The sequence below is a fragment of the Bacillus sp. FSL E2-8887 genome (genome assembly GCF_038007205.1).
GTDB classification, from domain to species: domain Bacteria; phylum Bacillota; class Bacilli; order Bacillales; family Bacillaceae_G; genus Bacillus_A; species Bacillus_A mycoides.
The window spans coordinates 1,557,129-1,614,799 of the sequence record NZ_JBBOWS010000001.1 but is presented as its reverse complement, the minus strand read 5'-3'; the positions used below and the strand labels follow the sequence as shown (position 1 = coordinate 1,614,799).

The 57,671-nt window shown below is 33.2% G+C and carries 39 protein-coding genes and 2 pseudogenes (2 of these 41 cut by a window edge); 11 read left to right on the top strand and 30 right to left on the bottom strand.

Annotated features, from left to right (window positions below):
* The 8 genes from NSQ08_RS08040 to NSQ08_RS08005 all read right to left on the bottom strand — a co-directional run.
* Positions 1–2,539 carry the beginning of an amino acid adenylation domain-containing protein gene (locus tag NSQ08_RS08040; RefSeq protein ID WP_340780066.1) on the bottom strand. Its footprint begins 9,701 nt before the window's first position, so the window shows 2,539 of its 12,240 coding nt (coding positions 1–2,539); it begins with the start codon at positions 2,537–2,539; the stop codon falls past the left edge of the window.
* Positions 2,523–5,690 carry a cyclic peptide export ABC transporter gene (locus NSQ08_RS08035; RefSeq protein WP_340773331.1) on the bottom strand — a complete coding sequence of 1,056 codons (3,168 nt, stop codon included), beginning with the start codon at positions 5,688–5,690 and terminating at the stop codon, positions 2,523–2,525. Before NSQ08_RS08035 ends, NSQ08_RS08040 begins: the two co-directional genes overlap by 17 nt.
* 23 nt (positions 5,691–5,713) lie before the next feature.
* The gene (locus NSQ08_RS08030) at positions 5,714–10,198 is read right to left on the bottom strand and encodes an amino acid adenylation domain-containing protein (RefSeq protein ID WP_340773329.1); all 4,485 of its coding nucleotides are present in this window, start codon (positions 10,196–10,198) and stop codon (positions 5,714–5,716) included.
* A gap of 18 nt (positions 10,199–10,216) precedes the next feature.
* Positions 10,217–14,443, bottom strand: coding sequence for a type I polyketide synthase (locus NSQ08_RS08025; RefSeq protein ID WP_340773327.1), 4,227 nt, complete (start codon positions 14,441–14,443; stop codon positions 10,217–10,219).
* Complete coding sequence (locus NSQ08_RS08020) at positions 14,436–20,204, bottom strand: amino acid adenylation domain-containing protein (protein WP_340773324.1); 5,769 nt, start codon at positions 20,202–20,204, stop codon at positions 14,436–14,438. The genes NSQ08_RS08025 and NSQ08_RS08020 overlap by 8 nt, the downstream gene beginning before the upstream one ends.
* Positions 20,194–20,913 carry a thioesterase II family protein gene (locus NSQ08_RS08015; protein ID WP_340773321.1) on the bottom strand — a complete coding sequence of 240 codons (720 nt, stop codon included), beginning with the start codon at positions 20,911–20,913 and terminating at the stop codon, positions 20,194–20,196. The genes NSQ08_RS08020 and NSQ08_RS08015 overlap by 11 nt, the downstream gene beginning before the upstream one ends.
* Before the next feature lie 194 nt (positions 20,914–21,107).
* Positions 21,108–22,118 carry a fatty acid desaturase family protein gene (locus NSQ08_RS08010; protein WP_002189230.1) on the bottom strand — a complete coding sequence of 337 codons (1,011 nt, stop codon included), beginning with the start codon at positions 22,116–22,118 and terminating at the stop codon, positions 21,108–21,110.
* Positions 22,119–22,338: 220 nt separating this feature from the next.
* The gene (locus NSQ08_RS08005; RefSeq protein WP_149190385.1) at positions 22,339–23,370 is read right to left on the bottom strand and encodes a serine hydrolase domain-containing protein; all 1,032 of its coding nucleotides are present in this window, start codon (positions 23,368–23,370) and stop codon (positions 22,339–22,341) included.
* 325 nt (positions 23,371–23,695) lie between these two features.
* Here NSQ08_RS08005 and NSQ08_RS08000 point away from each other — a divergent pair, with 325 nt between their 5' ends.
* Both NSQ08_RS08000 and NSQ08_RS07995 read left to right on the top strand, forming a co-directional pair.
* Positions 23,696–24,415: a 4'-phosphopantetheinyl transferase family protein gene (locus tag NSQ08_RS08000; RefSeq protein WP_002141318.1), complete on the top strand. Its 720-nt coding sequence runs from the start codon at positions 23,696–23,698 to the stop codon at positions 24,413–24,415.
* 217 nt (positions 24,416–24,632) lie between these two features.
* Entirely contained in the window at positions 24,633–25,472 is an 840-nt protein-coding gene (locus NSQ08_RS07995) for a dimethylarginine dimethylaminohydrolase family protein (protein ID WP_340773311.1), read from the top strand.
* Between the two features lie 81 nt (positions 25,473–25,553).
* On the opposite strand, the gene NSQ08_RS07990 is transcribed toward NSQ08_RS07995, so the two are convergent.
* The 3 genes from NSQ08_RS07990 to NSQ08_RS07980 form a co-directional block, all read right to left on the bottom strand.
* Positions 25,554–25,973, bottom strand: a complete 420-nt coding sequence (locus NSQ08_RS07990; protein WP_002126861.1) for a VOC family protein — start codon at positions 25,971–25,973, stop codon at positions 25,554–25,556.
* 87 nt (positions 25,974–26,060) lie between these two features.
* A complete protein-coding gene (gene brnQ, locus NSQ08_RS07985; protein WP_002135709.1) occupies positions 26,061–27,419 on the bottom strand; it encodes a branched-chain amino acid transport system II carrier protein in 1,359 nt (452 codons plus the stop codon).
* 237 nt (positions 27,420–27,656) lie between these two features.
* A complete protein-coding gene (locus NSQ08_RS07980) occupies positions 27,657–28,349 on the bottom strand; it encodes an FMN-dependent NADH-azoreductase (RefSeq protein WP_002165961.1) in 693 nt (230 codons plus the stop codon).
* Positions 28,350–28,661: 312 nt separating this feature from the next.
* Here NSQ08_RS07980 and NSQ08_RS07975 point away from each other — a divergent pair, with 312 nt between their 5' ends.
* Positions 28,662–29,627: an arsenic resistance protein gene (locus NSQ08_RS07975; protein WP_340773304.1), complete on the top strand. Its 966-nt coding sequence runs from the start codon at positions 28,662–28,664 to the stop codon at positions 29,625–29,627.
* Between the two features lie 125 nt (positions 29,628–29,752).
* Here NSQ08_RS07975 and NSQ08_RS07970 read toward each other — a convergent pair whose 3' ends face one another.
* The gene (locus NSQ08_RS07970) at positions 29,753–31,000 is read right to left on the bottom strand and encodes a DUF4153 domain-containing protein (protein WP_002126853.1); all 1,248 of its coding nucleotides are present in this window, start codon (positions 30,998–31,000) and stop codon (positions 29,753–29,755) included.
* Positions 31,001–31,710: 710 nt separating this feature from the next.
* On the bottom strand, positions 31,711–32,586 hold the full coding sequence (locus tag NSQ08_RS07965) for a LysR family transcriptional regulator (RefSeq protein WP_340773299.1): 876 nt from the start codon (positions 32,584–32,586) through the stop codon (positions 31,711–31,713).
* A gap of 138 nt (positions 32,587–32,724) precedes the next feature.
* On the opposite strand from NSQ08_RS07965, the gene NSQ08_RS07960 reads away from it, so the two are divergent.
* The gene (locus tag NSQ08_RS07960; RefSeq protein WP_340773296.1) at positions 32,725–33,393 is read left to right on the top strand and encodes a YczE/YyaS/YitT family protein; all 669 of its coding nucleotides are present in this window, start codon (positions 32,725–32,727) and stop codon (positions 33,391–33,393) included.
* 469 nt (positions 33,394–33,862) lie between these two features.
* On the opposite strand, the gene topB is transcribed toward NSQ08_RS07960, so the two are convergent.
* The gene (gene topB / locus NSQ08_RS07955) at positions 33,863–36,007 is read right to left on the bottom strand and encodes a DNA topoisomerase III (protein ID WP_002200885.1); all 2,145 of its coding nucleotides are present in this window, start codon (positions 36,005–36,007) and stop codon (positions 33,863–33,865) included.
* 438 nt (positions 36,008–36,445) lie between these two features.
* Between topB and NSQ08_RS07950 the strand changes: the two genes are divergently transcribed.
* The gene (locus tag NSQ08_RS07950; RefSeq protein ID WP_002200886.1) at positions 36,446–36,991 is read left to right on the top strand and encodes a hypothetical protein; all 546 of its coding nucleotides are present in this window, start codon (positions 36,446–36,448) and stop codon (positions 36,989–36,991) included.
* Between the two features lie 51 nt (positions 36,992–37,042).
* On the opposite strand, the gene NSQ08_RS07945 is transcribed toward NSQ08_RS07950, so the two are convergent.
* Together NSQ08_RS07945 and NSQ08_RS07940 are read right to left on the bottom strand one after the other, a co-directional pair.
* Entirely contained in the window at positions 37,043–38,635 is a 1,593-nt protein-coding gene (locus tag NSQ08_RS07945) for a multicopper oxidase family protein (RefSeq protein WP_340773281.1), read from the bottom strand.
* A gap of 118 nt (positions 38,636–38,753) precedes the next feature.
* Entirely contained in the window at positions 38,754–40,037 is a 1,284-nt protein-coding gene (locus tag NSQ08_RS07940; RefSeq protein ID WP_002012280.1) for an aminopeptidase P family protein, read from the bottom strand.
* A 223-nt stretch (positions 40,038–40,260) separates the two neighbouring features.
* Here NSQ08_RS07940 and NSQ08_RS07935 point away from each other — a divergent pair, with 223 nt between their 5' ends.
* Both NSQ08_RS07935 and NSQ08_RS07925 read left to right on the top strand, forming a co-directional pair.
* A complete protein-coding gene (locus NSQ08_RS07935; protein ID WP_340773273.1) occupies positions 40,261–41,253 on the top strand; it encodes a F510_1955 family glycosylhydrolase in 993 nt (330 codons plus the stop codon).
* 19 nt (positions 41,254–41,272) lie between these two features.
* A pseudogene (locus tag NSQ08_RS07925) lies at positions 41,273–42,141 on the top strand (urease accessory protein UreH domain-containing protein).
* 54 nt (positions 42,142–42,195) lie between these two features.
* Here the strand turns inward: NSQ08_RS07925 and NSQ08_RS07920 are convergent.
* Positions 42,196–43,068, bottom strand: coding sequence for a LysR family transcriptional regulator (locus NSQ08_RS07920; RefSeq protein ID WP_340773270.1), 873 nt, complete (start codon positions 43,066–43,068; stop codon positions 42,196–42,198).
* 142 nt (positions 43,069–43,210) lie between these two features.
* Here NSQ08_RS07920 and NSQ08_RS07915 point away from each other — a divergent pair, with 142 nt between their 5' ends.
* The gene (locus tag NSQ08_RS07915; protein ID WP_002086247.1) at positions 43,211–43,918 is read left to right on the top strand and encodes an alpha/beta fold hydrolase; all 708 of its coding nucleotides are present in this window, start codon (positions 43,211–43,213) and stop codon (positions 43,916–43,918) included.
* Between the two features lie 71 nt (positions 43,919–43,989).
* Here NSQ08_RS07915 and NSQ08_RS07910 read toward each other — a convergent pair whose 3' ends face one another.
* Positions 43,990–44,904, bottom strand: a complete 915-nt coding sequence (locus NSQ08_RS07910) for a hypothetical protein (RefSeq protein ID WP_340773267.1) — start codon at positions 44,902–44,904, stop codon at positions 43,990–43,992.
* 246 nt (positions 44,905–45,150) lie between these two features.
* On the opposite strand from NSQ08_RS07910, the gene NSQ08_RS07905 reads away from it, so the two are divergent.
* Positions 45,151–45,381, top strand: coding sequence for a DUF896 domain-containing protein (locus NSQ08_RS07905; protein WP_002035023.1), 231 nt, complete (start codon positions 45,151–45,153; stop codon positions 45,379–45,381).
* A gap of 50 nt (positions 45,382–45,431) precedes the next feature.
* Here NSQ08_RS07905 and NSQ08_RS07900 read toward each other — a convergent pair whose 3' ends face one another.
* The 6 genes from NSQ08_RS07900 to deoC all read right to left on the bottom strand — a co-directional run bounded on the left by NSQ08_RS07900 (position 45,432) and on the right by deoC (position 50,217).
* Positions 45,432–45,914: a CcdC family protein gene (locus tag NSQ08_RS07900; RefSeq protein ID WP_016103152.1), complete on the bottom strand. Its 483-nt coding sequence runs from the start codon at positions 45,912–45,914 to the stop codon at positions 45,432–45,434.
* A gap of 15 nt (positions 45,915–45,929) precedes the next feature.
* Positions 45,930–46,325 carry a DUF2871 domain-containing protein gene (locus NSQ08_RS07895; RefSeq protein ID WP_215588942.1) on the bottom strand — a complete coding sequence of 132 codons (396 nt, stop codon included), beginning with the start codon at positions 46,323–46,325 and terminating at the stop codon, positions 45,930–45,932.
* A gap of 166 nt (positions 46,326–46,491) precedes the next feature.
* Positions 46,492–46,887, bottom strand: coding sequence for a cytidine deaminase (locus NSQ08_RS07890; protein ID WP_000358532.1), 396 nt, complete (start codon positions 46,885–46,887; stop codon positions 46,492–46,494).
* 33 nt (positions 46,888–46,920) lie between these two features.
* Positions 46,921–48,222 (bottom strand): pyrimidine-nucleoside phosphorylase, encoded by a 1,302-nt coding sequence (locus NSQ08_RS07885; RefSeq protein ID WP_002165965.1) that lies wholly within the window; start codon positions 48,220–48,222, stop codon positions 46,921–46,923.
* 36 nt (positions 48,223–48,258) lie between these two features.
* Positions 48,259–49,440, bottom strand: a complete 1,182-nt coding sequence (locus NSQ08_RS07880; protein WP_002035026.1) for a NupC/NupG family nucleoside CNT transporter — start codon at positions 49,438–49,440, stop codon at positions 48,259–48,261.
* 105 nt (positions 49,441–49,545) lie between these two features.
* Positions 49,546–50,217: a deoxyribose-phosphate aldolase gene (deoC, locus tag NSQ08_RS07875; RefSeq protein ID WP_002012110.1), complete on the bottom strand. Its 672-nt coding sequence runs from the start codon at positions 50,215–50,217 to the stop codon at positions 49,546–49,548.
* Between the two features lie 156 nt (positions 50,218–50,373).
* Between deoC and NSQ08_RS07870 the strand changes: the two are divergent.
* A pseudogene (locus tag NSQ08_RS07870) lies at positions 50,374–50,718 on the top strand (hypothetical protein).
* A gap of 48 nt (positions 50,719–50,766) precedes the next feature.
* On the opposite strand, the gene NSQ08_RS07865 reads toward NSQ08_RS07870, so the two are convergent.
* The 6 genes from NSQ08_RS07865 to NSQ08_RS07840 form a co-directional block, all read right to left on the bottom strand.
* Positions 50,767–51,714 (bottom strand): sugar-binding transcriptional regulator, encoded by a 948-nt coding sequence (locus NSQ08_RS07865; protein WP_000356572.1) that lies wholly within the window; start codon positions 51,712–51,714, stop codon positions 50,767–50,769.
* A gap of 655 nt (positions 51,715–52,369) precedes the next feature.
* The gene (locus NSQ08_RS07860; protein WP_001223216.1) at positions 52,370–53,260 is read right to left on the bottom strand and encodes a Vgb family protein; all 891 of its coding nucleotides are present in this window, start codon (positions 53,258–53,260) and stop codon (positions 52,370–52,372) included.
* A 115-nt stretch (positions 53,261–53,375) separates the two neighbouring features.
* Positions 53,376–53,771 carry a DUF3224 domain-containing protein gene (locus NSQ08_RS07855; protein ID WP_002141295.1) on the bottom strand — a complete coding sequence of 132 codons (396 nt, stop codon included), beginning with the start codon at positions 53,769–53,771 and terminating at the stop codon, positions 53,376–53,378.
* 551 nt (positions 53,772–54,322) lie between these two features.
* Entirely contained in the window at positions 54,323–54,853 is a 531-nt protein-coding gene (locus tag NSQ08_RS07850; RefSeq protein WP_340773239.1) for a GNAT family N-acetyltransferase, read from the bottom strand.
* A gap of 241 nt (positions 54,854–55,094) precedes the next feature.
* On the bottom strand, positions 55,095–55,538 hold the full coding sequence (locus NSQ08_RS07845) for a carboxymuconolactone decarboxylase family protein (RefSeq protein WP_000083030.1): 444 nt from the start codon (positions 55,536–55,538) through the stop codon (positions 55,095–55,097).
* Positions 55,539–56,223: 685 nt separating this feature from the next.
* On the bottom strand, positions 56,224–57,174 hold the full coding sequence (locus NSQ08_RS07840; RefSeq protein WP_002189206.1) for a nucleoside hydrolase: 951 nt from the start codon (positions 57,172–57,174) through the stop codon (positions 56,224–56,226).
* Positions 57,175–57,514: 340 nt separating this feature from the next.
* Here NSQ08_RS07840 and NSQ08_RS07835 point away from each other — a divergent pair, with 340 nt between their 5' ends.
* Positions 57,515–57,671, top strand: the 5' portion of a protein-coding gene (locus NSQ08_RS07835) for a hypothetical protein (RefSeq protein ID WP_002189205.1). The gene runs 110 nt beyond the window's last position; only the first 157 of its 267 coding nucleotides appear in the window; its start codon is at positions 57,515–57,517; its stop codon lies off the right edge, out of view.

The window sequence follows — 57,671 nt, the reverse complement described above, 5'->3', positions numbered from 1 at the left end:
CTCCGTTTGGAAGCCATCTTCCTAAGTCCCCTGTTTTATACATACGATCATTTGGATTAAAGGGATCATTCATAAACTTTTCATTTGTAAATTCTGGTAGATTCAAATACCCTCTTCCTACACCGTCTCCAGCAATATACAACTCACCAGGAACACCTATTGGACTAATATTTTTATCTTTATCTAATATATAACATCTAACATTTGAAATCGGCCGCCCTAAAGAGACGGTATTTTCTGAACATTCAACACTTAAAGCATCCACTGTTGTTTCTGCTGGACCATAATTATTATATAATTTATATCCTCTATCAATCAGTGCATCTTTTAATGATTCTTCTAGTCTTTCTCCACCTGAAATAACTGTGTGTAAACTCTGCAATTTGCGATCATGACATAATAATTCTTTTAATACAGTCGGTATGAAATTAATAATATGAATTTCATGTTGATCAACATAATCACAAAAATGCTTCTTATTTAAAATTAAATTCTTTTCGGCTATATGTAATGTCGCTCCATAAAGTAATGTACCGAAAAAATCCTCAATACTCGGATCAAACACATAATTTGTTAGTTGTAATAGATTTGTTTTTTCCGTTATATTAAATGTTTTTCCAAACCACTGAACAAGATTAACAACATTTCGATTTTCTATCATTACACCTTTAGGTTTTCCTGTAGTACCTGAAGTATACAAAACCGTAAATAAATCATTCGGACTAAGGTTTACTTTTGGTAGAAGAGTCTCACCCGAAAATTTTCTACTATTATCCAATATAAAAATACAATCATTGTTGAATTTTCCAATTACATAGTCGTTTTTATTAATTACATCCTTACTGGTCAATATGAACTTTGTTTGACTATCCTGTATCATATACATTTTCCTTGACTCTGGATATTCTGGATCAATTGGCAAGTATGCAGCTCCGACTTTTAAAATAGCAATTATCCCTATTAGCATTTCAATTGATGGATCCGTCATGATTCCAATAATCTCACCCTTTTTCACTCCTTTTCTAAGCAGTTCATTTGATAAGCTATTGGATATGTCATCTAATTCTTCATAAGTCATAGTCCTATTTTTATATACAATCGCAACATTATCCGGGGTTTTCATCGCTTGTTGCTCAAACAACTGACTAATCGTCAACTGATGTGAATATGTTTTACGAGTATTATTAAATTCCAACAGGATTTGTTTTTTCTCTTCAATAGATACGATATCAATCTCTTCTATTTTTTTATGAGGATTTTTTATGACTGCTTCTGCAATTATAGTAAAATGTTGAGCTAAACGCTCAATTTTAGATGATTCATATAATTGTTCGTTGTAACTGAAACATATCTCAATATCTTTGTGCAAACTTATACTAATAGATAATCCATAATTAGTCATTTCAAAGGTGGAATATGAGTTCAAAGCGATTCTATTTTTGTTTGTCAGTATCGTCTGATCTAAAGGGTAGTTTTCAAAAACAACAATAGTATCAAAAAGGTCGATTTCCGTATCCAATTCACTATATTTTTTTATATCTACTAAAGATGATGTCCCATACAATTCCCAATCCTGCAATGTCTTATTTAACTTTTTGATAAGTTCTATAGATGTTTCGCCAGAATCCTTTTTAACTCTTAATGGAACTGTATTTATAAATAGGCCTACCATTTCTTCAATCCCATTAAATGTTCCTGCTCTACCCGAAATAGTTGCGCCAAAAATAATGTCATCGATATTATGATTCTTTTGTAGCACAATTCCCCATAAACTATAAACAAGGGCGGCAAGAGTAACTTCATTTCCCTTCGCAAATCCTTCCAACTTATCCCTTGAAAATTGAATGCGATACTGATGATCTTTTCGAATTGATTTATGTTTCTTTTTTGTTACTTCCAATCTATTTTGCGAGTTAAATCCTTTTAAATACTCTTGCCAAAATACTTTCTGCCTTTCTTTATCCTGTTTTTGAATATATTTAATAAAATCTTTATATTTTTTTTTAGTAGGCAGATTGTAAGTTTCTGATTCACTAAGGCATCGATATGCGTTTAGGAATTCTTTTAAAATAATTCCATTACTCCAGCCATCATATATAATATGATGATTACTTATAATCATTTCATGTCTTTCTTCTGCTAATATGCACAAAGTAACCCTGAATGGTATTTCTCGAAGATCAAACTTTTTTTCACGATCTTTAACTTTTATCTCTTCTAGTAAAATATTTTTTTCACTTTCACTCTTGTGTGTAAGATCAATTATTTTAATATGAGGGGTATGTTCTTTCAATACTATTTGAACAGGAGTTTTCACTTTTTCCCAACGAAATAGTGTACGTAACTGCTCATTTGTTTGGACAACCGCGTCCCAAGCTTTCGTAAACAATCCTGCATCAACTCTACCTAAAATCCCCAAACATATCTGTTCAAAATACTCATCACTTTGAGGATTTTTTAAGTAGTGAAATAACAACCCTTCCTGTATTGGTGTTAAACCAAGAATATCTTCCAAATTTTGTTTATCCAATTTTATCATCATTGAGCTCCTCCTTGAGACAATCAAATGAATCTAAATAATTATGCTTCTTGATATTTTCTATAATTTCTCCTCTTTCCATCTTGATAACTTTATCCGCGATATGAAAGTACCTATCATCATGAGTAATAGCAATGATAGCTTTTCCTTTTTCCTTTAATTCAGCCAATAGTTCTGTATAGAAAAAATGTCTAAATTCAGGGTCTTGATCTGCCGCCCATTCATCAAATAGATAAATAGATTTATCCTCTAAATAGCTAATTAATAGTGCTAGTCTTTTTCGTTGTCCTGTTGAAAGTTTAGTTGTACTAAATTCTCCATTTTGAATTTGTACTTTTTCATCGATACGTAATATTTTCAAATATTTTTTTATTTCTTCTTCCTTTGAGCTATAGTCAATACCATAGACTTTTGTAAACAAATAAAAATCACTAAATATTGCGGAATATAGCTCTCTTAACTGTTCCTGATTTATTTCTTGATTGTTAACAAATATGTTTCCGCTATTTGCAGAATACAAACCTGTAATTAGTTTAGCAAGAGTTGATTTACCACTACCATTGCCACCGGTTATAAATACAACCTCTCCTGATTTAAGTTCAAAATTAATTGGCCCAACTTGAAAAGGTTCTCCATGTTCACTTTCGTATTGATATACTACCTCTTTAATCTCCATGTTTATTTTACTTTGAGGTATCAAAGTACTGTTTACGTCTGTCTTATTAGTTTCGGTTTTTAAATACCTTGAAAAATCATTTATTCTCTTCCAACTAATTTTCATTTGAATCGCATTAGGGATAGTATTGAGTATACTATGTAGAGGTCCTGTCATATAAAGAAAAACAAAAACATAGCTTCTTAAAAACTCACTCTGTACCCCTTTAAATAAAAGCGGAAATAAAAATGTAACAGCCCCAATTACCATAACAAACAGCAATTCACCAATAATAAAAACATTAGCAAACTTAAGACCACCTTGAATCCGCTTATCCTTATAATCCTCACAGCTCTCTTGCATCCCTTGTCCAAACTCTTCTCGTTTTGACTTTCCTATGCTTAACTCTTTATAACCGCCAATGAGATCGTTTATATATCTAAAAAAAGTGTTTTGGATGTTTCTTGTTTGTTCCCAAAGATTATTAGCTGATTTTCCAGCTACATAATACATACCTGCTGCAACCAAAATAACTGCAATAGAAACAAGCAGTCCATAAACATTAATTACTCCCAAATAAACCAAACAACATAAAAGTGTAATTGAATCAGTCAAACCAGTAATTATGGTGGCAGCATAATTACTGATAGCTTCTGTATCATTATTTAAGGTGGTTTGAATTCTTTCTGACTCTATTTTTTCAATTTTTTCATAAGGATTTTTTAATATATCGTTAATTAACTGGATCCTTTTTTCATAAATCAGATTATTTGTAATGGTAATCAACTGCGTCCGTACCAATTTTTGCGCTAATACATAAGTAATAATTCCTAGCAAAAAATATAAAAACAAACTATTGTTGCTTGAATAATTACTTCTAGTTAAAGCTTCATTAATAATAAAAATAATCATCGCATTTCCAAAACCACTGGTTACACTCAACACAAAAATCGGAAAAAAATTTTTCTTATTATGCAAAGGAAAAACAGTTATTAAAGATAAATATAGGCAGAACAGTACAATACTAATTAAAGTAGCCCATACCGCAAAACTCATACTGATAGGTAACCAAACATTAACAAAATCCCAAGAAAGTCTCCCGAAAAATACAAATGGAATTTTATAAAGGGCATACCCAGCTAAGAACGCAAACAGAAACGTTATAAAGGGAATACAAATACTTTTAAATTTATTTTTTTCCAACTTCCTTTTTTTCTTATACACCTGAATCATAACTATGAAAATGAAGTATAGAGTAATAATTGAAAAAGGAACCATAAACAAAAGTACAGTAACAGAAAAGGCATCAATACTCTTATACGTATCTTTACCGTTTGTCACCACACTCTCCCCCACAAGTGTGTCCATAATAGCCTGGCCAATATTTTGAGTGTACTCGGAGTTCATGTTAGCCATCACCGCAACTCCTAACTTCTCTTGAGGATGAAATACAACGAAAGAGGAGAAATTCGGATTACTTCCTGCATGTGATATTTCACCAGGACCATTTTGAAAAACTTGCCACCCTCCGGCATAAGAAGAGCCATCCTCAGATGGTGGAACTGATCTGTTTGGTATATGTGTACTATAAATTGCCTTTTGGTGATCATCACTTAGTCCATATATCCCAAGCTGCATACGAAGCCACTTTTCCATGTCTTCATTATTTGAGATAAAATAACCTGCGGGTGTATTTCCTCGATAAATAGGTGCATTAAACTCTATAGGCTTTAAAAAACCTATTTTATATCCCTTTGACATATCATATTTAGCGACATCTTTTCTAAACAAAAAAGTATTACCCATATTAAATTGGTTTAATATATTATTCTGAACGTATTGTTCAAAAGATTGATTGGTAACTTTTTGTATAACTAATCCTAGAATATCGTAGTTAATACTGGCATAATTGAATTGCTCTCCTGGATATGTCTCCAATTTTTGATTTAATATTTCTCTAACTGTATTTTCCAACGCATCATTGTCATTTGAGATAGGTATGTCCCCAATGGTATGAAAAGGGATCCCACTCGTATGATATAAAAGCTGTTCAAGAGTTATTTCAACATTTTTATTAAGTTGTTGTCCTTTATAATTACCTTCATATATCATTTGAAACCACTGCAAATATTTGCTAACAGGGTCCTTTAAATCAATTAACCCCTTTTGAACAAGTTGATATATTGCGAGAGCTGTAAACGCCTTACTATTCGAACCGATTTCAAATAATGTTTTTTCCGTTACACGTTGCTTTGTCTCAAGATTTGAATAGCCAAAACTTTTTTTATATACAGCTTGATCACCTTTGACTACTATCACTGACATTCCAGGAATTTTGGCTTCTTGCATTTGTTTTTTTATAAGCGAGTCTAGTTGTTCTTTATCGTTTTCCGTAAACATTCTATCATTCTCTGCATTTGCTATTTGAATCCCAAATAGCATCTGTACATTTAATAATATTACAAGGGTAATCAAAACAATTTTTACTCTCATCATGATTGAATGACTCCTCTCTAATATCATATATTAAATATATTTTCAAGATCTTCACTCGAGAGGTTTGCCGTTTCAAAATCAGATGGGGTGAATTCAGCATGTTTTCTCTGACAACAATGTTGAATCAAATCTCTCAATTGATTCATATACTCCATGAAAAATTGCGATATTGTTTCTTGTTTAAATTTGTTTTTACTATACGTAATCGACAAATTTAACTTTTTATCTACTGTATACGCAACGATATCTAGCAAACAATCCATCTCATTTTTATTGCTGTTATCTTGACCGGAATTTTCATACGCAAATTCAAAAATTCCATTGGAAAATGTAGCATTAAAATCACCTAAATAGTTAAAACGAACATACTTTCGAGATTCAGAACTTAATTCCTTCGAAATATACTTTAAAACTCCATAATTTAGACCTTTACTTGGAACGCTACGCAATTGCTCTTTTAATTGTTTAATTTGTTGTGATATATCTACATCCTCAAATTGTAACCGAATTGGAAATAGGCTCGTAAACCATCCAATAGTTCGCGATACATCAATTTCATCATTTAATTCTTCACGCCCATGCCCTTCAATTTCAATAATCACATCATTTGTTTTAATATACTTAGCCATTACCAATGATAGCGCTATAATCATTAGTTCATTACCTTTTGTTCGATAAGCTTCATTTGCTTTTTGTAACAGCTGCATAGTTTCTTCTTCTGTTAACTTCTTAATCATTTTCTCGCAAAATTCCATACGATCCAATCCTAAATCAAAATCATTAAATGAATTCTCTTCATATTGATATACATGCTCCCAGTATCGCTTTTCTGATTCTGGAATTTTTTTACTCATTCTCTTTAACTCAATTGCCCAATCCTGTACCGAATTATCTTTTGGCGGCAAAGAAGTTTTCTGCTTATTTTCTATCTGTTTATATAATTGATTTATATCTTCAAAAATAATTCGCCAAGATATACCATCAACAGCTAAATGATGAGCTGTCATTAATAATCTTTTACCAAAATCGCCCAAATCAAATATACAAACTTTAAGAAGAATTTCATTTTCAATATTAAAGCTCGATTTCAATATTTCTCCAATACTAGCAATACGAATACTTCGCTCTGTTTTTGATAATTCAGATAAATCTAATGATTCTATTTTTATTTTTTTATTGTAATTATTTTGATTATAAAATAATTCCTTCGTTTCCATCCGGTAATTCAAGCGAAAAGCGTCGTGATGACAAACTAATAAGCTAAATGCCGATTCAAGTATCCCAACCTCAACGTCATCCTTTACTTTGACTAACACCGACTGAGTATAATGGTTTATATTGTTCAAATCTTGCGAAAAAAACCATGAGATAGATGGTATCGTTTCAATACTACCAACACATTGTTGATTACTCTTCTGCTCTTTTGTGCTAGTCATTTCTAAATATAAAATCATATCTTCAATAACTGGATTAGCCAAAATATCCTTTGTTTTTATTTTAATCCCTTTCTCACGTATCTTAGAAGAAATTTGAATTGCTTTAATGGAATCCCCGCCTAGATGATAGAAGTTGTCTCTTATACTTACTTTTTCAACATTTAATACTTCACGTATAATACCTACTAAATCACTTTCTATCTCACCTTCAGTTTTTTTCTCTATTTTAACTTCAGGTTTCGGCAAGGCCTCTCTATCCAGCTTTCCGTTAAACGTCAACGGTATTTCTTTCAACACAATAAAATACGAAGGAATCATATAAACTGGTAAGATCTCTTTTAAGAATCTAAATAGTTCGGATGTCTTCACCTTAGCATTCTCAGTATAGTAGGCACAAAGATAGTGGTTTCCATCATAATCCTCTTGATCAATCACTACCACTTCCTTAATGCTCGGATATTTTTGCAAGTTTATTTCGATTTCTTTTAGTTCTATGCGGAACCCACGAACTTTTACTTGATCATCTTTCCTTCCCAAATACTCAATCTTATCTCCTTCAATAAATCTAGCTAAATCACCCGATTTATACATCTGCTCTTTTGCCGAATATGGATTTACAATAAATCTCTCTCTTGTTAAATCCTGATTGTTAAAATATCCTCTTGCAACACCTTCCCCAGAAATATAAATTTCTCCAACAACTCCCATTGGTACTGGGTGAAGATCGGAGTCCAACACATATATTTTCATATTTTGTGCAGGTACACCAATAGGAACAGATACCCCTTTATCTTTTTCAATATCGAATTGATGAATCATACATCCTACAACTGTTTCTGTGGGCCCATATTCATTATATATTTTTGTTTCTCTACCTAATTTTTTCTGTATGTTTGCGGCAAGGTCTACTGTTAAATTTTCTCCACCAACAATAATTTTTTTAATTGAACACCCAACAAAGTCTGAATCTTTCAATAAAAACAGGTGAGATGGAGTTAATTTAATAATACTTGCTTTTTTTTCTTTAAATATCCTATATAATACATATTCGTTTGCATCAGCAGGATAAATAATAATCTGATTACCACTAATTAATGGGGTAAATATAGTTGTAACAGTAAGATCAAAAGCAAGAGATGAATACAATGGGAAAACTTCATTTTCACTTGCGCCTACATATACTTGATTTGCCCAGGAAATATAATTAACCAATCCTTTCTGTTCAATCATTGTACCTTTAGGGTTTCCCGTAGAACCCGATGTATATATGATGTAAGCAAGGTCAGTCGGCTCACTTCTATTTTTAATATTAGAAGTATCTCCCATATAAATATGAGCTGCATTTATATGGATAACCTCAACCGCATACAAAGAAAGATCCCATTGATGCGAAATATCAAAATTAGTGAACAGAATATTGATATCTGAATCTTGCAGCATATAATTGACCCGTTCAGATGGATATTGTGGATCAATAGGTAAATATACCGCTCCTGCTTTTAAAATTCCTAAAATTCCAATAATTGTTTCTAGAGAATGCGTAGTTGATATTCCTATTACTGTACCTTTTGTTACATTTTTCTTTAATATATATCTCGCTAATTGATTAGATCTATCATTCAATTCACGATACGTAAGTTCCTTATCTTCCAGGCAAATCGCAACTCTATCTGGTGTCCTTTCTACTTGTTCTTCAAAAAGCTGATGGATTGTCTTGTCCTTTGGATACTCCCTATTCGTTGCATTAAATTCGTATATCAATTTATTCCACATATCTTCTGGTAAAATTTCTAATTCCATCAACTTTTTATTAGGCGACTCCAACATCTGATTCAGTAAATGACTGATTCCAAGATACATTTGTTCAATTTGCTTTTCTGTATACATATGATCCTTATAATCTATATCTAGATTAAATCCTCCTAATCTAGACCATTCTCGAATAATCAATTGAATTGAATAAATCTGATTCCTATTGTAAAATTCTTCATTTTCTATTGGTGTACCATTAATTTCAGTAGGAAGTTTTGTATTGTAATAGTTAATACATGTATCAAATAAATCACCGTATCCCTTTTTCTTTAATTCCAAATCTTTCACCAATACATCATATGGATATTTTTGATGATAATAACAGCGAACCAATTCACGATTAATGCCTTTTATAAAATCTAAGACTGTCATTTCACTATCAACAGTATGACGAAATGGCATAGTACTTGTTAACATCCCCACAATATTTTTTTCATTTTTCCCCGCTCGATTAAGTACAGGCATTCCAATAATTAAATCATCCTGCCCATTTACTTTATTTAAGTAAATATAATATAGGGCAACAAAGAATGCGTACACAGAAACATTTATGCCAGTAGCAAATTGTTTAATTTCATCCGATTGATTATTTGTTAAAGAATATGTTTTTCTATTTGCCTTTGCACAATCTACTTCGTTCTTCCGCTTCACAATTGGGAGCTTACTAAACTTCTCATTCCAAAAATTTTTATCCTTCATAAATCTTTTTGAAGTTAAATAGGATTCTTCCTTCTCAAGGCAATACATATAGGTACTATTAAGCTGATCTGTTATTTTTTCACCTTTCAAAATTTGAGTGTATGCATTACAAATCTGTTCAGTTAAAAGATTCATAGACCAACCATCAGAAATTATATGATGGACCTTAACGAAATATCCCCCTTCTTTAGTATCTTGTAACTTGAACAAAGCAAAATCAAATAAGTCTTGTTCATTGATATCGAAAGGTTTTGCAGCTTCCTGCTGAACCCAGGCATATAAATCCTTCTGACTATTAAAAATAGTATATCGAACTTGATATTTATGATATTCCTCCACATATTGATGAACCTTCTCATCCGATTCTACAAATCGATGCCTGATTCCATCATTTTTTTTTATAAAATAATTAATTGCTTTCTCAAGACAAACAAAATCCACTTCTCCTTGTATCTTTACTGTTCCCCCAATATTATGCAATGGCTGATGAGGATTAATTTTCTCCATATACCAAATCCTTTGTTGAGGATGAGTTAGTGAAAAATATTCTCTATACTTCAAATTATCACCACTTTATATTTAATGTTTTTCGAAATAATTCACTTTTTGACCATATCTAATCATTTTTTTCGTCATTTCATCCGTAATATTATTCCATACAAAACCCGTTTTTCTTAACAGCACATTCGTTTTATCTCCCATTATATGGAACAATGTTTGTTCGACATCATTAAATGTTTTCAATTCATCTCCTATACAATGCAGCTGTAAATTATATATATCTGATGCATATTGATTAAATTGCTTTTCATCAAAGATATAATCTATAAATTTATCAATTGAAGTTTCTTTTACATCTATGTCTAATCCATACGTTGTTAAAAGAGCTGATAAGCTTACATAGTTAGGATTGAAAATGTGATGAGTCTCATTCATTAATTCTTTTTTATTAAACAACTTAATAATTGCCTGACTAACATCATCCACACATGCAAAATCTATATCTCTTTCCATTTCTGGAACCAATCCAATTCTTATATATGATTTCATCATTGAGTATAATGCATTCTGCTCTATGTTTTCTTGAAACCTTCCTGTTTTAGAATCAAAACCAATGTTTCCCACTCGAAAAACATTTACATTTATTCCCTTACCCCTCGTTTCCAGTACAATCTTTTCAGCTTCTAACTTTGTCTTTGGATAAGGATTTTCAATAATTTGCCCTAAATCATTATCATACTCCGTATACAATATATCTTCGTTATTCTTTACTACACCAGAAGCTACAGCCAATGTAGAAATATGATTCACATCTTTCTTTACTCCCTTAAGCGAAAAATCAATTACATTTCTCGTGGCTAGAACGTTTGCTTCATAGGATTTTTCATATTTCCCATAATGACTAACACTGCCTGCTGAATGTATAATACATTGGATTGTTTCACTCAAATATTGATAGTTCGGCAGATCTAAGCCCATATGTTTTTTTGTCAGGTCGCCACTATATACAAAAATTCTTTTCTTATACTTATCATAAAAAGATGTTCCAAAATAAGAGCAAACTTTTTCTTTAATGCGATTTTCTGCTTGTATACAATTGTCGCTTCTTACAATTAAATGTACATTGCAATCTAATTCAGTTAATAAATCATGTAATAAGTAAACGCCCAAATATCCCGTGCTTCCTGTCAATAGAACTTCCTTATAACCGGTTTGGCAAGAAAGGTTGATTTCGTAATACTTTTTGTTTCTATCATCATATAAACTTCGTATCGCTATGTCTCCTCTTATCTTCTCCTCCATTAACCGATGCCTTTCTCCTCTAGCAATCAGATAAGTTGCTAATGCATCTGGAATGGTCTTCTCCTTTTTATATGTCATATGCTGCGCTAGATCAGAGACTCTAGGGTATTCAAATAAATGATTAATAGAAATATCAAAATCCTTCTGTAAGCTCGAAACAACATTGATAGCCGTTAATGAGCTACCTCCTAATTCAAAGAAATCATCATGGATACTAACTTGTTTTACTCCCGTAACTCTCTTATATGATTCTATAATTTTCCTCTGTTTATCATCTTTCGGAACAACATTCATCTTTAGCTCTTCTACATAGTCACTTTGCGATAAAGGGGAACTCTCTTCCATTTCAATATCCTTAGAAAGGCTAAAGAACTGCCGTTCAAAAGGATACGTAGGGAGTGGAACACGATATCTTCTTTCTTGCGAAAAATACTTGGACCAGTTAATCTTCACGCCATGAATATGCAACTTACCAATATTTTGAAGCAAGTAATTGTCATCAAAAATTTTTTCTTTAGGATGCCTTACAGTATTAATAATTGGGCATTTTGATTCTCCTTGAGTATGTTGTCTAACAAAACTACTTAATGTTCTACCTGGTCCAACCTCCACAAAAATACTTTCCGTACCCGATAGTAGATGCTTAATGCCCTCAGAAAATTCCACTACATGTCGCAGATGATTCACCCAATAATCTGCACTTTTTGCTTGTTCTTCCGTAATCCATTCTCCTGTCAAATTGGATATAAATGGTATTTTAATGTCCTGGAAATTAATTTCTTTTAACTTCTTTCCATAGGTATCTAAAATTGAGTCCATCATGGATGAATGAAAGGCATGGGAAGTTGTAAGTTTTTTGAACTGAAAACCTTTCCTAATCAATTCCCCCTCAAAAGTATAGATTGCCTCATCAAAACCTGAGATTACGCATGATATTGGACTATTCACTGCGGCAATAGATACATCTTGATTCATTAGTGGTAAAATTTCATTTTCCGAAGCCATTACACTTATCATGCTGCCTTTAGGTAATTGTTGCATTAAGGTCGCCCGCTCATACACCAACTGAAGCGCTTGCTTTAATGAGAACACTCCCGCCAAACAAGCAGCCACATATTCCCCTATACTATGTCCAATCATGCCGTCCGGATAGATGCCCCATTCCATTAGTGTTTTTGCTAATGAGTATTCAAAAATAAATATTGCAGGCTGTGTATTAGATGTTTGATTTATATCATCTCTCATTCTAGCTTCCAGGTCCTTTGGATATAAGACTTCCTTCCAATCAATCCCACTAATCTCTTCTAAAATCTCACAACAAAGATTCACTTCATCTCGAAATCTCTTCTCTTCATTATATAAATCCAATCCCATATTTACATATTGTGCACCCTGCCCGGGAAACATGAAAATTATTTGCTTACTACCGCCATCACAAATGTTAGTTTGAACCTTAGCAGAATTTTGAATAAAAAATTCTCGCTTCGCTTCCTCTATATCCGAAACCACTAATGCTCTTCGATATTTTAAATTTTTCCTTCCATTTAAAAGTGTATAAGCTACATCAGCCAAATTCACATTATTGTTATGATTTAAATATTCAGCTAACTTTTCAGTTTGCTCTTCAAGAGATTTTTTCGTTTGTGCAGAAAAAGAAAGTAATTGATATCTCCTACTCCGCTCAGAAGCTTCTCTTTGGGGAGGTTCCTCAAGTACAACATGGGCATTTGTTCCTCCCATACCAAATGAACTTACTCCTGCTCTTAAAGGAAACTCTTGGTTCTTCCATTCCGCCAATGTATCCTGTACATAAAATGGACTATTACCAAAATTAATTTTTTCATTTGCTTTCTCGTAGTTAATGCTTGGTGGAATCATGCGATTCTCCAAAGCAACTACAGTTTTTATCAAACCTGCTATACCTGCAGCGTTATCAAGATGACCAATATTCCCTTTAACCGATCCAATACCACAAAAATTATTCTTCTCTGTATTAAATGCCAACTTCAAGGCTTCAACCTCAATCGGGTCACCTAGCATTGTTCCAGTACCATGAGCCTCTACATATGATATACTTTCAGATTCTACCTCGGCCATGTGATGAGCTGCTCTAATAACAGCAGCTTGTCCTTCTACACTTGGCGCATTAAAACTAACCTTATCAGCGCCATCATTATTTATTGCGGATCCTTTCACAACAGCATGGATGAAATCTCCATCAGCAATCGCATCCTCCATACGCTTCAAAACAACAATTCCCGCTCCATTTCCATTGACCGTTCCCCTAGCATTATCATCAAAAGGTCTACAGTGTCCATCTGGTGAAAGAATCATGCCATCCTTGTATAAATACCCTCTTTTCTCAGGTAATGTAAGTGAAACCCCTCCAGCCAAAGCAATGTCACAATCTCCACTTAATAGAGCTTGACATGCCAAGTGCACAGCAACCAATGAAGAGGAACATGCAGTTTGAACTGTATAACTAGGACCTTTCAAATTTAATTTATGTGATAATCTGGTGCCGAAAAATTGAGAACCATTTAAAAATTCTGCTTCTTTTATAAAATCTTTCGCTCCATCATATACCGCTTCTAACCAATATAAGTTTGTAGATGCTCCAATATAAGTACCAATTAAACCATTAAAGGTATCCGAAAAGTAAGCACTACTCTCTAATGCTTCCCAAGCACACTCGTGCAAAATTTTCAGCTGTGGATCCATTACCTCTAATTCCCTAGGTGAGTAATTAAATAATTTATTGTCGAACCATTCTGTTCCTGTAATAGCCCCACCAGCCTTTATATAATTGGGATTTTGGATCGTTTCTAGATCAATTCCTCCTTTCTGTAACTCCTTATCTGTGAAGAAAGTTACCGATTCTACACCATTCTTCAAATTTTCCCAGAATTCATTTATAGTATCTCCACCAGGAAATCTGCAAGACATTCCAATAATAGCAATCTCTATACCATTTCTTATCGGTTCCTGTGCACTATCATTCATTCGAATCCCTCTTTCTTTGACGTCTTTGTTTTAACCTATTTTTCGATTCCTTTATTACCTGAACTCTATTTGAGTTCATTTTTTCCTGTACCCTGCTCTCAGCGGTCATCTTTAATTGCTGGGATAGAGAATAAATTGTAGGATATCTAAATAGCATCATTACAGTTATGTCGATGTTCAAATCATTTTTCAACCGTTCATTTACTTGAATAATATTCAGTGAATTCCCACCAAGTTCGAAGAAATGATCATAAATACCGACCTGATTTACCCCAAGTACCTGTTTCCAGATCTCCGCTATCATTTTTTCTAGATTCGTTCCAGGTGCTATATAAGTAGTACCTAACGATATATAATTCTCATCATCCTTTTCTTGCAAGGCTCTTACGTCGACTTTGTCGTTATTCGTTACAGGCATACTCTCTAATTGCACAAAATGTGACGGAATCATATATTCAGGTAACTTATTCCTCAAATACTCCCTTAATTCTGTACTGGTAACCTCTTGGTTTGTAATTAGATACGCACACAAATAGCTTTCATTACTTTGATTTTGTTTCGCAACAACAATTGCATTATCAATATATTCATGATTTAAAATGTGGTTTTTTATTTCATCTGGCTCTACTCGGACTCCCTTAACCTTTACCTGATGGTCAATCCTTCCAATATACTCAATGTCCCCATTAGGGAGCCACCTTGTAAGGTCTCCCGTTTTATACATTTTCTCACCTGGAATAAATGGATTGGACATAAATTTTTCATCTGTCAAATCTGACTTATTGATATATCCCCTTCCTACACCTGCCCCAGCAATATATAACTCCCCAGTCACACCAATAGGTACAGGATAATAATCTTGATTTAAAATATATGCCCTATAGTTACTTAGAGGCTTACCTATTGGTATGCTCGAACCCTCTTCATTTTCACGACAAATATAGTATGTTGAAAAAATCGTCGTCTCGGTTGGACCATACAGATTAATAATCATCTCAGCATTAACAGTACTCTTTAATTGATCATAAAGACTCTTTGTAAAGACCTCACCGGCTACAAGAACATAGTTAAGAGGTTGACTTATGACAATATTATCTATTAAAACTTTCAAATGGGTAGGTACAGCGCCCAAGACATTAATTTTGTTTTTCTCAATAAAGTTCCACATATTTCTTGGCTCAGCGATTAGCTCTTCCTCAGGAATATATAACCTACCCCCAGAGAGAATCGGGAGAAGGATTTGTTGAACAGAAACATCGAATGTGATTTTTGCTAGCAATAAATGATTCATTTCTTGATTAAATTTTAATTTCCGAATGAGTCCTATCAACTGATTCACAATATTCTTGTGTTCGACCATAACCCCTTTAGGGTTACCGGTTGTTCCAGAGGTATAAATTACATATGCCAAATCGTCGGGCTGGTTTATGTTTTCAAGATGACAACCATCTTCTTTACAGTTTATTTCATCATCCAACCTAATTACTTCCTGTTCAAAAGTAAAGCGTTCCTTCACATTATTTCGGACCAGAACCAACTGACAATCACTGTCTCTCAAAAAATATTTTATCCTGCTTATTGGAAGAGTGGGATCAATCGGTAAAAATGCCCCTCCTGCTTTTAGCACACTGAGAACTCCTATGACCATTTCTAAGGAAGGCTCTGCAATAAGTCCAACAACGCTATTTCTTTGCACTCCCTTTTTTCTTAAAGTGCGGGCCAGTTGATTTGCCCTTGCATCCAGCTCAGAGTACGTTAGTGTCATTTCTTTATATACGATGGCATTTTCTGATGGACCTTCTTTCACTTTCTGCTCAAATATCTCATGCACCGTCATTTGATACGAATATTCATCCGTCGTATTATTAAATTCATAAAGAACGGTTTTCATCTCTGATTCAGACATCATCTGGATATCTTGTAATGGTATATCCATCTTTTCGGTAATCTCATCAAGTAGATAAATAAAATGTTCTGCTAATCTTTGTACTGTATCCTTCTTGAATATATCCTTACGATACTTCCACTTAAAATGCATATCTTCATTAATTTCTAATACATGAATGAACATATCAAATTGAGTCATACTACTTTCAAATGGGAATTTTCGGAAAGTTAATTCCCCTTTATCCTTAAAGAAATACTCATCATTATCCAAAGAAAACATAATATCAAATATTGGATTTCTCCCTGTATTTCGATAAGCATCTACTTGATTTACTAACAATTCAAACGGATATTCCTCATGATCAATGGCTTTTATTGTATTATCCTTCACTTCATCCAGAAAATTCAGAAACGTTTTTTTGCGACATGGGAAATTTCTTATTACTACCGTATTCACAAACATACCAATAGTCCGTTCCAAACCTGGACGAGATCGGCCAGCTGTAGGGGTACCAATCGTAATATCTTCTTGACCCGTATATTTTAAAAACAATACATTTAAAGCAGCAAGTAGCACCGTATATAGGGTTGTCCCATTCTCCTTCGCTATCTTTTTCAAACGCTTTGTCAAATCGTATCCCGCCATAATTGGTACATAATCACTATCATAAAGTTGCACCGGGTGTCGTGGATAATCTGTATTTAACTCCAGTAATGGAGGTTCATCTTTAAATATGTTTAGCCAATACTTTTCTTTACTCTTAAAATCATCAGTCTGAAAAAATTCTGCCTGCCATACTGCATAGTCTCTATATTGTAATTTAATCGGAGGCAAATCTTTATTTAAATAACTATCATAAAATTCCTCCATAATTATGTCCATCGATATACCATCAAAGACAATATGGTGAGCATCAGTTAACAGCAAATGCTTATTTTCTCTGATTTTAATAACTTTGATTCTAAATAGAGGAGGTTGTCCCAGATTAAAAGGTGTAGCAAACCCATGTACATACTCCATTAATTCTTCTTCCGATGCTTCAACGATATCAACAATAACCTTTAATTTAGGATGTACATACTGCACCACTTGTCCATTGATGAATGAAAACGATGTACGTAAAGATTCATGACGATCAACAAGATGTTGGAAAGCTCTCACCAACATATCATATTCGAGATCACCCTCTATGATTGTCCCAGACGGTAAATTATAAGCTACTGAATCACGATTAAGTTGCCACATAATAAATAGCCTTTTTTGCTGTGATGAAACAGGATAGTATTCTCTTGCTTCAACAGGTAATATAATTGAACTTTTATGTTGTTCCCCATCCAGTATTAGAGTTGTAAATTCTTTTATAGTTGGCTTTTTAAACATTTCACTTAAGTGTATATTCACGTCAAATTCTTGGTTAACTTTCAATATAATCGAAGCAGCATTTAAAGAATGCCCACCTAACTCAAAAAAATTATCATACACTCCTATCTTTTGAATATTAAGAACATCTCTCCATATATGTGCAACCTTTTTTTCCAATTCGCCTTCTGGTGCAACATAGTCGAAGTCTGATACTGGATCCAAGTTGGACACTGGCAATGCTTTACGATCAATTTTCCCGTTTTGATTGAGTGGCATTTTTTTCAGTTGAGTGAAGTAGGTTGGCACCATGAAATTCGGCAAACTTTTAATAAGGAAATTTCTTAATTCTGAGTTTGTTATATGCACATTGGCAACAAAATAAGCACTTAATACTTTCGTACCGAAAGTATCTTCGATTGCAACAACAACAACCTCATCTACATCTGGATGCTTCATAAGACCAGTCTCTATCTCCCCAACTTCTACCCGAAACCCCCTTATTTTCGTAAGATTATCTTTCCTTCCAATAAATTCAATATTCCCATCAGGCATCCACCTTGCCATATCTCCTGTTTTATAAACTTTTTTTTCGGTAATTTTCGGAAACTCTACAAATTTTTCTCTCGTTAAATCTGGAGCATTATAATACCCACGTGCCAATCCAACCCCAGCAATACACAGTTCTCCCGTTACACCAATAGGTACAAGATTCATTTCTTGATCAACAATGTATATTTTGACATTATTAAGAGGCTTCCCGATTGGAATCACCTTCAATTGTTCTATCTCTTGATTACTAATTCTATAGAAAGCGGCTAAATCCGTGCATTCCGTGGGACCATACGTATTTATAATTTCGCTCTTGAAATTTATTGATTTAACTAAAGGTTTGAGTTTTTTACAATTTATCGATTCACCACCTAAAAAAATACGCTTCAACGTGATTAACCTACTAAAATTAGTTCTCTCATTATAATCAACCAATGGATAAAAACCACTTGGGGTACAATTAATGCTCGTAATTTTATGAACATTTATATAATCAGACATTTTATTGTAATCATACATACCTGACTCAAAAAGGTGCAATCGCCCGCCTTTTATCAATGGAGCAAATAAATTTTTATGCGCTGTATCGAAACTAATTGGGGCAATTAATAATACATTATCGGTTGGATTCATATCAAATTCATTGGTATACCAATTGAGCAAATTCATAAATGAATTTCTTTTCACCATAACTCCTTTAGGGTCACCAGTGCTTCCAGATGTATAAAGAACATACATTAAGCTCTCTAATGGGATTTTCAATTCTAAATTCCCACTCATTTCTATAGGTGTACCGTCTCTCAAAGTTGTATCTATATCAATAAATCTAGTGTTTTCATTTATAAAATTAAATTCATTATTGCTGTACTTCAATATGATATCTACATTAGAATTACTTAGAAGATAATTAATTCGTTCATTTGGATAGTTTGGATCAATCGGTAAATATGCAGCTCCTGCCTTTAAAACACCTAATATACCAATTGGAAGTTCAAGCGATCTATCTAACATAATTCCTATTACAGAATCTTTTTTAGCTCCTAATTCAACTAATTTATGTGCTATATGATTTGCTTTGTTATTTAATTCCTCGTAAGTTAAATTTTGATTTTGGTAAAAGACTGCTAGCTTATGTGGACTTTTAGCTACTTGAAATTCAAACAAATCAACAACAGATTTATCCTTAGGAAAACTTGATGTTGTGTTGTTAAACTCATTTAGAATACGATTTCTCTCATTGGATAAAATGTCGATTTCAGAGAGCCTTATACTCGGATTAGCTACTACCACTTTTAACAAATGAGTCAGTTGATCTATAACTCTTCCAATCAAGTCTTCTACACTTTCTTTACAAGTGATACAACACTCTAGTTTATCTCCATGCCATTTAAAATTAAAGACGGTATCTGCATTTGTATAATGATTAGAAATATTATGTTGAATATTTTCAAACTGTATGACTGTACGAGGATTCAGTTTATTAGAATTTGCATTCTCATCTCCTAAAAGTTTTGCTAATCGCTTATGCGATACTTTCTGATTTTTATTTGCCTCTGTAATGTTTTGTTGTACTTTTAATAGAAGCTCTTTAAATGTCATATTACTATGGACATTACTTCTTATAATCAAAAGATGATCATAATATGCTGTGCCAGATTTTGATTGAATTACTGGCGTTCCAATAGAAATATCTTTACTATCCGTGTATATTGAGAGTAAATATTTCACACTAGCAATCAAAATGATAAACATTCCATATTCAGAATGATTACTTATTTCATTAATTTCATGTGATATGTTTTCTGATAATCTATATGTAAATATTTTTTCTTCCTGATTTTTCACATCAACTTTTTTATTAAAATTTACAAAACTACTCATTTCTAAATCCGTTGATAGTTGATCCAACCAAAACTTCTCCTCTTTAGTTAACAAATCTGCATTATAAACATCATTGCTCATAATAATCTCCTCTCCCAACCAATGTTGAATTAATAAGATTTATAATATCAATGTAATTTTCATTAATAAAAAAGTGATCTCCTGGATAGCCATAAACAACAGTATCTCTCGAAGTAAACTCACACCATTTTTTCATGTATTCCTCAGTAACATCATCCAGCTTACCGTACATTGCAGTAATACACGTATTTAACTTGTACAATTCATTACTGAATTTATATTCTTCTATCAATTTAAAGTCAGATCTTAAAATTGGGATAAATATATCCATTAACTGCTGATTATTAAGAATTTCTTTTGGAGTACCATTTAAATTTAATATCACATCTTTAAATTCTTTTTCTGGTAAGTTAGACACTTTTTGTTCTCTAATAAAATTTGGGGGCTTTACACCTGATAGAAAAATATGCACAGGAGCATTAAGATTTCTACTTTCTATTTCCTTACAAAGTTCATAAGCGATAAGCCCGCCCATACTGTGACCAAAAAACGCGTAATCGCAATTACCTACAACTCTATATATACATTCGAATATATCATTAATTGCGTGATTCATATCATCATAACAATCTTCTTGAAATCTTTTACCCCTTCCTGCGTATTGAATTGGTTTCAATTCAATACTAGGATGTAAGTAATTTTCCCACTTACTATATATCGAACCGGATCCACCAGCATAAGGAAAACAAAAAAGCATCGTGTTATTCATATACTCTCCTTTCCTATGAATCAAAATTATTTACTAAATTTTAAAAGGCTCTATAGAACTTAATTAGCCACCTAACATCTCCCAATTTTTTTATTAATCTAGCTCCCATTTATATTTTAGGGTGCAATCAGGAATTATCTTTGGTAAACCATTAAATTTCCATACAGCCTATGTAGCACAACACGTATAATGATCTATTTCCCTTTCACTTTATTCCAAAATGGTATCCGTCCTTGTATATCATCTATTACAGAAGAGAATCCTGGTGCAGTGGAAAAAAAGAACCCTGTACAATGATGCGCTTTTTGATATTCTTCATCTTTCATTAAAATAAGATGAGCCTTCTTTATGTTAAAGTGTGGAACAGCAGGGAACAAGTGATGTACCAAATGGTATGAGTTTCTATGAGGATGAATGAGAAAGCGCTCAAACCAATTCCCAAAAGAATTTCTTGATGCAAATATCTCATTTTCCGATTCTAGTCCTGCATGTTCGGCCATTTCAGCCCAATATTTTAACATTTGAAAAGTTGTTAAAAATGGAACTACCCAAAATAAAATCAACTCTTGCCAGAAACCGAAAACAATTGAACAAATAATGATAGCGCCCCAATATAGAGTCCTGATTATTTGATCAAATCTAGGTTCCTCTTTTGCATATGCTGTTACTTTGATCATTCCAATCAAATAATTCGGCACATGTACTAAGAACAAAGGCTTTAAGCAATGCTGAATAAAAAATTTCATTTTATTTTTAGTCGGTTTATCTAACCCAACAATTTGATACCTTTGCTTATCAGGGTCTATCTCACTCCATAAATACCTGTGGTGATTCATGTGACTCTTACAATATGCTTTATAAGAAATCATTATCGGATAAGCAGCAAAGAAACATGCAACCCACTTATTTAATTTACGATTTTTAAAAAGCATACGATGACTTGACTCATGCATCATAATATCAAGGCCACGCATACGGCTACCAATGATAACAATACTAATCAAATACATCCACATAGTAGGGATAAAATAATTCAATGCAATTACTAAGGACACAATACCCCAATCCAATCCTATGGCAAAAAAATTATACCAATTGTTGGTTTTTTGTAATTCGCGAATTTCCAAGTTGATTTCTTTCGAAAAACGATGCTTCTCTAACTCTTTCTTTTGACTTTCCCCTAAATCGGTAGTTCCTCTAATCATATTATTAACTCCTTTATATAGAAATTAATGCTGTTGATTTATATCAGGAATCCTTCATTTAAATCCTTAACAAACACCCTTAGGCTCTCAAAATTTATACTCTAATTAATCATTTAAAGCGAACAATCCAACAGTTTTTATAAGCATATTAACTCTTAGTTAAATATTCATATCCTTTTTTATTTTGTAGGTATCAAAAAACATCCATGAATCTCAAAAACTAAATCTTTTTTTCAGAAATTAATTTATCAATCCCACTTTTAATAGGAACTACATTTCGTTCCACATTAGACATAATATGGAATTGCATCTTAGACTTTGCATTTACAGATGAATGAACCCTCACACCTGGATCAAATCCAAATACAAAATATTTGAGAATCTCATCATTTTCCATTGAAATCCAAACACCATATCCATAATGTAAACTATTATTTTTCACATAAGGAGTTAACAACTGATTAGTGTACTCTTTATTTAGGAGTTTCCCATTAAATAATCCATTCCAAAATTCTCCTAAATCTAAAACTGTTGTAAAAGCCCCTCCATCTGGCCCACCAACTATAGGGACCGAATAGATATTAGTTCTCCAAGTGTTATCATCTTTATTATCTATATATCCAAGTGCAGTTCGTTCCGGCAGTTGATCCATCCGGAAATATCCTGAATCTGACATGCCGCAAACCTGAAATATATTCTCTTTTACATATTCTGCAAACTTCATCCCTGTCAATTTTTCTACAATCAACCCAAGTAAAATATAACCTGCATTACTATAAGAAAATTTACTTCCAGGATTAAACTTCATATGATAATTTTGAAACATAGGCAGAAAATCTGCAGGAGATTTAATAGAATACATTGGGGTATCCTTCCATAAATCTTCAAAATCATCCATTTCTTCTTCATCAAAATAATCTGGTATGCCCGAAGTATGAGTTAATAAATGATGAATTGTAATACCTTCATAAAAATGTGGGAATGAGTCTTCTAAACACTCTTTCAAACAAGTATCAAAAGTTAAAACACCCTTTTCAACTAATTGACATATTGCAACTGCAGTAAAAATTTTACACCCAGAAGCCATACCAAACCGAGTACGTGATGTATTAAAAATTTGTTCACTTCTATTCGCATATCCAAATCCATCTTCAAAGATCTTTTTTTTATTTTGAATTAAAATCGCACCTGAGAATGGTAATTTATCATCATAATTCTTTATAAATTCTTTTATTTCTCCAGAAATTATCACTTACCCAATCCCCTTTTATTTTTCTGATTTTTCCAACTATTAAACAGGGTTAATTGTAACTTCATTTAATTTTCAAAGCAATCTAAAATACATAACAAAACTTGAGAAACTTTTTTAATAATTGAATTGACTTCAAAAAAAAAATAAAACATAAGTTTGTTCATTTCTTCAAAATAGCTATACAATAACACTTAATATAATTCACATGATTTCTCAATAAATCTTATATCGCTCTCTATAATTTAATGGTAGTTGATAAATAATAAAATTAATTATACATTTAAATTCTCTTGAGACTATTATTTATATTGTTAGTGAGGTCATTATGAAAAAAATTGATAGTTACTTAGAAATTATTGCAGTTAAATTAGGAATTTTACTACCCTACAAAGACATAGAGCTGAAACTCACAGAATTACCTAAAAATGAAAGGGAAAGAATTTTAAGATTTCATAAATTAGAAGATCAACAAAGAACATTATTAGCTCATCTATGCATCAGAAAACGTTTGCAAAGATTATTGCTCATACCTGCAGATACTATCTCTATTAAAAGAGATCGAACAGGCCGCCCTTTTTTAAATAAATATCATGGTTGGAAGGGGGATTTTAATTTATCTCATTCTGAAGAATGGATTATATGTGGACTTGCTTCAACTGGACGAATTGGTGTAGACATTGAAAAAATTCAACCTATAGATCTTTCCGTAACCGAACTATGCTTTACTCAAGAAGAAATTGACTATTTTCAGTATATTCCTCACGATAGACAGTTATCGTTTTTCTTTGATATTTGGACTCTAAAAGAATCATTTGTTAAAGCAATTGGAAAAGGACTTCTATATCCATTAGATAGTTTTGGCTTCAATATGGACGATTGGTCCCAAAATAAAATAACCTTACGGAACACTAATTCCGATTTTAGTCAATTCTATTTCTGCCTAAATCGGTTAGAGCAAAATTACACTATCGCGGTTTGTTATACAGATTTGGAACAGATAAACAATTCATCTATAAAGATACTAGATTATTCTGAGTTCCTATAATTATTTTACGTTTTTTCTAGAGCAATGATACACCCGTCGTTATAAAAAACTGAAAATACAGAAAAATAACAACTTATAATAATCACTTTAATTATTATAAGCTCAATCTTTTTTAAGTTCATATTTTATTACGTTTTATCTTCTGTATCCAAAAATATTTTAAGCTTCAATCATTGTATAACAATTTAAAAATCACCTATATTGGAGGATTATAAGAATGAGTATATTAAAGTCATATTGCTCAAGTGAATATAGTACGTTAAAAAAAGTTATACTATGTGAACCATTATATATGAATATTTCTAGTGGTATAAACAAGACCCAAAAATATTTTATCGATTTAGGCTTTAATGTAAATCTAGCGAGAGAACAATATTCAAAATTTATTGATATACTTAAAGAAAATAGAATACACACTCTAATGCTACCTCCTAAAGTCCGCTTTCCCGAACAAGTTTTCACAAGGGATGTCGGCTTTACCATAGGAGAAACAGTTTTTATTTCTAACATGAAAAATGAAGTTCGCAAAGGGGAAGAGCGAATTTTCAAAAAAATATTGTCAGAACAAGATATTGCTTATATAGATTGTATTAATAGTCATATAGAAGGTGGTGACGTCATTATCGATCAAGATATTGTATATATTGGCGTGAGCAATCGAACGTTATTTAACTCTGTAAAAAAACTTCAACAGTTTCTCACACACTATAAAATAATTCCTGTTCCTTTTTCCAAAGATTTTTTACATTTAGATTGTGTTTTTAATATCATTTCAAAGGAAGAAGCCTTAATATATCCACATGCATTTAGTAATAGTACATTAAAAATGTTATCAGATCGTTATAATTTAATAGAAGTATCTAAAAAAGAGCAATTTACTTTAGCAACCAATGTATTATCTTTAGGCAATAAAAAGATGATTAGTTTACCCATTAATACTACAACAAATAAAGAGCTGAGACTTAGAGGTTATGAGGTTATTGAAATCGACTTTGGAGAAATTATAAAATCTGGCGGATCTTTTCGCTGCTGCACTCTTCCTCTACAAAGGGGATGATTAAAAAACTAAAAATTAAAAGCTCACATTATAAAGGTGTTACGTTATTACGTAACACCTTTTCTCAAGGATAAACTTCCTTTACTTCTCTTCCGGATAATCACAGTACTCAATGATTGTTCCCTCTGTATCCGCTGGGTTAAGATAAATTAATCGTCTACCATGTTTATTAATTCGAAGCGTATGTTCTAACGTTCGAATCCCTTGTTCCTTTAATTCTTCTAAAGCTACATCTAAATCGTCTACACGATACGCAACATGATGGACACCTTTCCCTTTTTGCTTTATAAATCGTGCTATTGGAGAAGTCGTATTATTCGTTGGCGCAAGTAATTCGATTCTATCACCATCAACTTCAAGAATAGCTACTTCGCTTTCAACACCAGGTGCTTCACTTACGTATCGATCTATTAAAGTTCCTGATAAAACCTTTTCATAAAACTGTATCGTACTATCTATATCACGAACTGCGATCCCGATATGGTCAATTGTTTTTTTCATTTTATTTCCCCTATTACTTTATTTTTTTCTATTCTTATCAATAGTAACAAAAAAAGTTATAGAATCAAATTCTATAACTTTTTTCATTTAACTTATTTTCTTATTTGCATCAGCTGCTGGTTGCACTCCATTTTTCGTTTTTACAACGCTAATACCATAGCCGATAAATCCACCGATAATCGCTGGGAAGATCCAGCCTAATCCTACTTCCTGCATCGGAAGGAATTTAGTGAACACTTGGCTTACTACTTCAATGTTAACTCCAGCTGCACTTAATCCATCGAATAAGCTGATGATAAATGTTACGATTAAGCTCACTTGATAAACTTCAGCTCTACCTTTGAATAACGAGTGGAAGAATGTTAAGAAAATCAGCACGATTGCTAGTGGATAAATTGCTGTTAATACTGGCACAGAAACTGCAATTAATTGCGTTAATCCAACATTTGCAACAATTGCACTAAATACACATAGCGTGATTGCGATTGCTTTGTAAGGAACATTTGGGAATAACTTATGGAAAAATGAAGAACACGCTGATACAAGCCCCACACTTGTTGTTAAACAAGCAACTGTAATCATTAACCCTAATAATACCCCGCCATATGATCCGAAATAGTAGTTAGAAACTTTTGCTAATACTTCTCCGCCGTTTTCTAAATGTCCAAGCTTCGCAACGCTTGAAGCTCCCATATAAGAAAGAGCTGTATAAATAATTGCTAAAATAGATGCAGCAATCAGTGTTGCTTTTGCACAAACAACCATAATTTGTGTTTTCGTTTTCGCACCTTTTTCTTTAATTGCATTAATAATGATGATCCCAAATACGAACGATGCAAGCGTGTCCATTGTTAAGTATCCTTCTTGGAATCCTTTGAAAAATGCATGTGATGTATACCCTTCAACTGGTGCTTGCATTTCTCCAATCGGATGAATAAAAGCAACAATTACTAAAATACCGATGAATGTTAATTTAATTGGTGTTAAGATTTTTCCAACAATATCGACAATTTTCGCAGGATTTAGCGAAAAAAAACAAGTAATACTAAAGAATATAATTGTAAAAAGAATTAACGGTGTAGAACCTAATCCCTCTGGCATAAACGGCTTAAGACCAATTTCATAAGAAACATTTCCCGTTCTTGGTATTGCAAATAACGGACCGATTGCTAAGTATAAAACTGTTGTAAATACAATCCCAAACACTGGGTGAGCACGACTTGCTAATGACTGTAAATCATCTTTACCTGAAAAACCAAATGCTAATACACCTAGTAATGGTAAACCTACTCCTGTTACTAAAAATCCAGCGTTAGCAATCCATACATTCTCTCCTGCCGATTGACCAAGCATCGCTGGGAATATTAAATTTCCTGCTCCAAAAAATAGTGCAAATAACATTAATCCGATAACTACTATGAACGAAAACGGTACTTTATTCGCCATAATATAACCCCCATTCAAATTTCCTTATTTCATTTTCCAATTTTAACTAATTGAATTTTCTGAATATTTAATTTAAGTATCAACTATTCTTGAACTCATTATAGTTTGTTATATAATATTTTGCAATACTATTTTCAAACTTTTCATTTATTTTATGAATATACATTTTTTAACATGGAAATTAGACTAAAAAACCAACATGGTCATCCATGTTGGTTTTACATTTACTATCATTAATTAAAATTTCGCCGCTACTTTCTTAACGTTATCTAAACCTTCTTCAACAATTTGCTGTGAGCGATCTGGATATTGATTGTGTCCTTCAATTACAACTGTCTCTGGATTTGCAATTCCCCAGAACCCAAGTACGTTTGTAACGTAATTAACAGCCATTTCCATAGGAGCCATTTGTTCAGAAGAGTAATCTGAACCACGAGCACCTAAAACAACTACTTTCTTATCACCAACTAAACCTTCTGGACCGTTCGCTGTATATTTAAACGTTTTTCCCGCTTGAGAAAGATATGAAATATACGTGATTAATGGTGCTGGTACTGTAAAGTTCCATAATGGGAATGCAAATACTACTTTTTCAGCTTCTAAAAACTGATTTAAGTACTTATCCACTGTAGCAACTGCCTTCTCTTCTTCAGCTGTTATCTCCATTCCTTGACTACGTTTATATCCACCTGAAATAGCGATATTTCCGTAATACGGAAGATCTAATGCGAATAAATCTAACTCCGTAATTTCTGTATTCGGATTTGCTTCCTTATATGCACTTACAAATGTTTCATACATTTTTGAACTAATTGCTTGCTCCGCTGGACGATCGTTTGCTTTTACAAATAATACTTTTGACATTGTTTTATTCCCCTCTACTTTTGTATTTTCTTCTTTTTTACCAAATAACGAGCTAAATAATCCCATTTTCTTCACCTAAACTTTCTTATCATATTCATTATTCATCATCATAAAAATTCTTATTCTAATAAAAAATTCCAATAGATACCTTAACCTAAGTAACTCAAAACTTTTTGTTATTTAATTACCTTATGTAAGTGATTGTAATACATCTACTTACTTTAGTCAAGTAACTTCTCAAAAAGAAAAATATCTCGGGTTAAAAATAACAAAGAAATATATTTCCTCATTCGAAATGATAAATTCGAAAACACATAAGTGAAATCCCTTGTATAATACAACTAGAGAGAGAAATTCATCTATAGAGAGGATTTATTAATGAGTACTTTAGAAAAGATTCAAACCTTTATCATTCTTGCAGTTGTTATATTCGGGGTTATATTAGGACAATTTAATATGATACATATGCATTCAGAAAAATTTATTGTCCCCTTCTTATTTTTAATGCTTTACGGATTATTCCTCAGCATCCCATTAAATGATATAAAAAATGGCTTCCGTAACTTAAAATTCGCTGGAACAAGCCTAGGTATTAACTTTATATGGACACCTTTTCTTGCTTGGGGATTAGGCGCGTTATTTCTTTCAGATCACCCAGCACTTTGGGTCGGCTTTATTATGTTAATGGTTACTCCGTGTACAGACTGGTATTTAATTTTCACAGAGATCGCAAAAGGTAACGTCGCATTATCTACATCAATTCTACCAGTAAATTTAATTTTACAAGTACTACTGCTTCCAATATATTTATTTTTATTTGCTGGTGTAATGAAGACTGTAGCGGTTTCTATTTTAGTAGAAAGTATTATTATCGTAATCGTCTTACCATTTTTACTTGCGCACGCTACAAAATTCATTATGCATAAAATGAAAAAAGCTGAAACACTTGAGAATAAACTCATTCAGTTTTTTAGCTCTGCTCAAATTGTATTTTTAAGTTTAGCAATAGTAGCGATGTTCGCCTCACAAGGTAAGTACTTATTACAAAATATGAATGTTGTTTTATTGTTACTTATACCAGTATTACTGTTCTTCATAATTAACTTTATACTAGGACAGTTTGTAGGACGTATGATGCATTTATCCTATGAAGACACTGTAAGCCTAAGCTTAACAACATTAGCGAGAAACTCGCCTGTTGCACTCGCAATTGCTGTGACTGCTTTTCCAGACGAGCCTCTTATCCCGCTTGCATTAGTGATTGGACCGTTAATAGAACTACCAGTACTAGCGTGTGTGTCACAAGTGTTATTACTTATTAAGAAAAAACAGCAATACACATAAAAAAAACGTCCTACTTTGGGACGTTTTTTTATTGTCGAGAAAGTATAGAAGTAACGATACTTATCGGCTCTAAGGATTTTATACGTTATAGAAAATTAGCTTGTCGTTACGTTAACAAAGTCTTTCTAATTAAAAATTATAGGGAAAGTAAATATAACGAAAGCTGCCCAAAGTCCGTAAATTGGCAAATACTTCGTAACGGCATCTTGGATAGCTGTCGGTCCTGATTTGTTTTGTAGAAAACGCATATAGGAAAACATAATCCAAATTAGATTTGCCCAGATCAGTATGTTTACTCCTAAGACAGCAAGTCTATTAGGTGTAATCCCGTAAGAAGAAAGTCTGAATACGATGGCTGACAAAGCTACAGTGTCAATAATAAGCGCAAGAACAATTAAGGCAAAATTGATATAATCTGAAATGTTCTTTTTCTCGTCTGATTCACTCTCAACAATGGAAAATATGGTAACAGCCAATACACCAAGGAGTATTCCGTTGAAGGCCATTAGGAAATTGCGGTCCAAGAACGGATTTTTCCCGACCCATATAACCGTTATAAGATAAATCAACAATGTGATCAAGACGAGAGGACTAAAAATTTTAGATATGTATGGTGTAATATTCTTAGCAAGTTTAAGATTCATTGATGCCAAGTATGCAGCCACAATAGCGAGAGCGGCAGCACCAAATAAAATAACATTACTAAAATAGAAGTCTTCTATATTCAAGTCAACAAACCTAAATAACTGCATGGTTAATGCTGCTAGTACCATTCCGCTCACTGCCATGCTGGCGTAGAGAATACAATATTCCAAATTAAATTTAATATAAGCTAATCTCGTACTTCCTTTTGAATATTCATTTCCTGTAAACGCAAGCCCTACTAAGACCCATAAGAATATAGGAAGATGTAAATACGCAAGGATACTGCTGTCTTTATAATTTAATGGCAACATATTAAGATACACCCCGGCAATTAGGAACAATGCTGCAAGGAAATAAATAATACTTTTTTTCGGAGTATTATTGTAAATAAAATAAGCAGCAATAAAGGGAATTACACCAAAAGCCAAGTTAATTGGAGCAATTGCTTCCTGCTCGACAAAATGGAAGATTACCCTGGTGCTTAGCCCTGCCAGAATAGCTAAAATGCCCATGAATAAGAAACCTTTTTGAAACAATGAAGGTTTTTCTGTATTTGCCGTCTCCTTGAAATGCAATCTTTCATACCAAGCACCAAGAACCTGAGAATCAGGGTTTTCATCCCATGCTTGTGAGAATGACTTTTTAAAAGCTTTCGGGTCTTTTCTATACATTCTCTCCAACTCATGAGGGTTATCCATATTTTCAATTATCACATTGTTAACCTCCATATTTATACCTCCTCTAATTTTAAAAATAACGTTGTTACCTTTTCCATAAAAAGCACCACACTTATTTATTCTGATTTTGATTTTAATATAATTTTTATCGTTTTGCAATAAATTTTTATTATTTTAGATAGTATTTTTGTTGTATATTTTTATTCCAAGCAAAAACAAAAAGCATTCCTCATTCAAAGAAATGCTCTATAACTTTTTATAAACATCGGTGTAAGCTACTTTCAGCTGCTCTCTTCATTGCTTGTTTTTATTTTCTAATTCCCTATTTTTCCTTTATATAAAAGAAATGATCAAAATGATATAAACGCCCAATTTAATAACACCTTTCCAAACAATTATTTCAAATAAATTTTAGTGCTAGTATACAAAACTCTGTAATTATAAAATAAAAAAGCATGACATAAAATTGTCATGCTTTTTCTTTTCTATCTATATTTTCAAACCTAATACAGCACATTTTACTCGGGAAAGAGCTTTTTCATTTGTTGAAACCACTTATGTCCTTGTATAAAAAGTTCTTTACTAATAAGTAATCTAATTACTGCGTTTTTCAAATTAGTAAAGAACTTTTTACCTTTTATTTATATATCTACAGTCAGTTTTGAAACTTCCTCAAGTAAAGAACTTTTTATCCCGGCTCAATTTTTCTTAAGATGTCTTTATTACTTGATTGAAGGCTATTTTTGCTTTGTTCATATCTCCTAATCAACCATTTCCCAAAATTGAGATGCTACTTTGGAAATTCTTTGGTCTTTTAATTTTACTATTACAGGCTCTAACTGAAAATCAAATTGTTTCAATTCAAAAAGCGTTGTATGTTCTAAAAATGATGATGTGTAATCCATTCTTGGAATAACGGATAATCCTAGTCCTCTACTAACAAGTGCTACAACCATCCTTATATCTTTACACTCGATAATGATATTTGGCTTAACTTGATGTTCATCAAATACTTTGAAAAGGTCTTCATTGAAGGAGAGTCCTTCCATTGCTCCTAGCATAATGAATGGAAACTGGGCAATCTGTTCAATCGTCACATGCTGTGATGAAAACGATGTTGCCCAACTTGATGGAATAATCACAGCGGTTGGTTGTTTTTTTAATATTTTCATCTCATATTGTTCACTATTGCCCAATCGTAAAAGTAAGGCAACATCAATTTCTCTTTGTTCTAGTCTTTTTAATAATTCTTCTGAATTTCCAGTTACTATTTTTATTTTGACATTAGGGTATTGTGTTCTAAACGTACTAACATAGTCAATGAGCATATTCGAACATGTAGACGATACACCGATACTTACTGTTCCGCCTATACCTTGTTCAATTTCTTGAATTTGCTGCTTTACATCTTGAATTTGCATTAACATTTGATTGGCATATTGGTATAGTATTTCACCTGTTGCTGTAAGCTCCCATTTTTGACGATATCGATGAATTAAAGTTGTGCCAAGATCAGTTTCAAGCTTTTTTAATAATTGGCTAAGTGGGGGCTGCACGATATGGAGCACTTCTGCTGCCTTAGAAATGCTTCCTTGTTTCACAATTTCTTTAAAGTAATATAATTGCCTGAAATCCATTGTATCTCTCCGTCATATGTTTTTTGATATGATTAGTTTATCATATATATATTTTTCATATGTCGAATTTGACGTTATATTTAATTCTATAGCTATAGTCTTTATATTGATAATATTAACTAGAAAGTGAGAGATACTATGAATCATTGGAACAGAACCTTGAAGCGCATCATCTTATACGTGCTCGGGTTATTTTTTATGTCGATTGGCATTAGCATGTCGATTCAAGCAGGATTTGGTGTATCGCCTGTGTCATCATTAGCATATGCAAGTACGCTAACGATTGGTTTATCGGTTGGTGTGACAATGGCGCTTGCAAATGTTTTATACATTATTATTCAAGTGATATTAAGTAAACGAATGGAGTTAAATGAATTTGTGAGTCAATTCATTATTTCGTTTTTATTTGGGTTTTTCATGGATGCAACACTCTTCCTTGTACAACTTTTCCCTGCACCTGAAACTCTCCTTGCTCGAAGTGTATATTTGATTGTTAGTTTATTTGTTATAGCGGTCGGTTTAATGGGCTATACAACAGCGAAACTGCCATTAATGCCGTATGATGCGTTAACTTATGCAATTAGTGAAAAATTCAATTTAAAATTCGGTAAAGCAAAAATTTTGAGCGATTTAATAAACATTTGTGTGGCTGGTGCAATCTGTATAGTTTTCATTCAATCATTAGGCTCAATCGGAGTCGGCACACTAATTGCCGCCTATTTTATCGGCAAAATTTTAGGGTGGATGATACCGTATTATCAACCAACTCTCCAACAATGGGTATTTAAAACAGAGAAGGCTGCCTAAGGAATCATAATAAAGTACAGGAAAAATAGATGAATCAAATTCCTCAGCCGAAATCAAATAATGAATTTTGCATCTTACCAAGTGCCAGTCCACATTAGGAATGGCATTTCTTTATTACTGCCTTTTCTTTGACCTTCTATCACTTTGGTTAAATGATAAAACAAACATTGTATTAAAACTAACCTGCCGTTTAGTTAAAGAAGGATCTTTAAACAACTTTTTTATATTTTAAAAGACTTTATTGTAAATTAAATAACTTTATTGCTACTTAACCCTATTTCATACCATCTTTTCAAACAATTAATTCAAATAAATTTTAGTGCTAGTATACAAAACTCTGTAATTATAAAATAAAAAAAGCATGACTTAAAATTGTCATGCTTTTTCTTTTCTATCAATAATTTTTTCAAACCTAACCTGTTACAGAAACTTTTACTCGTGAAAGAGCTTTTTTATATGTTGAAACCACTTAATTCTCAAACACAAAATTAATCTTATTATCTTTCCACTCTAACTTCGCATCAAACGTTTTCTCGCCTTTTTTAAAGCCTTTAATTAAATCGGTCTTCTCACCTTTTAATAGCTTCGTCATGTTTTTTTGCGAAATGGCTTTGCTTAATATCTTCTTCGAAATGGTAAAGTCACACTGTGTTGTGTTGTAGTTGGAACAACCGTAAAACGTGGACTTGTCGATAACATCGCCATCACATTTTTTACAGTTCCCTACCTTTTTACCTGTTGTAAATTTCGATCCTTTTCGTTCAATCGATTCAACATGTAATCCAGTGAAATCCCATTTCTCTGACATTTCTACCGCATCTTCAATAATTTTAGCTGATAGTTTTTTCGTTTGTTCCATAAATGTCGCTGGTGAAGCTGTGCCTTCACCAATTTCCGCAAGGCGTTGCTCCCATTTTGCTGTCATTTCTGGTGAAGCCAGTATTTTATCACCGATTGCTGTAATTAATACTTTCCCTTTATCTGTTGCGTACACTTGGTTTTTCTGCACATCTATATATTTACGGTCTTTCAGCATCGTAATAATACCAGCACGAGTGGCCTCAGTACCTAAACCTTCTGTTTTCTTCAATACTTTCTCCAGCTCTTCATTCTCTAAATACTTACCGGCCGTCTTCATTAACGTAATAAGTTGTCCTTCTGTATAACGTTTCGGTGGCTGTGTTTTTCCCTCTTTCACTTTCACCTTTACAACTTTTCCTTGTTCACCTTCTGCGACAATTGGAAGAATTGTTTCGTCATCTTTATCGTCTTGGAAAATAACTTTACGCCAACCTTCTTGAATTTGCTGTTTTCCTTTCGAAATGAACTCAGCACGTTCGTCTACAAGAGTTGTAATCGTTGTGTAATCAAAGATTGCTACTTCATAATGCGCCGCAATAAGTCTTCTTACGATCATATCGTAAATTTTCTTCTCATCACCTGATAGTTTGCTTGGATTTGTAACTTGCTCTGTCGGTATAATTGCATAATGATCTGTAACTTTCTTTTCATTCACATAACGCTTATTGTTCATAATCGATTCAATTGGTGCTGGTAATAAACCTTTATATTCATCAAACTGACTTAATTTCTGTAAAATATCAGGGAACGTCGCTGCCTCTCCTTGTGTAACATAGTTAGAATCCGAACGAGGGTAAGAGACTATCCCTTTTTGATATAGTGCTTGTGTTATATCAAGTGTCTTTTTTGGTGAAAATTTAAAGGCTTTATTCGCTGTCGCTTGCAGTGCTGATAAATTAAATAAAAACGGCGGCTGAAACTCTTTACGCTCCGTTTTCATTTCTTTTACTACAGCCGGTTTGTTTTGACAAAACGCTGCAATTTTATTTGCCAAATCAGGGTCATTTAAGCGGGACTCATTATCTTTCTCCCATTTCCCCTCATATTTCTTTCCTTCTATATTAAAGGTTGCGAACACTTCCCAAAACGGCTCTGACTTAAAGTTCTCTATTTCTTTTTCACGCTTTACAATGAGTGCTAATGTTGGTGTTTGTACACGACCAGCGGAAAATACATCGTTCATTCCCTTTTTCTTTAGCAAAATGCTAAAGACACGCGATGCATTCATACCAACGACCCAGTCAGCGCAAGATCTTGTATATGCTTCGTAATACGTATTAATCGTATCTGCTTCATCTAGTAAGTTTTTAAATCCTTGATAAATAGCTTGTTTCGTCAAAGATGAAATCCAAAGACGCTTCATTGGCTTTTGCACGTTGCAAAGATTAATAATGTTTCGTACGATCAGTTCCCCTTCACGCCCAGCATCGCCCGCATGAATAATTTCTGTTACCTGAGGATTATGTAACAGCTGTTTCACAACGTTAAATTGCTTATACTTTGACTTTGTTACCTCAAACTGAAAACGCTCTGGAATCATCGGTAATGTATTTAATGACCATTTCTTCCACTCTGCGTGATAATGTTCTGGATTACATAACTGCGTCAAATGACCAATTGCCCATGTACAGTACGCTCCATTTGGAAATAACTCATTTGCTTCTACTTCTAAATACCCATCTTTCCGGCGATATTTAAACTGTGAAACAAGAGCCAAACCTTGATCTGGTTTCTCGGCAATAATTAATTTCATTTTATAACTCCCTATCTGTATTCCAGTGTTACTTTCATTGTCTATATGTTTAGAAGCGATGATAATACAACAATCTTATTTATCATTCGCGGTTTGTCTCACAAATGGGAGACCTATAATATTATACGCTTATTCTTTATGTGTTCACAATAGAAACTCATTATATAACACTTTCTTTCGCATGCTCACAAACAAAAAAAACGCCCCAAAATCGAGCGTCCTTTCCATTCACCACTATTTGCTTTCATATATTCTATAAAATTTAAAATACAACAATTCCTTATGAAGCATCGTCTACTAAGATAACCATCATTATTTAAAAATTATATTGAACTTACCTTTTTTAAATTGTGCAGATAATATGCAGATATTAATAAGCATAAGTACTCTCCATTTGAACATATGATGAAGTGAATGATAGGACAGGGAGGTATCATGATGTTTGCTTATACGTTAACTGCCTTAACACTTTGTTGTATCTCGATTATTATCACATCATATATTTCTAAACGTAAGGGTACCCTAATGGAGTATATGGTATTTATTATGTCTTTTAGTATGAGTATCGGTTTAAGTATCGGTTTTTATTTAGGTATTCTCTTTAAAGGAGAATTACTATATTCTACTTTGCTTGCTATTTTGATTAGCGGTTTTATCGGTTTTTTAGTCGGTCTACGTTTTCACCTGTACACTGCCTTAGAAGGAATGTTCTCTGGTTTAATGGCAAGTATGATGGGAGCTATGATTACAGAAATGTTAAACGCTCAACAAGCACATAGTATTCTGTTTATTAGTCTTTTACTTACTATAACGATAACTATGTCATGTATGATTCAGCTTTTATCAGAAACCTTTTCTACTTATATCCACCGCCGGTTTCTATTAGTACTTTCCATTAGCGTAGTAATTGTTCTTACTGTATTCGTGACATTTCCAGATCATACTCCCCCATCTTCATCCGGGCACGATCAACATATGCATTAACACTTGCAACGAAAATAAATAAGCAGCTATCCATAGGATAACTGCTTCATATTATTCTGGCTGATTAGGAATGTTAGGGTTTGGAACATAATCAGATTTGTAATCTGTATATTTCACTTCTGTTACCATTCCTGCTGAAGCATGGTGTAAATCATGACAGTGGAACATCCATTCACCCGGATTGTCTGCTACAAAGGCTACTTCATATTCTTCTCCTGGTTTTAAGTTCAAAGTGTCTTTAACAATTGGAGAACCTTCTATCGGTTTTCCATCTTTACTTAACACTTGGAAGAAATGGCCGTGTAAATGCATCGGATGATCGTCCGCTTTAGAGCGATTTACTAATTTTACTTTTACTAAGTCACCCTTTTTCACTGGAATTGGGTCAATATCTGGGAATACCTTTCCGTTAATTGTATATACCATTTCATTTCCATTCATTTGCGTATTCAAGTCCATATTATATGTGGCAGTATACTGTTGATTTGACGTGAAACTACCTAATTTTTTAGCACCATATTTCGTCATGTCTAATTTTGATAACTTCTCTTTTTCGTTTGCTTTGTCTTTCATCTCTTTACTACCTTCATATTCAATAACAGCTTTCATTCCTTTTGCACCTTTATTTTCTGAATGGTCTTCAACATACCATTTCCCAGGATTATTAGCAGTAAATTCAATATCATAACGTTCACCCGGTGCTATTGAAATTACTTTATCCTTAATAACTTTTGGATCATTAATTGGTTGGCCATCTGTCGCAATTACTTTTATATCATGGCCATGAACGTGTATATCATGTGATAGATAACCAGCATTAACGAATCGAAGACGAACTTTATCGCCCTTATCCACTTTTAATGTCTCTACTAAATCTCCGCTTTTACCATTGATTGTGAATAAGTCATACATACTCATATCATGACCTTCCATCTTCATATTTCCATGATCCATGCCTTTCATATCATCATTCTTTTTCGTATTTTCATTATCCTTAGATTTATTACCATCTACTTTTTCTGTTTGCCCTTTTGTCATTTCTTTTAACTGCTTATTAATTTCTTCTTTATCTGTTACCCATTCATCTAACATTAATGTGTAATCTTTATCATATTTTTCATTAGTATCTTCTACAATGAGAGCACCATATAAACCTCTATCTAGTTGATTCACAGAATCTTGATGCGAATGATACCAATATGTTCCTGGTACGTTCGCTTCAAATTCATAGGTAAAACTCTTTCCAGGTTCAACCGCATCTTGCGTCACACCTGGAATTCCATCCATGTTATTTGGGACAGGATACCCATGCCAATGAATAGATACTGGTGCAGATAATTCATTTTTTAATGTCACTTTAACCTTTTCACCTTTTTCCACTCTGATTTCTGGACCTGGGGATGAGCCATTAAATGTCCAGACTGGAACAATAACACCGTTACTTAGCTTTTGCTTTTCTTCTTTCGCTACTAAAGTAACTTCTGGCCCTTTTACAACTTTCAATGGTTTTGTAGCCGTTTCAGTCTGTGTTGTTTTTTTATCGTCCATATTTTTATGATCATTTGTTGTATTTGTGGTCGCAGAACATGCAGCAATTAAAGATATTACGGAGACTGTAACTGCTGTTAATATAAATCTCTTCATTGAAAATCCCTCCTTTTTCTTTTTCAAGATTATTATAGAAGACAATTTTCAAGAAAATATGGAGGTTTAAAATGGCCTAAATAAAAAGACGCCCAAAATTGAGCGCCTCTTCTAATAATTATTTCGTAACAACTTCATCTTCTTTTACATTCACATTATTTTCACTCATAAACTCTTCAATCTCTTCAACTTCTCTAATGATATCTTTTGACAAGTTTTCATACCCATCTTTTGTTACAAGGATATCATCCTCAATACGAATTCCAATTGATTCTTCTTCAATATAAAGACCAGGTTCGATTGTTATAACCATACCTTCTTCTAACACTCTATCTTTGTATGTTCCTACATCGTGAGTATCTAAACCAAGGAAATGGCTGACGCCATGATAATAGTATTTTGATAACTCTTCATCTTCTTGAATTAAACCAATTGCTTTACACTCTTCTGCCAGTACCTTTTTTGTATGCTCATTTAATGCAGTAAACTTTAATCCTGGCTTAATAAGCTCAGTTGTTTCTTTCAATGCTTTTAACACTATATTATATATTTGTTTTTGGCGACTAGAGAATGTTCCACTAGCTGGGAATGTGTAACTAATATCAGCGTTGTAGTAATCTTTTTGAGCACCTAAATCGAGCAGCACTAAATCACCATTTTGAATTTGTGCATCATTATCTTCATAATGAAGGACTGTAGCATTTTTACCACTCGCCAAAATTGTATTGAATGCATGATGTTTAATTCCAGATGATTTAAGCGTAAAATCAAAATGAGCTTCTAATTCATATTCCATCACATCTGCTTTTGCATGCTTCAGCACGTTATAAATACCCTCTTTAGTTACAGCAATCGCTTCTTTAATGATTTCAATTTCTTCTTCCGTTTTAAACACTCGTAATTCACAAATATGCGGATATACATTACCAATTAAAACGTGTGGATACTGTTCTCTTACATATTTAGCAAACGCTAACGTTTTCGTCTCAGTACCCTTCCACTCACGACGCTCTAAATCTAAATACAGATGCTTCACATTTTCTGTGAAAAGTGTATTTGCCATTGTCTTCTCAAAGCTTTCTATATATACAACTTTTTTTATGCCTGAAATTTGTTCTGCATCTTCTTTAGAAACTGTTTTACCGTCCCATTTTTCCATTACTGGATCTGATTTTTCAATGAAAAGAGTTTCTTCCACACTATTTCCAAACTTTTTCAACATGAAAATAACATTTGGCTCATCGATTCCCGTTAAATAGTAAAAATTTCGATTCGGCACAAATTTATAATGTGCATCGGCTGACATATGAGGTGCTTGCCCAGCAAATAAAATAGTAATAGATTCATCCGGTAATGTGTTTACTAATCGTTCTCTATTTTGAGCAAAAAATGTTGATTTCATAATAATCCCCCTAGCGTTCTATGTATAATTTTGAAACTGATTATCCAATATAATTCATTCTATTATTGTTATAATTTTTCGTCAATTAATAGTGCTCATAGAGAAAAGAAAATCTTCATTACTAGGGCCCCTTCCACTCTAAATTATGCATACCACTCCACAATTTCTTGACATTTATTCCATATACTTAAAATCTCATATATATGGAAAGGAGTCTACAAAAGTGAAACATTATGTAGCAACAGGGTTAGCAATTACTTCTTTATTAATAATTACAGGATGTTCTAGCAATGCTGAAACAGCACCAGCTAAAAAAGAAACGGTGCAATCTCAGCCAAAAAATAAAGAAACAGCAAATACAATTCCGCAAAACTTCTATAAAGAAATTACCTCCGGGAAAATAGAGCACATTCACGGAATTGGCTATGCAGGAAATATGCCCGGGGTTTCTATCGCAACTCACAGTGGTATAAAAGTTTATCAAAATGGAAAATGGTTTGAAACTAAGACTGAGCTACATGATTATATGGGATTTCAGGCAACGAAGAACGGATTCTTTGCCAGCGGTCATCCTGAACCAGGAGCAAATTTAAAAAATCCTTTAGGATTAATGAAAAGTTCTGATGGCGGTAATACCCTTGAAAAGCTAGCGTTTTATGGAGAATCTGATTTTCATAACCTTGCTGTCGGATATAATACGGAAGCAATTTATTTATATAACGAGCGTCCAAATTCTAAATTACAACAAGGTTTTTATTTCAGTACGGACAACGGACAAGAATGGAAAAATAGTAAATTAAAAGGTCTTTCAAGTACAATTCATTCCTTTTCCGTACATCCTGATCAATCTAGTGTAATCGCGGTAAGTGCTAAAGACGGTGTATATTTGTCTACAGATTATGGAAATACATTTGAACTATTTTCTAAACCAGTTGAATCGACCGCAGTTACATTAAGTAATGAAGACATTATCTATGCCTCTATTAATAAGCAAACTGAGCAACTGATTACGAAGAAATCAATTGCTACAAATGAAGAAACAAACTTACAGATTCCATCTTTAGATTCTAAAGATACAATTATGTACATATCACAAAATCCTCAAAATTCAGCTGAAATAGTTTTTGCTACAATGAAAGCAAATGTCTTTCTTTCTATGGATGACGGTAAAACGTGGAAGCAGATTACTAAAAATGGAACATTACAATATAACTAGTTAGAAAGGTGAATATAACGTGTTTTCAACAGTTAGCGAGTGGAGTTATCAACTCATGTCTCCTTTAATGGATATCGCGAATGCTACGAAATCAATTCCTCTTTTATTTGCGTTTTTATTAGGCATTGTAGGTACCCTTGCTCCTTGCCAATTAACAGGAAACATTAGCGCTATTACACTTTATCCCGCATTAACGGGCAGTAAAACTCCCACCTCAAAATTCGGATAGTACAAAGAAGTTAGGTGGGATATCAACTGCCCGTAAATGCCCGATTGGTTCAACTAATAATCAGTGGGGGATGAACAAAACCCCCACTGATTAAAGTTTCACTTTATGGCAATCAATCTTTACAAAAGGGACATGCATGGAAACATATATTGTTATTCATTTTAGGAAAAATAATAGCTTTTACGACACTTGGACTATTAGTATGGTTCTTAGGAAAAGAGATTCAGCAAATATTAACTTTGTATTTCCCATGGTTACGAAAAATAATTGGACCTTTATTAATTTTAATGGGGCTAATGTTGGCAGGTATTATAAAAGGAAGAAGTTTCTTCTCAATCAAATTTATACGAAAACAAAATGAGGTTGGCTCATTTTTACTTGGATTCTTTTTTTCCTTAGCCTTCTGTCCGACTATGTTCGTTCTATTTTTCGGAACGTTAATCCCTTTATCTTTCTCATCTAATTATGGATACTTGTTTCCGACATTCTTTTCGATAGGAACTGCTCTACCTATCGTTGTACTTATGTTCATCATCTCCTACCTTGGATTAAATGGGACTTTACTGAAAAAGAGCCAAAAAATAGGAAAAAACATTCAGCGTATAGCCGGTGTTCTCCTTATATTAATCGGGCTTTATGATACTGTCCTATATTGGTAATACACACAAAAGGTAAGCTTCAGTGAAATGAGCTTACCTTTTGTATCATTTTATTCATTTTTTCTTTTGTTGTAGTTGGCTTAGTAAATTCGTAACAAACGCCAGAAACAGTGAGTCATTTTCTTTTTTAGGTGACCATTGCATAATAAGTTGTCGTGGAATTTTAATTTCTATCGGTTGCACGATGAAGTCATGAATAATTTGTTTATGAAGTCCTGATAATGGAACGATTGTTATTCCTTTAACTTGTAAAGCCAGTGCTAACGCCGAACTAATTGTCTCTGATTCCATCACTTTATTAACTACTATTTCATTTTTCATCAAATATGGTTCAAGTACTTCTTTACAACCAGAGAGCGGCATTATAAAAGGATAATTTTTCAACTCTTTCATTGTAAGAGCAGATGGAACTGACTTAGAAGAAACCATAACATACGGATCTTCACCAATTACATCATAATGAAATCCTGGTATTAAATTTTCTTTTATAGAAATAGAAAAATCTGCACTTCCAGAAGACAGCCAATCTAACACTTCTTGATAGCTTCCTTCTCGAACTGCAAGCACATACTGACTTTGATCAAAATTACCTAGTTCGATACACTCCGCCAAACAATATACAGTAACTGAAGGATATGTAGCTAATACAATCTTATACAAGTTATTATTTTTTAATTGTAAAGCTGTTTCTTCAAGGTTTTCATACTCCATTAGAAGTCGATCTACACAAACTAAAAATTCTTTTCCATTTTCATTTAAAACAGTTCCTTGTCTAGAGCGATCAAATAATGTTATCGCATATCGTTTCTCTAATTTGTTTACGATATGAGTTATAGCCGGCTGTGTCATATGTAACTCCTTAGCTGCTAAACTAATGCTGTTCAAACGAGCCACGTATTTAAAAACTTTAAAATCAAAAACGTTCATTCTGTTCTCCTTATATAAAAGTTATTTATATCATCTATAAATAAGCTTCATTATATTTATCAACCCACTTCATATACACTAATTATACATCATCAATATTACGAAAAAATAAACATATAAACATTAGAGGAGTGTTGATTAAATGAGTACTTACGTTTTAGTACATGGAGCATGGCAAGGTGAATGGGCATGGGATTTAGTAAAACCTCAACTAGAGGCTTTCGGACATACAGTTATTACACTAGACTTACCTGGAAGTGGGAAAGATACAACTCCATCACAAAATATAACATTAGATTCCTATGTTAATGCAGTAACAGCTACTATAGATCAACAAAATGAAAAAGTTATTCTTGTTGGACATAGTATGGGTGGAATTGTGATCACTCAAACCGCTGAGCTTATACCAAATAAAATCGATAAATTAGTATATCTTTGTGCATTCTTGCCACAAAATGGAGAAAGTCTTGGTAGTAAGTTAGACGGAGAAGCTGGCCCACAATTCTCTATAAATGAGAATGACATGACCGCAGAACTTATACCAGAGTTGATTGAACAAACATTTTTAAATGCTACAGAAGACGGTTCTATTAAAGGAGCATCTTTTAATCAAATGCGTCCTCAACCACTAGGACCGTTCCAAAAAGAGCTAAAAATATCAGAAGAGAACTTTGGAACTGTAAATCGTATTTATATCGAAACAACTCTAGATAGAGCGATTCCGATTGATTTTCAGCGCCGAATGAATACAGAAACTACTTGCACAAAAATAATTACTTTGGAAGCTGATCATTCACCATTCTTTTCTAAAACAACAGAACTTGTGAATTGCTTAAATGAGTTAAGCTAAATTTCATTTAATGAAAATAGACACCCGTGGGTTTCTATTTATTATGCTAACTAGGGATTGTATTTTCTTCTCTACATTTGCATGCCCTTTTGCTTCATCTCCCACTTCTTATACAGTAGCACTGCGCCAAATAAAAATACCCCCGCAACAAATGAACCTACTGGTAACATTTTTATCATTTCATCAGGAAATACGAGCGGAAGTAATGGAAATGCATAAGCTGCTGGAATACGTACCCCAACAATTTTTAACAAAATAAGCATCAATATCATATTTAATAAAGTAACTACAATCCATGAATCGATTGCAAAATACAATAACGTTCCAACAGTTGCCGATATAGTTAATACTACGATTTGTTTAAAAGCCATTTTTTCATTGTACATCGACTTTTGCAGTGATTCATACACAACAACTAATATTGGTGGAATAACTGCTAATTGTTCATAACCAGTTATCCAACATAAACTGATCCACATGAAATTTAGTATTAGAAATACAGTCATATATTTATACTGTATATTCACTTTTCTCTCAATACCGTTGTTCAATTTAAATATAAGAACACCTACCATTAAAATAAATGTTAAAGCGAATACTGCGATAACAAATGACCATTCCGTCGCATTTGTTACTAATGGTAATAAACCTGTCGCAATAGATGGTGCTAAATTGGATTGAATTACACGTAAAAACAGCATCATGAATACAAGCGTTAAGCTTACTTTTCCTAAATAGGCAATATCCATTTGATTCACTGCAAAACCAATAACAGCTGTTATTGACGGCGCAATAAAGATTTTTTCTGGTTGTCTTAGCCATCCCGGCTCACGATATACCCATAAAGCTATTGCCATCGCAGCTATTTCCGGCAAAATTACTTCTGGATCATCTAATAGTACACCAGCTGTAACCATCGCTAATATAAATAGAATTGCAATGCTATATGATATGATTGTTTCTTTCCTTGAAATTACTGAATTCATTATTACATACTCCTTTTTGCTTATTACTCTCATAAAGTAAAACAATACCCTATATACCCTACTTAGGTATTGTATATTAACATCTTTTCTATTTCAAGTATTTGTAGTTTTTTCATTCTTTATCACCCCATACACTTACAAAACAAGGCATGTTTACAGGCATTGACACTTATTAAAAGATACGTTACAATAACTATACATTAGTAAGTAACTAATGTAATTAAATCTAACTAGAGGTGAAAACAAATGAAAAACATTTTATTCCGTATTAACGAATTATCAAAAAAAGAAAGAACATCTGGATTAACAGTTGATGAAAAACAAGAACAACAAATGTTGCGTCAAAACTATACAAAAACATTTCGCGGGAGCTTAGATTCCATTTTATTAAACACAAAAATCGTTGATCAAAATGGTCTTAACGTTACACCAGTTGCATTACAAGATGCTCAAATCCGTTTAAAATTAAGCAAATGAAATCAAAGCTAAAAAAACAATCGTATAAAACATAAAAAGAGCTGAAATTCCTATATAGAAATTCCAGCTCTTTTTATTGTCTTTTCTAATTTAGTATACGAGCGATACATCGCAATTCTCCACGATACGATCATCGCAAAAGCGAGTAAGAAAAACATTCCACTTAATTGGGTTAAATCAATTGATTGACTTAAATATGATTTTAATGCTACCCGGACAGCTAATAAACCAACTAAAATAAATATGAACGCTTTTGATGGTTTCATATATATGTCTTCGCCTCTTATTTCGAACTTAGATGTTTTAATAAGAAATATAGAGAAAATAAGTCCTACGCTAATTGCCTCTACTATTTCTAAAGACGTTAATCGAAACTCTGGTAAGAAGTACATCATTGCACCAGTGCTCATAAAAATTGGCGGTAATATAATTTTCTTTTTCGTTACCGGTTTTTTCGCTGACTTAAAGCGAAGAAACATAACTCCAACGGCCATACAAACCGCTACTATACTTGATAAAAGTGCTAAACTCATACTCTCCACTCCTATCTATTTAAAAGATTTTTTGAGCAAAATCATAAACCAAACGAGCCCAACACTTATAATGACATGACCTAATCCAGCCATATGGCTTAAACCATTAAAGTCAGTTCCATTCACTTGTAGAATACCTCTAAATACCATTGTAGCGATTGTAAAAATAAGTCCTATGTTATAAACAACAAACCACGCACGAAAACTTTTTGTTTCATGGACATTAAATACTTTAAATAGAGCTAAAGCAATCAAAAAGAATACGAAGCCGAGCACTAATACGTGTGTATGCACTAATTGCAACATAGTGGATCCTTTAATTCCTTGCGCTTTCGTATACTCTCTAGCAAATACACCTGATAATAAACCAATAATTAAGTAAATGAATGCTGCATTATATAATTTCTTCATCATATTCCTCCTGCTGTAGAACGACAATTTATATCGTCACTTTCCATATTCACTGCAATCATTTTACGCAAAGTTTATGAACGGAATATGAACAGATTATTACATTCTATTATTGAAAATAAAAAAGGCCATTCCACAACTATTAATTGTGGAATGGCCTTTTAACTTATTTTAAATCTTCAATTGAGAAAGCACCTGGCAGTAACTGTTCCACAGTCACTTCTTTTTCATCACCTTTTACATTCGTTAGTAATACAGGCATTTTCGGATCACAAAATTCAGCAATAACTTGTCTACATGCACCACATGGTGAAATCGGTCCGTCTGTTTCGCCTGTAATGACTAAGTAACTAAAATCGCGCTCACCTTCTGATACTGCTTTAAAAATCGCTGTTCTTTCTGCACAGTTACATAAACCGTAAGAAGCATTTTCTATATTACAACCAGTATAAATTTTACCTTCTTTCGTAACTAGCGCTGCACCAACAGGAAATTTAGAATACGGAATATACGCTTTCGATAACATCTTATTTGCTTCTTCGATATATTTTTTCTTATCCATATTATTTCCTCCTCAAAGTAAATGTAATTATGATTAGTCAGTAATAACTGTATGAACTAATTTAGGAGCCACTGCTGTTTCAGCGATAGAAATGTTCTCATAGATTTTTGCTTTTACATCTTCTACATTTTCGCGATTTGCATAGATCGTTACGAACGGCTCGCCTTCTTTTACTGCATCGCCAACTTTTTTACGTAACATTAATCCTACCGCTAAATCGATTTCATCTTCTTTTGTCGCACGACCTGCACCTAATAACATAGCTGCGATACCGATTTCATCTGCAACAATGTTTGAAATCACACCTGAAGTTTTTGCAGGTACATCAATTACATACTTCGCTTGTGGCATTTTTTCTGGATTGTCTACAATCGAGCTGTCTCCGCCTTGGTTGCTTAAGAACTCTTTAAATTTCTCAGTTGCTTTTCCATTTTTCATCACTTCAATTAGCATTTCACGAGCTTCTTCTAATGTATTTGCTTTTTTCGCAAGTACGACCATTTGGCTTCCTAATACAAGTACTAATTCTGTTAAATCTTCTGGACCTTCGCCTTTTAAAGTATCAATTGCTTCCTTCACTTCTAGAGCGTTACCAATCGCAAAACCAAGAGGTTGTGACATATCTGAAATTACTGCCATCGTTTGACGTCCAACATTATTTCCGATACGTACCATTGCATGAGCTAATTCTTTTGCATCTTCTTCGGTTTTCATAAATGCACCAGCACCTGTTTTTACATCAAGTACGATTGCATCAGCACCAGCTGCAATTTTTTTACTCATAATTGAACTTGCAATTAGAGGAATTGAATTTACTGTTCCTGTTACATCACGTAATGCATAAATCTTTTTATCAGCAGGTGTTAAGTTTCCTGTCTGTCCGATAACAGCCACTTTGTCACGGTTTACAATATCAATGAACTGTTCTTTCGTAATTTCAACGTGGAATCCTTCTACCGCTTCTAATTTATCAATTGTCCCGCCCGTATGTCCTAAACCACGACCAGACATTTTTGCTACTGGTACATCTAAAGCAGCGACTAATGGTCCTAATACTAATGTTGTTGTATCACCAACACCGCCAGTTGAATGCTTATCTACTTTAATGCCTTCAATTGCTGATAAGTCAATTGTTTCTCCAGACTCAACCATTGCCATCGTTAAATCTGCACGTTCACGATCCGTCATATCTTTAAAGAAAATTGCCATTGCAAGTGCACTCGCTTGATAGTCAGGAATACTTCCGTCTGTATAACCGTTAATAAAGAAATTAATTTCTTCAGTTGTTAATTCTTTTCCATCACGTTTTTTCGCAATAATATCTACCATTCTCATTACAATCACCATTCCTTTTTATATTATATGAATCTGTTAAAATAATAAGCCAACGATTGTTGCTGATAAGAAACTTACTAATGTTGCACCGAAAAGTAATTTCAAACCGAATCTTGCGACTACATTCCCTTGTTTTTCATTTAAGCTCTTAACTGCCCCTGCAATAATCCCGATTGAAGAGAAGTTTGCAAATGAAACTAAGAATACAGATATAATCGCTGTCGTTCTATCTGAGAAATTAAAGTTTCCTTGTGCTAAATCTGTCATCGCAACAAATTCATTTGATACAAGTTTTGTCGCCATAATATTCCCTGCGTTAACTGCTTCATGCCATGGAACACCCATAATAAATGCAAATGGTGCAAATACATAACCAAGAATTTCTTGGAATGAGATACCGATTACACCTTTAAATACTGCATTAATGAATGCGATAAGAGCAACGAAACCAATTAACATAGCTGCCACTGTAATCGCAACTTTAAATCCATCTATAATGTATTCCCCTAATACTTCAAAGAATGTCTTTTTCTCTTCTTCTTGTACTTCTAACATATCTTCTTCTTCAGTAACTTCATACGGGTTAATGATAGAAGCAATAATGAAGCCACCGAATAAGTTAAGCACTAAAGCGGTTACAACATATTGCGGTTTTAATAACACCATATATGATCCAACGATAGACATAGATACTGTAGACATTGCAGATGCACATAATGTATACATTCTTTTCTCTGGCAATAATCCTAGTTGTTTCTTAACTGAAATAAACACTTCAGATTGTCCTAAAATCGCAGAAGCTACCGCGTTATATGATTCGAGTTTCCCCATCCCATTTACTTTACTTAATACTAGACCGATAGATTTCACAATAATAGGTAATACTTTAATGTGTTGCAAAATACCTATTAAAGCTGATATAAATACGATTGGCATTAATACACTTAAAAAGAATGAAAACTCTTTTTGATTTACTAATCCACCAAATACGAAATTCACACCATCAGCGGCATATTTTAATAATTCTCCAAAACCATCTGCTATTCCGCTAATTAATATATTCCCTACGCTTGTATTTAATAATAAAAACCCCAAAATGAATTGTAATATAACCATCGTTATGATTGGGCGATATTTGACTTTCTTTCTATCATTACTAGCAAGCCAAGCGATACCTAAAATCAATACGAGGCCTAAAACACCGATTAAGTATTTCATAAGCCGTCTCCTCCCATTCGTATCCGCTTACATTCTTTTCAATTGTTAAAGCAATAGATACACTTTACTTTAAACGTGTATCTATTGCTTTTCACACTTTATTAATTAGTAATTATCTGTAGCACCTTTTGCATCATTTAATACGATTGCAACACTAGCACTTGCTCCAACGCGAGAAGCTCCAGCCTCTACCATTTTGTCTGCATCTTCACGTGTACGAACGCCGCCAGATGCTTTCACGCCAACGTTTGGTCCAACTGTTTTACGCATTAATGCGATATCTTCTGCAGTTGCTCCGCCAGTTGAGAATCCAGTTGAAGTTTTTACGAAATCAGCGCCAGCTTTTACTGATAATTCACAAGCACGAACTTTTTCTTCATCTGTTAGAAGGCAAGTTTCAATGATTACTTTTACAAGAGCTTTTCCTTTTGCTGCTTGTACTACTTCATAAATGTCTTTTTCAACGAACTCATTGTCGCCATCTTTTAAAGCACCTACGTTGATTACCATATCAACTTCAGTTGCACCTTTTGCGATAGCATCTTTTGTTTCGAATGCTTTTGTTTCAGTAGTGCTTGCTCCTAATGGGAAACCGATTACAGTACAAACGTCTACATCATGTCCAGCTAATTCTTCAGCAGCTAGCTTTACCCATGTAGGATTAATACAAACTGAAGCAAATTTGTATTGCTTTGCCTCTTCGATTACTTTCATAACATCTTCTTTTGTAGAATTTGGTTTTAAAATTGTATGATCAATTAACTTTGCAATGTTCATTATCTTCACTCCTCATATCTTTTAACAACTTCATTCTAACCCTTAGTTGAACAAATGTAAATACACTTTTGAACTTTTGTTCATTCTTTTTCAGAAGGGGATTTCTAGTAATACATTGAAAGTAGTATAAGCTTGTAAATAAAGGATGTGAATCACTTGTTTAAGTCAAAATTCTTTATATTCACATTGCTAGTATGCACCTCACTATCCATATTTATTTTTTATAAAAGAGATGTTATTTTCCAAGAAGGAAACCCAGTTCCATTTGCTTTAGCTATGTCTAAGATGGTTATTCAAGATAAAGAAATGGTGGAAGTAGAACCGATAGATAATCAATACCCCTAAATGGAACCTTTTATCGATATGATGGAGCAAGATGGCTGGAGTTTTGTAGATAGAGATATTATGGCTAACTCACTAATTTTTGAAAAAGGAGATCAATCAAAGAGCGTTCCTTACAAATACTTTACAAGGTACTACACATTGATTTATTCATACTAAAAATAAAAGGCTTTCTCAAAATTAATATTTTGAGAAAGCCTTTTATTTCTAACCTTTTTGATAATGTAACAATTCTTTCGCTGTATGCTGATCTATAATTAGTACATTTGCATACCCGCCACGTAACGCACCGTCAATTGCTTTTATTTTTCTATTACCACCTGCAACTAAAATAGAACGTTTCTTTAATTTAAGTTCCTCTAACTCAATTCCAATTGTACGCTTATTAATTTCTTCACTACTAATATTTCCATCTCCATCAAAGAAACGTGAACAAATGTCACCGACAGCTTGTTCTTTCAAAATGTTCGTTTCATCCTTATCTAAATATCCTAATCGGAATAATAACGCTTCATCACGCACTGTTCCAACAGTGAAAATTGCAATATTTGCTTGTTTCCCCATTTCAATAATGTGATGAATATGTCTATCTTGCTCCACTAATTCTTTTGTCACCGCATTATCAAATATAACTGGAAGAGGTAGATTTCTTGGCGTCGTTTGAAAAGCATCTGCAAATAACGCGATCGTTTCATTCGCATATGTATTTACACTTGAGTGACTAATGCCACCTTTTAACTGGACGACCTCTACACCTTTCACATGTTGCGGTACGATTTTTCTAGCGATTTCATACATCGTCATTCCCCAGCTTACACCAACGATATCACCAGTTTTCACTGTCTTTTCCATATACTCAGCTGCATATTTACTAATATACTCAGTAATCGTTGCATATTCTGGCACTGGAGAAAATACAACATGCGCCTCTAACAAGTTGTACTTTTCTTTAAGTAAGTTCCCGACGTTATCTAAATCAGCAAATGGATCTGCTATACTAATTTGAACAAATCCTTTTTCTTTCGCGTACTTTAATAATCTAGAGATTGTCGGTCTTGAGATATTTAATTTGTTAGCAATTTCTTGCTGACTATAATCTGATTGATAATATAATCTTGCAACTTCAACGCTTAATTGTTGTTTATCCTTATCCATAGTAACTCATTACATATCCTTTCCTGTATTTCCTTTTCGTTACAAGCATTATACAGCTTTATGCAAAAAAATTCGACTACCGAATTTTCTCTAACTGAACTTCTACTACACTTAGTATTTACAATGAAACTTTTATTTTTTAGCTTCATACACTCGATACAAATGATCTTGAATCAGATAAAGTGAAACTTTAATCAGTGGGGGTTTTGTTCATCCCCCACTGATTATTAGCCCTCACCAATCGGGCTTTTACGGGCAGTCCGACTCCCACCTAACTCCCTCGTATTCGCCGAATTTTGAGGTGGGAGTCTTACTGCCCGCAAATAGCGGGATAAATCGATTCATATTTAATTCATTCTTTTTGTTCTTTCTGTAGTAACAATAACAAACATTAAATATCGTTTATGGAACTTCCTTAACGTACGGTAAAGCCAAGTTTTTTAACATAGAAATTCCTTAGCGTGCGAAATTCACGTTTTGATGGCGAGACCCCATCGCCATCAAGCTAAAATTTTATAGTACCCCCAGAACGAAATTTTGTGCTACTTGTAACAAAAAAGCACATTTTTTCGTTTTGGGGAGCAACCAAATTCTTAACTTGATGGTGATGGAATATTTACTTTTCTGAGCTTGATAGCGATGGATGATATCCCTATTACGTAATGATTGTTAGACGTCCAATTTGATTACACTCTTCAGCGAACCAAAGATCGCCATCCGGACAAAACGTGATACCATGTGGCTCTGCATTATTTGTAGGTATCGTATATTCCGTAATAACTCCTTCAACTGTAATACGGCTGATTTGGTTACCTCCCCATTCTGTGAACCAAAGATCTCTGTTCTTCCCAGGTATTATGGCATGAGGACGAGCGTTCGGCGTCGGTATAACAAATTCTTTGATCTCACCTTCGAACGTAATTCTACCAATTTTATTGCCTATGATTTGCACAAACCATATTGCTCCATCTGGGCCGCTCGCAATTCCAACTGGCCCGGAGTTGGGTGTTGGGATTGGATATTCTTTGACCTCACCTTTAGTGGTTATTCTCCCAATCCTATTGTTCTGATTCTGTGTAAACCATAATGCACCGTCTGATCCCAGAGTAATAAAAGAGGGAAATGATTTGGAGTTAGGCAATTCAAACTCGGTGATTTCCCCTGACTTTGTTATTCTTCCGATCCTACCATTATTCATTTCTGTAAACCATATTGCTCCATCTGGGCCTTCCGTTATGCCAAAAGGTGCAGCGTTCGTTGTAGGGAGTACATATTCTTCAAAAAGACCGTTCATCGACATTTTACCGATCTTGCTTGAGTTATATTCCGTAAACCATAAATCACCGGTCTGGTCCGAGATAATTGACATAGCTCCTGCATTTGCTGTCGGAATGGGAAAAGAATTTATTTCACCAGTAGCATTTATTCTACCAATTCGATTCCCTTTCTGTTCCGTAAACCACAATGCTCCGTCTTTTCCTACGGTTATTCCATATGGTCCTGAATCTATTTCATTGACCACATATTCTTGTATCGTGATCCTCATATCATTTCCTCCCATTGAAAATTTCGAGTCTTGTTTTTCGGTATAATTTAGTTTAAAAAAGGACATTCCTGGTATTACAGTGGATGCCCTTTTTGCTAAATTATAAGATATTTTGTTAGAATTCAAAGTCTAGAATCATTTTACTGGTTTGACCTGTAAACTTATAATTATAGGACCCTTTCAGGCTTTCTAATTCACCAGTAGCTTTGATGATTGTTGCAGGGGAATCTAGATTTCCTTTATCAAATATCCCTTGCTCTATAGCTATAAATGTCCCTCGTTTTCCCTTATAAATTCCTTCGAAATGTAAAAATCCAGAAATTTTAGCAGTAGCCAAGTGACCATCATCTATAGTTGATTCTAAATAATATAATAAATATTCAACAAAAGCTTTTCCTTTTAATTCACCGTCAATATCATATTCGACATGGGCAATATTAATAGGGAAATCTTTTCTAGTGTCATTGACTGGCTTTTCATCCCATTTACTTACTGTAAATGTTACTTCCATACGCGTAAACCTCCCTTCATCATTAGATGAGTAATCTACCTCCAGTATATCACCTAAAAAGTACCATCAATAATTATATCTCATAGGAGTGTTTCTAAAGTAACGGATGCTGCTGGTAAGACCCTGTTAAGAGCAAAAGACGACTTATTTTTTGTTCTTCTTATATGACATTGAAAGTAAATTTTTATTTAACAGTTTACTTTCATTTTTATTAAAAAAGAACACGTAGAAATTACTACATGTTCTTTATGAGACGGTTCATTTTTAAATATTACGTATCTTCTAGATTTTTCTTATTATATAGTTGTGTCCTTCTATTTCTTTTCCCTCATTTCAACAGCAAAGTTCATGATCTCTTCCTCTGTTAATTTTTCTTCAGTGGTTAAGATCGGACGGATTACTCTATACGTTTCTTAATTATTTCAATTGTACTAGAAATTGTGAATTAAAAAAGAGAGCCGTAGCCCTCACTTTCAATTAATAGCAATTAAGGATGCTTCGAGGGTATTTAATAGTCTACATTTTAAGGAATGTAGGCTAAGTAATATAAGTTAATCTGTTATTAATTTTGAATAAATACTTAGATCAATAAACTTTTCATTAGATTTTTCACACTTTCTCATTGTCCCTTCGAATGTAAAGTTTAACTTTTGTAAGACTTTTATTGAATTGATGTTTTCAGATTCAACTTTTGCTTCTATTCTATTGAATTCTAAAGTACTAAACGCATAATCCATTAAAGAGAGAATGGCTTCTGGCGCATACCCCTTACCCCAAAAAGCTTTACTAATATCGTAACCAATTTCTGCTTTGGCGTTTTTGAAATCAAATGAATTATAACCACAAGAACCGATAATTTCATTTGATTCTAATTCAATTATTGAATAACGAATAGCTCTGTTTTCCCGAGATAACTTATCAAGCATTTCAATCATATCTACCGCTTGGCTTTCATCAGTAAAACTATTGATATTCATAAATTTTGTAACTTCTGGATCCGCCCAAATTGTAAACATGCTAGCTGAGTCTGATACTTTTATTTTTCTTAAAACTAATCTTTCGGTTTGTAGTTCTGTAATCAATATTTTTACCTCCATTATATTTTTATTTTGGGGTCAAGATATTGATATCTGCGCATAGTTCAGTCCCTTCGTGTTTCAAGATAATATTATTATAAAAGCTATAAAGGATGAACCAATAAATTTCAAAAATTTGGTTATGTTACAGTTTATGATAACTGCGTAATAAAGAAAAATGAAACAATTGTATTGTGATTTTTAAACATCTTTAATTTTATTCTTATTTACCGTTCGTTGAGAGCAATTATTTTTTAGTTGCTGTATTTCCCATTGCAATAGAAATTCTATTCCAACTGTTGATTTGATTAATTACCAGAACAAGGTCAACATATTGTTTCTCGTCATAGTGTTCACGTACTCGCTTATATAGGTCTTCAGGAACTCTTTTAGTGGGAATTAGAGTAATATGCTCAGATAGTTCAAGAGCAACTTTCTCTTCAGGTGTATAAAAATCACATTCATTCCAAGCATTCAAGCAATAAATTCGTTGTTCGGTTTCACCTATCTTACGGGCATCTGATGTATGCATATCCATGCAGAAAGCACAACCGTTAATTTGAGAGACTCTAATCTTTATAAGTTCTCTAGTAATTCGATTAATTGTAGATTTCTTAGTGTACTTCTCCATATCCATCATAATTTTCATGCCATCAGGTGCAACATCATAGTAGGAAATTCTTTGACTCATAAGGCAAGACCTCCTTTGATTTTAAGATACTTATAATTATACCTTAATACGAACATTCGTGCTATTTTTTTGTTTGTAAAGCATTCGAAATCAAAGAGAATTTCAGTTATAGATAGTGTAATTAGTTGTTTCATGGTACGTAAATATCGCAAATGAGTAACCGTATTTTCCAAACAAATATTTTCACTTTTTAATTACTTTATTATTACCGTCAGAATAAATTGAATAACTCTATTAATTTTTAAATGATTTTATTATAAATGAAACAATTTTATTATCACCAAACAACTACATAATTTTGATCAAACTTTATTCGAAAGCTACAGTGTTTTTATCTTCCTATAGTTATTTATGGGGATTTAGTTAATTTTTTCGTTTTGGAGAACAACTAATTTCTTAGCTTGATAGGCATGTGACGAGACCCCCTGCCCGTCAAGCTAAAGTTTTAATGTACCCCCAAAATAAAAATTTTCTTTCACTACAGTTAATTACTTTGAGAAGTCAGCGGATTTTTTCATTTTAGGGGGATTTTGTTTTGTTAGCTTGATAGTGATGGGATACAGCCAACATTTTGGAAGTTTTATATGCTAAGCGAATTTTAACCTAAAAAAGTCGAATTCCTGTACGTTAAGTGAAGTGGCATTTCATTCACATAATCCCTATTATCTGAAGTTAATAAAGTCTGTTACACTCTCTTCTTTAAAAACGTTTCCATAATATCCTTCTTGAATCTTTTATAATCAAGCTGAAAAGCTACATTATGCGTTTTATAGCCTGGATTAGTAGCAAAACGAAAGTCTGCAATACTTTGACCAAATCCTTCTCCTTGATCAGGAATTACTTTAATGGGTACTCTTGAAAGGCCAACAGCCTCTTGATTCAGCAAATACCACACTGTTACAAAATCATGCATAGGGCTTCCACTTATACCAGGATTAGACTTAGAGTAGAATTTATAATAATAGTCTAACATAGGTTTGATGATGAGTCCTGCAAGATCCTGTGTATTCCGATGAAATGCATCGATTTGCTGGACCATTTCGGGTGTAACAATCGCATGTTGAGTCACATTTAAAGGAATAATTGTCAAGTTCTTTGCATGCTGCAGAATTAAGTTTGCTGCATAAGGGTCTGAGTAAAAGTTAGCTTCAGCCACAGCAGTTACGTTACCTGGATAGAAAAAAGCTCCCCCCATGCAAATACATTCTCTTACGTTTCGCATTGTTTCTAAATTCAACACAAAAGTCGTAGCTAGCGAAGAAAGTCTTCCTAAATTGATAATTGTAAGATCTTCTAAATTTGATTCTATAATTTGATAAATATCATTTAAAGGATACACTGGATATGAAATTTCAGGGGGAATGATAGGTCCTAATCCGACTTTTCCATGTACCTCAGGGAAATACTGAATCAATATACCTGTCAGCGGTACAGAAGCACCAAGGAATACAGGTATCTCTTCTTTTCCCGCAATGTACTTCAAATAGTTAATATTTCTTATTACATTTTCTCTGGATACATTTCCATAATCGGCTACAATTCCTACAAGTTGAATGTCTTTACGAAAAAAGGTGTACAGTATAGCAAACGCATCATCAATCCCCAAATCTGTAAACAGGAGAACCTTTTTTTTCATATCTCTTCCTCCAAAATCTATAGAATCCTACTTTCACTAATGATGTAGTGATCAGGCTAAGCTTGTATGTATATATTTTATGTATTCTTAAAGAGTGGATTCTATTCACTTGAAATAGCTTTGCTCATCTAAATTTGATATTATGTTCAAGCGTAAGTTTCTGTTCTTAAGTTCATAGGCATGTTGTGCTATCCCATGCCCATCAACTTAAGAATTTTTTAACACCCCAAAACGAAAAAACAAGTTAAATTCTCATAGATAACTATCTTATAATTAATTATATAATTTATTTTGCAATATAATAATATAAAGATATTACACTTAAAAGAGGGGATTCAAATTGGTTAAAAACTTACCTTTACTAATAGTTATTTTAATACTAGATGTAAGTTCTTCTACATTAAGTACGAACGGATACTTTTCTCCAGTTATAGAATGGTCTTTAATGCTTATAAGTATTATTTTAAACATTACTGCAGTTATAGGCTTATCACTAC

Coding starts and splice junctions, on each gene's coding strand:
- NSQ08_RS07945 (WP_340773281.1), bottom strand. CDS start 38,635: ATGAAGAGATTTATATTAACAGCAGTTACAGTCTCCGTAATATCTTTA.
- NSQ08_RS07915 (WP_002086247.1), top strand. CDS start 43,211: ATGAGTACTTACGTTTTAGTACATGGAGCATGGCAAGGTGAATGGGCA.
- NSQ08_RS07940 (WP_002012280.1), bottom strand. CDS start 40,037: ATGAAATCAACATTTTTTGCTCAAAATAGAGAACGATTAGTAAACACA.
- NSQ08_RS07920 (WP_340773270.1), bottom strand. CDS start 43,068: ATGAACGTTTTTGATTTTAAAGTTTTTAAATACGTGGCTCGTTTGAAC.
- NSQ08_RS07890 (WP_000358532.1), bottom strand. CDS start 46,887: ATGGATAAGAAAAAATATATCGAAGAAGCAAATAAGATGTTATCGAAA.
- topB (WP_002200885.1), bottom strand. CDS start 36,007: ATGAAATTAATTATTGCCGAGAAACCAGATCAAGGTTTGGCTCTTGTT.
- NSQ08_RS07980 (WP_002165961.1), bottom strand. CDS start 28,349: ATGGGATTATTTAGCTCGTTATTTGGTAAAAAAGAAGAAAATACAAAA.
- NSQ08_RS08015 (WP_340773321.1), bottom strand. CDS start 20,913: ATGAATAACACGATGCTTTTTTGTTTTCCTTATGCTGGTGGATCCGGT.
- NSQ08_RS07860 (WP_001223216.1), bottom strand. CDS start 53,260: ATGAGGATCACGATACAAGAATATGTGGTCAATGAAATAGATTCAGGA.
- NSQ08_RS07845 (WP_000083030.1), bottom strand. CDS start 55,538: ATGAGTCAAAGAATTTCCTACTATGATGTTGCACCTGATGGCATGAAA.
- NSQ08_RS07950 (WP_002200886.1), top strand. CDS start 36,446: ATGTTTGCTTATACGTTAACTGCCTTAACACTTTGTTGTATCTCGATT.
- NSQ08_RS07900 (WP_016103152.1), bottom strand. CDS start 45,914: ATGAGTTTAGCACTTTTATCAAGTATAGTAGCGGTTTGTATGGCCGTT.
- NSQ08_RS08025 (WP_340773327.1), bottom strand. CDS start 14,443: ATGAATGATAGTGCACAGGAACCGATAAGAAATGGTATAGAGATTGCT.
- deoC (WP_002012110.1), bottom strand. CDS start 50,217: ATGAACATTGCAAAGTTAATTGATCATACAATTTTAAAACCAAATTCT.
- NSQ08_RS07885 (WP_002165965.1), bottom strand. CDS start 48,222: ATGAGAATGGTAGATATTATTGCGAAAAAACGTGATGGAAAAGAATTA.
- NSQ08_RS07880 (WP_002035026.1), bottom strand. CDS start 49,440: ATGAAATACTTAATCGGTGTTTTAGGCCTCGTATTGATTTTAGGTATC.
- NSQ08_RS08000 (WP_002141318.1), top strand. CDS start 23,696: ATGAAAAAAATTGATAGTTACTTAGAAATTATTGCAGTTAAATTAGGA.
- NSQ08_RS07855 (WP_002141295.1), bottom strand. CDS start 53,771: ATGGAAGTAACATTTACAGTAAGTAAATGGGATGAAAAGCCAGTCAAT.
- NSQ08_RS08035 (WP_340773331.1), bottom strand. CDS start 5,690: ATGATGAGAGTAAAAATTGTTTTGATTACCCTTGTAATATTATTAAAT.
- brnQ (WP_002135709.1), bottom strand. CDS start 27,419: ATGGCGAATAAAGTACCGTTTTCGTTCATAGTAGTTATCGGATTAATG.
- NSQ08_RS07865 (WP_000356572.1), bottom strand. CDS start 51,714: ATGGATAAGGATAAACAACAATTAAGCGTTGAAGTTGCAAGATTATAT.
- NSQ08_RS07840 (WP_002189206.1), bottom strand. CDS start 57,174: ATGAAAAAAAAGGTTCTCCTGTTTACAGATTTGGGGATTGATGATGCG.
- NSQ08_RS08010 (WP_002189230.1), bottom strand. CDS start 22,118: ATGATTAGAGGAACTACCGATTTAGGGGAAAGTCAAAAGAAAGAGTTA.
- NSQ08_RS07960 (WP_340773296.1), top strand. CDS start 32,725: ATGAATCATTGGAACAGAACCTTGAAGCGCATCATCTTATACGTGCTC.
- NSQ08_RS07995 (WP_340773311.1), top strand. CDS start 24,633: ATGAGTATATTAAAGTCATATTGCTCAAGTGAATATAGTACGTTAAAA.
- NSQ08_RS07965 (WP_340773299.1), bottom strand. CDS start 32,586: ATGGATTTCAGGCAATTATATTACTTTAAAGAAATTGTGAAACAAGGA.
- NSQ08_RS07910 (WP_340773267.1), bottom strand. CDS start 44,904: ATGAATTCAGTAATTTCAAGGAAAGAAACAATCATATCATATAGCATT.
- NSQ08_RS08020 (WP_340773324.1), bottom strand. CDS start 20,204: ATGAGCAATGATGTTTATAATGCAGATTTGTTAACTAAAGAGGAGAAG.
- NSQ08_RS07905 (WP_002035023.1), top strand. CDS start 45,151: ATGAAAAACATTTTATTCCGTATTAACGAATTATCAAAAAAAGAAAGA.
- NSQ08_RS07975 (WP_340773304.1), top strand. CDS start 28,662: ATGAGTACTTTAGAAAAGATTCAAACCTTTATCATTCTTGCAGTTGTT.
- NSQ08_RS07990 (WP_002126861.1), bottom strand. CDS start 25,973: ATGAAAAAAACAATTGACCATATCGGGATCGCAGTTCGTGATATAGAT.
- NSQ08_RS07970 (WP_002126853.1), bottom strand. CDS start 31,000: ATGGAGGTTAACAATGTGATAATTGAAAATATGGATAACCCTCATGAG.
- NSQ08_RS07895 (WP_215588942.1), bottom strand. CDS start 46,325: ATGAAGAAATTATATAATGCAGCATTCATTTACTTAATTATTGGTTTA.